Raw genomic sequence first — 45,277 nt, forward strand, 5'->3', positions numbered from 1 at the left:
TTTATTTTCTTTCTGATTGGGTGCCAAAATGACTTTTAAGCCATTATCAAGTTGATATTCTTGTATTTCTTGCTTAGATTTTACTAAAACTGGCTGCGCGAAAATCACGCCATTAAATGCCAGTACACATAAAGATAAAGTGAGAGTTTTAAAACGTAGCAACTTCTTTTTCCCGATTGATTTCATTCTATTTTTTGATTTGCCATGAAATATGACAATTTTCAACTTGAGCGCAAACAGCATAACAAGCTGCAATTAAACCCACAGTAAATATTTGCAAATGATGTAAGTTAAAACCAAGAAAAAAATCCAGCAGACTTCTCTCATCTCAGCTTCATCTCCAAAATAAAGTAAAATGAAAACTCAATTTTGACCCTGCATTTGAACATTTTTAAATGGATGAAAGGTCTAATGCTGTGCATGTTTAAATCATGATTTCACCCTGCAAATATAACTGCGCATAACCTGAAATTTCGATGCGATCATTAGGCAAAATCTTGCAATACAGTACGCCACCTCGGGCAGAAGCCTGATATGCCACAAGTTCGGTTTGCTGTAATTTTTCTGCCCATAGCGGTGCAATTGCAGTATGAATTGAACCTGTAACAGGATCTTCTGCAATGCCCATGGCTGGTGCAAAATAACGCGATACGCAGTCATACTGTGTATTTGCAGAGACAGTAATCGCAACATCAACACTCGACTGTGCCGTAATGGCTGTGCGCAACTGTCCCAATTGTTTTAATAATTCAAGGTTAGGCTGTTCATCTAACACATCTTGTACCGATTCATATTCCACAATATAGGCTTGCGCATTGATATAGACGTTTTTAAATGGTTTAGTCAAAGCTTGGCGTAAAATATCGGGATAATCTTCAACTTGTTGGGCAGCACGAATTGGGAAATTCATGCAAATTTTGCCATCTTGCTGTTGCTGAACTGTAAAAATCCCCAATTTTTTCACATGAAATTGAATTGTCTTTGTCTCGGTATAATCCTTAAATAAAACAAAGCCGCTGGCAAGTGTCGCATGTCCACAAAAATCGACTTCTGTTGTGGGTGTAAACCAGCGAATTTCAAAGTTTTCCGCATCTATAATTTTGACAAAAGCGGTTTCAGACAGATTATTTTCCAATGCGATATTTTGCATTAAATCATCGGCTAACCATGTTTTACTAACAAGTACGGCAGCAGGATTGCCTTTAAATAATTCATGGCTAAAAGCATCGACTTGGTAAATTTTCATTAATGAACTCATGATCCTAAAAATATATACACTTATTTCATCTTAAGTTCTTTTCACTATAAGTGCCTAGCCAATTTCTATACTTTCAATCTGCCTAGTAGTTTGATTTTGGATTAATTCGGCATAAAGCGAGCTGTAATATCTAGTAAGTATGTTATTGGCTGTGATGCCAAGTTTGTAAAAGCTGCCTTCTTTATTCCAATATTTGATTAAGTAGAAGATTGCTTGTCCAGCATTTAATACGGCTTAATCGAGGAAAGACGGTCATTTGTATTCATTAGCTTTCATTTCGTAATAGCATCTTTATAGACCTATTAACAGGACTTGCATCAGGTCTTTAAATTGATTATATTGTCTGTACATATTGTGGAGTGATGCTAATGAACAACATTATTCACAGTCGATTTGTCGCTAGTGTTTCGAAGCTTAAAGAAAACCCAATGAAAGTCGTCAATGAAGGATTTGGTGAAGCTGTCGCTATTCTGAATAGAAATACCCCTGCTTTTTACTGTGTTCCTGCTGAGTTATATGAAGAAATGATGGACTTAATCGAAGATCGAGAGCTTATAAAACTGGCTGAACAAGTTGATACTACAGAAACAGTAAAGGTATCTATTAATGACCTACGAGCTAGAGTTCGCAGACGCAGCTCTGAAGAAGTTTGATAAACTAAATCCACAAATTGCTGAACAATTTATTAAAAAGTTGGAAGCAATCTTAGATTTTCCCAAGATACCTAAAAATAAGTTACGTGGATCTTCTGATCTTTATAAACTAAAGCTTAAATCTGCAGGATATAGATTGGTGTACCAAGTTATTGACGATAGGGTTCTTGTATTAGTCCTAGATGTTGATCGGCGAGATACTGTCTATAAAAATATGTAAGCTAGATTAGCCCTCAATTTCAGATTGTAGGGCTTTTTAGCGCTTAGCTTTCTAGTTTTTAATCGTTGTGATACTGCTGCTCATTTTGGCAAGCACACCAAAAAAATATTTATCAATAAGCAATACTTTCCCCCATTCTTATCGCATAATAGAGCCATCTCAAACGCACTGTATTTGCGATTTAATTGGAAATCGCCCGTTTTTCCTTTTAAATACTCTCAATTTTCCCAATTTATTGAATTTAAAGAAGCATTTCTTATGAAAATCGTCATCTTTAATAAACCATATGACGTTCTCTCTCAATTCCGTGAAGATGAAAAACATCTCACCATGTCGGCTTTTGTTGATGATCCAGACTTACGTTTAGCTGGTCGTTTAGATATGGATTCGGAAGGCTTGGTGTTCTTGACTGATCATGGCGGCTTGAATCAGTTTATTACCAATCCAGCCAATAAAAAATACAAAACCTATTTGGTTCAAGTCGATGGTGATGTCACTGAAGATGCCTTGGCACAATTGCGTAAAGGCGTGGAACTGAAAGATGGCATGACTTTGCCTGCGCAAGCGTATAAAGTCGATGAGCCTGAATGGTTGTGGGAGCGTGATCCTCCTGTACGTTTCCGTGCTTCTGTACCTACTTCGTGGATTGAAATTTCAATTTGTGAAGGTCGCAACCGCCAAGTGCGTCGTATGACGGCTGCGGTTGGTTTTCCAACTTTGCGTTTAATCCGCACCAAAATTGGTTCGATTGACTTGGTACAGTTGGGTTTACAACCCGGTGAAACTAAAGAAATCGAACCGTTGTTGTATCCTGATTTTAAAGATGTGCCTGCTGCTGAACCGTATCGCTCACGTTCATATGTGAAAAAACCAGGTGGTACGGGTGGCAAGCCAACCCATCAAAAGAAAAATAAAGATGGTACGCCTAAGAAAAAATCAGGTACGCCACGTATTTGGCAAATGGAAGAAAGTGAAAAGCCACGTCGTAAGACCAATGGTACCACACGTCCTAATACCAAAAGCCGTGGACGTCGGGCGCGTTAAATAAAAAGGAATAAGCTCACTCATTATAGTGGGCTTATTCCATTATTTTAAAGGAGTTCAGACTCTAGTATTTGAATATACTTTGGTAAATCCTGCTCTATAAGTTCACGAAACTTTTCAGTCAGAATTTTTCTTAATTTTTCTGTATCCCCACTTTCTATAAAATCACCAATATCATTTTCAGACAAAATTAATTTCTGAAATGACTGATGCCATTTAGGCTGTAAATTCTTGTCAACACGATTAAAAAAACTTTTGTGTTTGCGGTAGATTTCAAAAAGCCTTTCACGAACTTCTTGTTCACCTGCTCCAATTTTTAAATCAAAATTAACAACATGATTTCTTATATTGAACTCATACAAATAAATAGTATTATTTTCTAAATTTCCATCCTTTGGAAACAGACCTTTATCCTTTAATTTCTCAATATTTTTATGCAAAAATATTGGTTGAAAGCGGACATAAGTTTTATTACTGTTATAAGGTAACAATAACTTCTCTTGCTCGATAAGTTCACGTAAAATATTACCAATTTCACTTGTATCATTTGGCGTACTATATTTAAAAACTAAATCGAAAGCAGACTTATATCTCTTATAGAGTTTTTTTGCGATATCTTCAATTTCTTTATTTTCATTCAACATAGATTTTAACGTCTGTAAATATTGCTCAAGAACAAATTTGGTTTTTTCAGCCAAATTAGCTGATTGTTTTAGGATTTTTTGTTCAATCAGCTTACTAATATGACCATAATTTAACTGAACATAATGTTTTGAATCCTGATCATTAATATTTTGATCTTCCAAAGACAAATAAATATAAATCTTATGTTTATAATCAGGATAACTTGTTTCAATAATATTTCTATATTTTCTAAGCTGACCTTTTCCTTCTCCAGAGTATATTTTATTTTCAATCATCATACAAAATTCATTCTTTTTAGATAAAAACAATAAATCTATATTTTGCATTTCCCTATGAATTACGAGGTCATCAAAATCTAAGTGAACAAAATCAAAAACAGATAAACCTGACTTATTACCTAAATTTTGAAATTCATTTTCTTTAAAATATAATTTTATAAACTCTTTTAATACAAAATCTCCTAATTTATGAGTTTCTGCAGGATCAAACAGCCATGCTAAAAAATTTGAATGCTGTAATTCTCTGTGTGAAACTCTTAAAATTTCCATAAGATTGACTTCTTCATTTACTAAATTCTGCAAACTATTGAAGTCATCATCTAATATCAGCTCTTTTAACTGATATTCCACCTCATTTCTCATAACTTAAGCCTTGGTCCCTCTTAAGCATTACACTTAGTTACTTTCTTAATATTTTTATTAAAAGTAAACCGATGCAAAAGCATCGGTTTACATTTTTTATGATCAACCTTTCAACCACTGCTCTACTTTTGCCTGATCTGTAACATTTAATACCACTTCTGGCAATTCAATCTGCGCAGCATATAGCTCAAAAGTCATCAACTCATCACGGCGGAACGCATGAACAGTATAAATTGCATCCTGTTTGGCATATCGCTCAAGGGATTTTACCGTAGCTTTTAAACCATCAATCGCAATAATCACATCAAGCGCAGAAAGTCCTGCTTTTGCCGCAGCACCTTCACGATGTGCAGTTTGTACCAATATCCCTTCAGGTTTATCTGCCAATTTCAAACCAAATGGCAAAGACTTATCCTGTTTTAGCTGATAATCAATCCCGAACTCAGGCAATAACTGATCGAGCGGCAATTCATCAGTCGTGTTGATTAAATGGTGGATTTGCTCCGACCAATCATCCCCAGTTAATTCTTTGCATAAATCAAAGATGGTGCGCTCATGTACTTGCATGCCCTGTTGCGCATTGGCATACAATTTCTGCATTAAGGCATCTAAGCTTGAACCACGTAAGCGCAAGCCCAAATCTAAACATAAAGCCACCAAACAACCTTTGTTATAGTAGCTGGTTCCTGCATTGTTCGAGTTTTCATCTTGACGATAGAACTTAACCCAAGCATCAAAACTAGATTCTGCTACCGTTTGAATCGCACGACCCGGATTTTGCAAATAACGATCAATTTGTGCTTTGAGCAACTCCAAATAAGCCGCCAGATCAATTACACCACTACGCAGCAATAACAAATCATCGTAATAAGACGTAAAGCCTTCAAAAATCCATAACAGCGATGTATAACCTTCCTGATTCAGATCATAATTCACAAAGCTTTCAGGACGAATGAATTTCACCAACCAACTATGAAAATACTCATGGCTGCACAGACCTAAAAAGCGCTGATAATCTTTAGAAGGTTGTTCAGGTTCGTTAGCTTTCGGCAAATCATCACGAGGTGTAATTAAACTGGTACTGTTTGGATGTTCTAAGCCACCATAGCTATTGCCTGTTACCATGGTCATAAAGGTATAGTTTGCAAATGGCGCAGAACCAAACATAGCAATTTGCGTGGCACAGATTTTTTCAATATCTTGCTGCATACGTGCAGCATTCATTGCATGTTTACCCGAAACCACAAATTCATGTGGAATATCTGCTGCGGTAAAACTAAAACGAGTTTGTTCTGCCAATTCAAACGGTGCATCAATCAGTTCGGCATAGTTTTTGGCTTTTAAGGTATAACGCCCTTTTACCAAACTTTTTGCAATCAAACCTGTTGCAAGCTGAAAATGCTTCAGCTCATCTGGTAAAAATATTTCAACTTCAATGGCTTTGTCTTCTTGTCCATCTAAGCCCAAACAAGCACAGGCAGGATTGACATATAAACGCGTCTGATCGACATAAGCGCCACGCACCGACAAATCATAAGCGTAGACATCATATTCCACCGTAATCAATTCATGATCGGTATTAAATAAGCGCCATTTATTCTTTTCAAATTTCTGAATTTTGAGGATACGCCCTGCTTCATCATAAGCACGTACCGATTCAAGATGTTTGGAGAATTCACGAATTAAATAGCTGCCTGGAATCCAAGTAGGTAGCGATAAAACCTGAGTAGGATTAGCCAAAAAACGCACGGTGACATGCATAAGATGCTGACGATAATCGTCAAATTCGATTTGATAATGCAACATAATGGGCAATACAAAATGTATAAATAAGAACTTGGCAACAAGCTTAACATTTTTTTAGCAATTGATGCGTCAAGATGAGATTTGTCTGCATTTATGGGTAGCCATCTGAGCAAAAAAGGCATAGCATTCCCTAGTCAATTGTTATTGTTTTTGCTGCTTAAAACCATTGTGACACCAATGGATTGGTGTAAATAAGGAACTTCTTTGAAACGTGTTATCTATCTGATTGCGGCGCTCTGCTGGCTCTGCAGCGCAATCACGCATGCCGCATTATTGAATATTCAAGCTGAAAGTGTCGAAGCCGAAGCATGGGCAATTTTAGACCCACAATCTGGGCAAGTGATTGCAGAACACAATAGTCACGTACAACGTGCACCTGCTTCACTCACTAAAATGATGGTGGCTTATATTGTGCTGAAAGATATTCAGGCAGGTAAATTAGACCGACATGAAATTTTGACCGCAACACCTGTGGTAGAACAAGTGATGTGGGATGAATCACAAATGTATCTAAAAGCAGGTGAGCAGATTTCGGTAGATCAATTATTGGCAGGCTTAATTATTATGTCTGCTAACGATGCTGCACTCACTTTAGGTGAACGTGTTGCAGGTGGTGTGCCGCAGTTTATTGCCCGAATGAATCAGGAAGCGCAAGCTTTGGGTATGCAAGACACACATTTTCAGAATCCGTCTGGTGTGACCATGCCAAACCATTATTCTTCTGCGGCAGATATGGCACGTTTGGCACAAGCGATTGTGACTGAAACACCCGATTATTTGGCTTATTCAAAACAGACCAGTTTTACCTATAATCAGCACTTTCACCGTGCGACCAATATTTTATTAAAACAAGACCCAAGTGTAGATGGATTAAAAACAGGCTTCACCAAAGCTGCAGGCTACAACCTTGCCCTAACCGCAAACCGCCCAACACTGGACAGTGATGCACCTGAACGTCGTTTGGTGGTGGTGGTGATGGGAACCAAGAGTGCGCAAAAACGTGCTGAAGTGGCACATCAATTATTAAATTTAGCCTATAGCTATACCCGTAATGAAGTCGCGATTAAACCCAAACAAATGATTGCAGAATTGCCTGTGGTGAAATCGACTTTACGCATGTTTAAGATTGAAAGCAGCCAGCCAAAGTTTGTGACGACATCACTCTATGAACAGCCACATGCAATTAACTTGGCGCAGTTTGATCAAAGTACTCAACGTCTACAACTTGTGAATGCACAAGGCGAATTAGAAACGATTGAACCTGCACAGCGCACACAAACGCATGTCAATATTGAATTGTCTGAAAAATTGCTGACTGCGCCATTGGCACAGGTCATGAAACTGGCAACCGTACACGTTTATCAAAATAACCAATTGATTAACAGCTTTTCGATTGAAGAACAGGTCAACATTGTTGAAGCCAATATTTTTGAAAGAATCATGATGTGGTTTGGCAGTTTGTTTAATTTCTTTAGCCATCAACCTGTAGAAGATGAGAAAACTTCACTCGGTTAGAAGCCGATGATCCTCAAGAATTAAATATCACCAAGATGGGCAATGTCCCATCTTTTTTATTGTCATCTACACATCATACAAAGGGCTTAAAATGAGCCTGCCATAAAATCTGCAAATTTATAGGTATGACGCATAAATTTGCATTGAAATTATAAAATTTGCCCCGATTAACTAAAAAATGTCATAAAAAACTCGGAAAAGTGAAGAATTTGCAGAAATGTCTATAACAAATTCCACGTTTCACTTTATGATGTACCCTTAAAAAATTGAATGGATCAATAACATGACTGCTATTGCAAATGACCTCGTGGTTTCTTTCCACTACACATTGACTAACGCAGAGGGTGAAACTCTCGACAAATCTCAAGGTGAACCACTTGCCTATTTGCATGGTGCAGGTAATATCATCCCTGGTTTAGAAAAAGCGTTAGAAGGTAAAACAGTAGGTGAAAAATTTACTGTAAACGTACCTGCAGCTGAAGGTTATGGCGAATACAACCCAGACTTAGTACAAGAAGTTCCTGCACAAATGTTCCAAGGTGTAGACAACATCCAAGCAGGCATGCAATTCCAAGCGCAAACTGATGATGGCGTTCAAATCGTAACTGTAAAAGCAGTTGAAGGCGACAACGTAATTGTTGATGCAAACTTCCCACTTGCTGGTCAAGATTTAACGTTTGAAGTTGAAATCATTGAAATCCGTGAAGCTTCTCAAGAAGAATTAGATCACGGTCACGTACACGGTGCGGGTGGTCATCACCACTAAGATCAGTATTGATCGAAGCAAAAGGCAAAGTATTTTTACTTTGCCTTTTTTGTTTGTCATTCTAAAATTCAGGATAAGCACATGACTGAAAGATCCTTTCAGGCAGACTATTGCGGAAAGATCATTACAGGAAAAATCAACACAGCACATTGTTGTTTTATTGGTCAAATAAATCCTTCACATTTAAGACAATTTTACCCAGTCATGCTTATAATGAAGTCACCTTTCTAGCGCTCACATCAAGCATTCTTCCCATGCAAAACTATAATTTAGTTTGGTTCCGACAAGATTTAAGAATTTCAGATCACACCGCACTTTGGCATGCTAGCCAAGCAGGAGCTTGTATTGGCGTGGTGATTCTTTCGCCTCAGCAATATCGTTTACATCACGATGCGCCCATTAAAATTGACTTTTACTTGCGTCAATTAAATGCACTAAAAGACGAACTCGCACAACTCAATATCCCACTGATTGTTCAAATTACACCATCTTGGGCTGACATTGCACAAACACTGCTCCAACTATGCCAAACATTGAAGGACTCTCATCCGATTCAAAATATTTATGCCAATATTGAATTGGGAGTGAATGAGCTAAAACGTGATCTTGAAGTTCAACAAACCTTGAACCAACACGGTCAGGATTTGGTTTTGTACCATGACCGCACGCTTTTTCCTGTGGGTACGGTGCGCAATCAGAGCATGAAACCGTATCAGGTATTCAGCGCATTTAAAAAGTATGCCTATCAACAGTTGAATGTCAGTATTCCGCGTTGCTTTCCTCTGCCGCAACCACAACTACCCATCCAACTTCCTAAACAATATCTCTCTACAGTGCCAAGTTTAGAACACTTAGGTTTCGACCCGCTTCCAACGGCACAACAAAACTTATGGGCAGTCACGGAACAACATGCACATCACTTGTTGGATGATTTTACTCGTGAACAAATGCAAGATTATCAGCAACAGCGTGATTTTCCAGCGTTGTCTGGTACCAGCCAATTATCTGCGTATTTAAACTGTGGCATTCTCTCCATTCGGCAATGTCTGGCTGCGGTTTTTGCGCATTCACAAGGACATTTTCATCTTGAAAATACAGGGCAACAAACTTGGTTAGATGAATTACTGTGGCGTGAGTTTTATCAACATATTTTGTTTGATTATCCCAAAGTTTCAAAGCACCGCCCTTTTAAAGATCAGACCGCACAGGTGGCGTGGCGAAATGATCCTGCAGGTTTAGCAGCATGGCAACAAGGAAAAACAGGCATCCCCATTGTGGATGCAGGCATGCAACAACTTTTGCAAACGGGCTGGATGCATAATCGAGTCAGAATGATTTGCGCAATGTTTCTGTGCAAAAACCTGTTAATTGACTGGCGCTTGGGCGAACAGTGGTTTATGCAACATTTAATTGATGGTGATTTGGCTGCCAATAACGGTGGCTGGCAATGGTGTGCCTCGACTGGTACAGATGCAGTGCCCTATTTTAGGATTTTCAACCCTGTGAGCCAATCACAAAAGTTTGACCCCAATGGTGATTATATTCGCACATGGCTACCTAAACTGGCTCATTTAGATGCCAAAAATATTCATGAACCATATGCGAAAAATCCAAATCTAAAACTGGATTATCCGCATCCAATTGTAGATTTAAAACTTAGCCGATTACGTGCCATAGAAGCCTTTAAACAGCTTTAAGAGTACAAACAGGAGATTGGTCAGTCTCGCCCCCATCTGCCATAGGTTAGCATGATGGGAGATTCAACGATTAAACCGACAGTTAGGCGGCTTGCTCGTCACGTTTAAAGACCAATTCGCCTTTTAAAGAACTGTCTGCATCGAAATAATAACCTTCACTATTGAATGCTTTTAAGTCTTCTGCGCGTTCTAATTTATTTTTGATGATAAAACGTGCCATCAAACCACGGGCTTTTTTGGCATAAAAACTGATGACTTTATATTTGCCATTTTTCTGATCTAAAAACACAGGTTTAATAATTTCAGCCTGAATTTTTGCTTCCTGCACTGACTTATAATATTCATCGGAAGCTAGATTCACCAATAATGCCGACTGGTTATGTTTTAAATCTTGGTTAATTAAATTGGTGATGATATCGCCCCAGAAACGATACAAATTTTCACCGCGCGCATTATGCAACTTAGTGCCCATTTCCAAACGATACGGCATCATTAAATCCAATGGACGCAATAAGCCATATAAGCCAGAAAGCATGCGCAAGTGTTGTTGAGCAAACTCAATCTCTGCAGCAGATAAACTATAAGCATCTAAGCCTGTGTACACATCACCTTTAAAGGCAAACATGGCCTGACGTGCATTGGCAAGATCAAACTCTGCTTGCCAGTCACGAAAACGCTCGACATTCAAAGTGGCAATTTTTTCACTGACACTCATTAAACTGGCAATTTCTGTAGCAGAAAGTTTACGTGCTACATCAATTAACTCTTGTGAATGTTGAAGTAATCTAGGTTGAGTATATTCATCGCTTGGTAATGCAGTTTCATAATCTAAAGTCTTGGCTGGAGAAATTAAAGCGAGCATAAACCACCTAAATAAAAAATACTGCGCTCACTATAGCAGCAGCTTTCAACAAACTCCAATGCGTGTTTTTGTTTAACCCTATCGGAAAAACACGTTGCGTTGTATTGCTAGAAGATGATCTCTTAGATCAATCCAACGTGGAGGCTGAGGTGCTTTTATTTCAGTGTCTGCTTTAAAAAAACATTGATTCACTCTGATCAGTTGAGCTTATTTTTTTTATAGTACTTGCAACATTTCTCTAGGCAATAAAAAACCCACTTAACTCTCCCAAATTAAGCGGGTTAAATAAAAATTATTTTGTTGTATTGTTCTTCCTGCTTAATATACGGTTGCGATGTGTCATTTAGATGACATTTCAATTAAAAAATGAATAGGATCTGTTGACATTTGCTGTATAAAAAAATAGCGAGATAGTAAAATTCAATCGCCAAACCAAATTCACTACTCGCTATACCTCGTAAAATGTTGAATGATCAACACTGGTCTAAGTTAAAAGCTATTCTCGCAATTTTAATATTTATCTCAAATCAAATTTGAGAAATTTTTTTGAGGCAATCCTATATCGTATTAGAACAGGATGCCCTTCGAGAGATTTACCCGAGGTTTTTGGTAATCCAAACTCAATTTTTAAAAAGTACAATCGCTGGTCTAATAAAGATAAGATAATGAAAATATTTAAAATATTCTCAGAGAACGCTGATCGTGAATGGATATTTATTGATGCTACTCATGTTAGAGCACACCAACATTCAGCAGAAATCCCTAATCAGGATATTTCAAAAAGTGTTGGGGGTAATAGTTCTAAAATTCACTTAGCTATTGACTCTCACGGTAACCCGATCGAATTTATTATTTCAGATGGAACCACCCATGATGTCAAAGTTGCCCCTATTTTAGTCGAACAATTAGATTTAACTGACACTGAAATAGTCTGTATGGATAAAGGCTATGATTCTGAAATATTAAGAGAGCAGATTAAAAATTAAAGTGCTAAAGCGAATATACCGAAGAAATCAAACACGAAATCAAGTAATGATCATATGGACTGGTATTTATATAAAATCAGACACTTAGTTGAGAATGCTTTTTGCCGTTTGAAGCAATTCCGAGGAATTGCTACACGGTTTGATAAACTAAAGCGAAACTTTCGAAGCGCAGTTGCCTTAGCTTGTATTTATCTGTGGCTGCCTTTATGAAATGTCAACAGACCCTATTTTTAATTTAAAAATCATGTATAGATTTTAAACATCCAACACATATCGTCCTAGTTTAACCTTTCCACTCAAATTCACTAAAAGATTGGTCTTCTTTCAGAGTATTTTCTACCGCTTGCGCCAATTGATTTAATAAACTTTGCTCTGTAATCCGTTCTAGCCAGTCTTGTTCTTCATTGGGGTATGAAGTAATTTCACAAACAAGATGTCCATCTTCACCACGGCTTTGACAGTTCACAGCCAAAGGCAGCGCATGTTGATCTACACTTACAGCGACTTGTGCACCACTCTGCGGCAACGTTTGAAAGCCATAGTGAGATAAGTTTTGTGAAAGTAAATTCGCCACATAATTCTGTGCCAAAGTGCAATCTTGTAACTCTTGTTTATTTTCACAATTCGCCATAAATTTTAATTTGCGCATGCTCGAACCCAAAGGCTTTTTTCTTGTATGGGTTTAGCATAAGCAATAAAACGCAAACAGCCAAGCAAAAGCTTGGCTGTTTCAGCATAAAGTCTAGGCTTTGCGATTTGTCATCGCAGCCCGTATCGTTTTGGCTTATTCTGTCACTTGAATATTCAGACCTGCCACACCTGCAAGCTCAGTAAAGGTTGGGAAACTTGTCGCTACTGTTTCTGTACCGACAATTTTAATTTCTCCAGAAGTACGCAAGCCTGCGATAGAAAAACTCATGGCAATACGGTGGTCATGATGTGATTCAATCTCGCCGCCTGTGAATATCGCTGACCAGTCACCTGCTTTGCCTTTACCCTGAATGATGATGCCATCGTCAGTGGGTGTGCAGTCAATGCCCATGGTTTTTAAACCATCTGCCATCACTTGAATACGGTCTGATTCTTTCACGCGCAACTCTGCAGCACCTGTCAGTACAGTTTGACCTTCAGCACAAGCTGCAGCAATGAACAATGCAGGAAATTCATCAATCGCCAATGGCACTTGATCTTCAGGAACATGAATCCCTTTTAAAGTACGTGAACCACGAATACGAATATCTGCAATTGGTTCACCGCCTGCAATACGTTCATTTTCCACGCTCAGGTCTGCACCCATTTGTTTCAGAATTTCAATCACACCTGTACGGGTTGGGTTAATGCCCACCGCTTCTAAGGTTACATCTGAATTTTCTGTAATGGCTGCTCCCACCATGAAGAATGCCGCAGATGAAATATCAGAAGGTACTTGAATATCTGTACCCACCAATTTACCGCCGCCTTGCAATGAAATACGGTTACCTTCAGTTTTCACTTCATAACCAAATGCACGTAACATACGTTCGGTATGGTCACGCGTTGGTTCAGGCTCAGTCACTGAAGTTTCACCTTCTGCCCAAAGCCCTGCCAATAAAATACCTGATTTCACCTGTGCAGATGCCATTGGCAAATCATAGTGAATACCTTTCAGCGCTTGCGCACCTGTAATCGATACTGGCGGTGTGCCACGTTCACCCGTCGTTTGAATTTGTGCACCCATTTCACGCAATGGTTTAGCAATACGTTCCATTGGACGCTTGGTCAATGACGCATCACCTGTCATAACAGAATCAAACTGCTGTGCAGATAACATGCCTGCCAACAAACGCATAGATGTGCCTGAGTTGCCCATATAAATTGCGCTTGCAGGTGCTTTTAAACCTTGCATGCCTACGCCATGAATGGTGACTTCACCATTTTTAGGGCCTTCAATGCTCACACCCATATCACGAAATGCTTGCAAAGTCGCCAATGCATCTTCACCTTCAAGGAAACCTGTCACATGCGTAGTGCCTTCGGCAATTGCACCAAACATAATGGAACGATGTGACACAGATTTGTCACCCGGTACGGTAAATTTACCTTGGAAAGTCTTAGCACCCGGCAAAATCGTAAATTGTTGTGTCACGTTATTGTTCTCCATAAAAGGTTTCTTGGCGAGCATATGATTAAAATGCTGTCGTGCCGCTTGTGCATGTCCAAGCAAGCCCATTAAAGCATGCGAGTCTTCTTGTTCAATCAGTTGGCGAATAATCGCGAGTTGACTTTCAAAGCCATCCACCGCTTTTAACAATGCAGTTTTATTGGCCAAGAAAATGTCATGCCACATTTGTGGATCGCTGGCAGCAATACGTGAGAAGTCACGAAAGCCACCTGCAGCATAGCGGAAAATGTCTAAATTATCTTCCCGATTTGCCAATTGTTCGACCAAATTAAAGGCCATTAAATGTGGAAGATGACTGGTATACGCCAATACCTCATCATGTTTTTCCACATCCATGCAAATTACTTCGGCTTTGGCGCTTTCCCACATTTGAATCAGTTTGCTGACTGCCCATGACGCACTACTAGGTAAAGGAGTCAAAATCACTTTGTGGTTGGCAAATAGATCAACCTTACCTGCATGCACACCTGTATGTTCTGCCCCTGCTATTGGATGACCAGGGACAAAACCTTCAGGTAAGTTATCACCAAATACGGCTTTGGCTGCAGCCACTACACTACCTTTGGTGCTACCAACATCGGTCAGAATCACGTGATCTGCCAAATAAGGCTGAATCTGTCGTAAGACTTTTTCTGTTGCTTGCACAGGCAATGCCAACACTACCAAATCTGCACCCTGTACGGCCTCTACAGGATTGTTAAAGCCTTGTTCAATTAATCCTAATTCCAAAGCATCTTGCAGCGTTTTTTCAGAACGGGTCGATGCCACAATATGCCGACTTAAGTTTTCTGCCAGCATTACACGTGCCAAACTCGAGCCTATTAGCCCGAGTCCGATAAATGCAACTTTTTCAAACAATGGTTGCGCCATGTTTTATGCCTTCGCTTCCTTGCCCAATACTTTGGCTAATGCACGCAGGAACTTGGCATTTTCTGCTTCTGTGCCAATTGAAACACGTAAATGGGTCGTAATACCCACAGGACGTACAATTACACCTTCTTTCAATAAGGCATTAAAAGTTTGACCCGGATCGGCTTCTACATCTACCAAAATAAAGTTAGCACGTGAAGGCACATAATTCAGACCCAATGCTTTAAAGCCTGCTTCCAATTGCGCCATGCCTGCTTTGTTGGCAATACGTGATTTTTCGATAAAATCTTCGTCTTTTAATGCCGCAACCGCAGCCACCATTGCCAAGTGATTGACGTTAAATGGTTGACGAATACGGTTTAAATAATCGGTCACTTCTGCAGAAGCTAAAGCAAAACCAACGCGCAGCGCCGCCAAACCATAGCACTTAGATAAAGTACGGCTCACGATTAAGTTTGGATATTGCTCAAGGAATTTAAGGCTGTTGAAGTTTTCTGGGAAATATTCCACATAGGCTTCATCTAATACCACAATCACCCGTGCAGGAACTTTTTGCATAAAGGCTTCAAATTCAGCCTCTTCAAACCATGTGCCTGTTGGGTTATTTGGGTTCGCAATAAAAATTAATTTAGTGTTGTCTTGAATTGCTGCTGCCATAGCATCCAAGTCATGTGAGAAGCCTTTGGCAGGCACTTCAATGGCTTGTGCATTAATTGCTTGCGTTACCAAGGCATAGACCGCAAAAGCATGCTGACTATACAAAACTGAATCTTTGTCTGAAACGAATGCACGAGCAAACATTTCAAGCAAATCGTTTGAACCATTACCCAAAGTAATACGGTCATGCGCAAAGCCAAATTGTTTTTGAATTTGGTCTTTTAAAATAAAACCACCACCATCTGGATAGCGACCAATTTCAGCAATTTCTGCTGCAACGGCTTCTTTAACTTTGTCTGAACAGCCCAATGGGTTTTCATTTGAAGCAAGTTTGACGATATCTGTAATCCCCAACTCACGCTCAAGTTCACTGATTGGTTTACCTGGTTGATAAGGCTTTAACTTCGAGATGCCTTCATTGGCTGGGACAAACGACATTTTACACTTCCAGTTGACTAGGTGGTGAATGTGGCGCGCATGACAAACATGCACATCACTGAATTAAATACGATTACAACACGGCAGCAGGATAAGAACCCAAGACACGAATTTCTTTCACCAATGGACGGATTTCTTCAATCGCTGCACGGACATTGTCTTGCTCGACATGCCCTTCTAGGTCAATGAAGAATACATAGGCCCATTTTTCAGGCAAGGCAGGACGTGTTTCAATACTGGTCAAGCTAATATTGTGCTTCGCAAATGGTGCAAGAATCTCAAGCAATGCCCCTGCGCGGTCATGTGCAGACACCAACAATGAAGTTTTATCATTGCCACTTGGTGGAACTTTCTCACGACCAATCACCAAGAAACGTGTGGTATTTTCTGGGTTATCTTCAATATTGCTATGTAAAATTTCGAGTTCGTAAATATTGGCCGCAATTTCAGAAGCAATTGCAGCAGAATGCCATTCATTACGAATACGGCGCGCTGCTTCTGCATTGGAGCTGAGTGCCACACGTTCTACACCCGGATAATGTACATCTAACCATTTACGGCATTGTGCCAAAGTTTGCTGATGCGCATAAATTTGTTTAATGCTGTCTTTACGAGTGTTTTCTGACACAAGGAATTGGTGATGAATACGCAATTCCACTTCACCAATCACATTTAATGGCGATGATTTAAAGCAGTCTAAAGTATGGTTCACCACACCTTCAGATGAGTTTTCGACAGGCACTAAACCATAGTGCGCACTACCTGCTTCCACTTCACGGAAGACTTCATCAATAGTAGGCAAAGGACGCACAATCGCGTCTTGACCAAAATGTTTAAGTACTGCGGAATGCGTATAAGTACCAATTGGCCCTAAAAACGCAATACTTTGTGGCGCTTCAAGTGCCAAACATGCCGACATAATTTCACGGAATAAACGTGCCATGGTCACATCAGACAACGGCCCTTCGTTGCGTTCCATAACATTACGTAAAACTTGCGCTTCACGTTCAGGACGGTAAAACAACGGGCTCTCTTCTGCTGCAAATTTTGCTTTCGCCACCGCTTCAGCAAGTCGTGCTCGACGGTTAATCAGCTGCTGAATCTGTTGATCTACAGAGTCAATATCTTCACGGATTTTAGCGAGATCAAGAGAAGTCGTTGTGTTCTGATCGTCTTGGATCATTGTTATGTCGCCCTTCATAAACATTTTGCAAATAGTATAACAATAGTTAGCTTTCAAATGTTGCGCAATACAACTTTCAGTGTTTCAGATTTAAAAACATACAGTTGATCAAAGCATCACCAATCTATACATTTAAGCCGCAACTTTGCACAACGTACCGCTTAAAACTGGGCAACTATGCTTTTCTTTTTTGCATCTCTAATTCTAAGCGGTGTAATTTTATTTTTAAGTGTAATTATCAATCAGCTCATTGCTTTTAAGTCTGATCAAATTCATAAAAAAAGAGCCAGCACTGGGCTGACTCTGGAGATGATCCTTGATCTTTATTCAATTGGACTTTTAGGCATTGTTTTAACGCCCTAATAAACCACGCGCGACAATTTCTTTCATAATTTCATTGGTTCCACCGTAAATTCGCTGGATTCGCGCATCGACAAAGAAACGAGAAATCGGGTATTCCGTCATATAGCCATAACCGCCAAACAGTTGCAGCAATTGATCGGCAATTTTCATTTGCATATCTGTCGCAAAGCTTTTTAAAGCGGCTGCAGTTTCGACGTCCAGTTTGCCCTGCATATACAATTCGACGTTTTGATTATAAAAAGCAGCGGTTGCCAATTCATCAATTTTAGCCTGTGCCAAAACAAAACGGGTATTCTGGAACTGACCAATGGCTTGTCCAAACGCCTGACGCTCTTGCACATATTGTGTGGTCACATCAATTGAACCTCGAATAGCACCCAATGCAGTAGCTGCAATCGCAGTACGTTCACGTGGCAATTCTTGCATTAAATAGGCAAAACCATGCCCTGCCTGTCCTAACAATTGATTTTTCGGCACTTTGACATTGTCAAAGAATAGCTCTGACGTGTCTTGTGAATGCAAACCAATTTTTTCCAAATTGGTGCCTTTTTTAAAGCCTTCTAAATGAGTATCGACCAACATGAGCGACACGCCTTTGGCACGTGCTTGCGGATCTGTTTTTACTGCCAAAACCACTAAGTCTGCATGCTGACCGTTAGAAATAAAGGTTTTAGAACCATTCAGTACATAATGATCATCTTGCAAAATGGCGTTGGTACGCATGGCTTGTAAGTCTGAACCCGCACCTGGCTCGGTCATGCCAATTGCACCAACCACTTCACCCGACACCATTTTAGGCAGCCAGTATTGTTTTTGTTCTTCTGTACCAATATGCAAAATGTACGGCGCAGCGATTTCAGAGTGACAGGAAATACCTGTAGAAAGTGCGCTATAACCTGCACGTGCCGATTCTTCGACCAACATTAGGGAATAATGCGTTGGAACACCATAGCCGCCATATTCTTCAGGCACATCAATACATAAAAAGCCATTTTCACCTAACAGATTCCACACGCTGCGCGGCATGATGCCCTCACGTTCCCACGCAGCATAATGCGGTGCAATATGCTCCTGCATAAAACGTCGAAAGTTATCTCTAAATAATTCTAAATCAGCATCATAAGCCAGCATATCCAATCCTTTATTTTTCAATTGTTGTTTTCAATAGTATCCATGCTATGCATTTTTATACAGGCTGTCATGTGTTATCCCTACAGATTGTCTTACTTTACAGTCAAACTTTAGTCGTCATTTCAGATATGCAATGAAACTTGTGGCAGCTCGTACAAGCTGAAGCTGTGAATAGTGCTGCAAACTGTTGCCGAAGTTTATACACTAGTATACTAACTAAAGATGTGTGTGAACTCGCTTATGCCAAATACAAACCCCAATAAAAGAAATATTTATAAAGATGCAGAACATCCATTCGCACAATTTATTCGAATTATTGGCAAAGGCAAAACAGGCGCACGCTCACTGACCTATGATGAAGCCTATCAAGCCTTTGGCATGATTTTGCGCAATGAAGTGCTGGATGTGCAATTGGGTGCTTTTTTAATGCTACTGCGTGTAAAAGAAGAATCGGTAGATGAATTGGCAGGCTTTGTCCAAGCGACTCGTGATCAGTTGCAATTTAAACCACTACAGGTCGATTTAGATTGGTCTTCTTATGCAGGTAAACGCAAACATTATCCGTGGTTTTTATTGGCGGCACTGACTTTGGCAAAGCATGGCTATAAAGTAGTCATGCATGGCGCTTCTGGGCACACCATTAACCGCTTATATACCGAACAAGCACTGCAATATTTAGGTTTCCCCATTTGCGAAAACGACCTACAAGTTGAGGAGCAATTGGCACAACGCAATTTTGCCTATTTGCCGCTACATGCCATTTCACCCATTTTGAGTGATCTTATCAACTTACGCAATGTCATGGGTTTGCGCTCGCCAATTCATACCCTTGCTCGGCTGATCAATCCATTTAATGCCAAAGCCACGATGCAGGCTATTTTCCATCCTGCTTACCGCAGTTCACATCAACAAGCGGCATTTCAGCTAGGTTATCAAAACAGTGCGGTCATTAAAGGTGAAGGTGGTGAATTTGAACGCAATCCAGATGCCAGAACTTTAATTTGTGGTATTAAGAATGGCACCTTATATGAGCACGAACTACCTAAATTGACCGATAGCCGCAGCCCTGTAGAAGAAGAACTAGATTTGGCTGTTTTGAAAGCGGTGTGGTTAGGTCAGCAACCGCATGAATATGGTGAAGTCGCCATTACCGAAACCATAGGTATCGCTTTATATACCATGGGCGTTTGTGATGATTATGCTGTAGCGATGCAAACCGCACAGCAGCTTTGGCAAAATCGCCATCACTAAAACCCAAAACTTTGCTAAAAATACGGCAATAAAAAAGACACCTTCAGAGGTGTCTTTTTGCGCTTTCAATTCTAAATTAAAAGTTACATGGCGTGATTTAAACAAAACGAATAGGTTTAAATTCCTCATGCTTGTGATGATCGTCATCACATTGCTCGCCTTCTTCTTTAGTGCCACGATCAATATAGCCACTGCGCTCGGTTTCAGGCAGGTTTTTCATTTCCCATGCATATACCGCTTGCATGCAAATTTCACGTTGCTCCTTGGTCAAAGCAACGCCATTTGGCCATTTACCAATTTCAACTGCCGTTTTTAAACGTCCAACAATTTCAGGATCGAGTACGGCAAGCATTTGTTCAATATTCATCATTCATCCTGCTGTTGCATTGATTCAAAATCTTGGTTCCATCCTAACTTGGTACGACATGCCATATAAAAGTCATAACCTGGTGGATGTAATAAATTCAATTTATAAGGATGTTTGCGGATATGCAAACTATCTCCAACATTTAATGAAACACTATGTTGACCATCGGCACTGACCATTGGCAACACACGGTTTTCACGAATCTGGATTTTAATTTCACTGTGTCCGCCCACCACAATTGGACGCGAAGACAACGTATGTGGATGCATAGGCACCAACGCAATTGCATCCATGCTTGGATGTACAATTGGCCCACCACCCGACAAAGCATAAGCGGTTGAACCTGTAGGGGTTGAAACAATTAGACCATCACTATGCTGACGGTAGACATACTGCCCATCAATGTTCAGCTCAAAGTCAATCATGTGCACAGACTTGCCCGAATGCAGCACCACATCATTTAAAGCAATCGCTTCATAAATGATTTCGCCTTTAGAGCGCACTTCCATTTCCAGTAAAAAACGACGGTCTGACTGGAAGTGACCTTGTAACACTTGATCTAATTTAAAAATAACTTCAGTCGGTTTAATATCGGTCAAGAAACCTAAACGACCACGGTTCACACCAATCACAGGCGTATTGTATTTGACCAGTGCCCGTGCTGCATGCAGTAATGAACCATCGCCACCCACCACAATCACCAAATCAACCACTTCCCCCAATAAAGCACGGCTAACGGTTTGTGTGTTGGCATAAGGCACAAGTTCAGCAGTTTCAGAATCAAAAACGGGATGCAAGCCCAAGCCTAAAATATGATCATGGATCAGACATAAAGTTTCTACGACAGAATATTTGTCTGGACGACCAATCAGTCCAATGTTCCGAAAGTTCTTATGTGAGAGTTGCACCTGCGATATCGCTCCGCTACGATTCGATGCCTATAATAGCACTAACCCGATTGATTTAAAAAAACTTTAAAACTACATTTTACGGCCTATTTTATGACGTAATTTTCTGTTCAGTCACAGATTAATTATTGCAAATTCAGTAAAAGCTTCGCATGATTAGCAAAATTTATCAGGATCTTATCGCGATTTATGAAGTCTGAGCGTGGCATAGGCATAATTGCATTACTGTTTTGCATTATCGTTATTGGTGGGTTTATTGCATTTAGTATCTACTTGATTCGTCTAGATAATATTGTCAGAGACAAATTCGAGGGACAACGATGGGATATTCCAGCCAAGGTATTTGCACGCCCATTAGAAGTGTATAGCAATGCACCTGTGAGTCAGACTGACTTTACGCAAGAACTAAAACTGCTGGGTTATAAAAATACTGATAATTACGCCAAAACAGGCAGTTATGTCACAGATGGCAATACCTTATTTGTGCATACCCGTGGTTTTGACTTTGGCGATAGTGTCGAACCTGAACAAGTACTAAAAGTAAGTTTTGCCAACAATCAAATCAGTGAAGTGAGCGCCACCAAACCATCTAATACAGGTATTGCACGTTTAGAACCGATGTTGATTGGCGGAATTTATCCACAGCACAATGAAGATCGTGTGCTGATTAAACTGAATAAAGTACCTAAACCGCTGATTGAAGCCCTTATTGCCACTGAAGATCGTAATTTCTATCAACATCACGGCGTTTCAATTCGTGGTACTGCACGTGCTATTGTCAGCAACGTCACTGGTGGCAAACGTCAGGGTGGTTCTACCCTTACGCAGCAATTGGTGAAAAACTTTTATTTAAGCCCAGAACGCACCTTAAAACGTAAGGCCAATGAAGCACTCATGGCCATGCTGATTGAACTACATTACAGCAAAGATGAAATCTTAGAAGCCTATTTAAATGAGGTGAATTTAGGTCAAAACGGTAACTATTCTATTAATGGTTATGGTCTAGCTTCACAGTTTTATTTTGGTATGCCGTTGCGTGAGCTAAACATTTCACAACAAGCCTTTTTGGTCGGTTTGGTACAAGGTCCATCATTATATAATCCTTGGCGCAACACTGAAGCTGCCAAAAAACGTCGTGACATTGTACTAAACAATATGTTGGTGATGGGTTATTTAAACCAAGAACAATATGAAAAAGAAACTGCGCGTCCCTTAAATGTCATTACAAAACCGACCATTGGCCCTGCCCGTTTCCCTGACTTTTTAGATATTGTCCGCCGTCAATTACGTACTGAATATCAAGAAGGAGATTTGACCAATCAGGGTTTGCGTATCTTCACGACGCTTGATCCGATTGCACAAACCAACGTACAAAATGCTTTTAAAGCATCGGTTGAGCGTTTAAGCAAAGCCAATCCAAAGCGTTTAAAAGAATTACAAGGCGCGGTGCTAATTTCTCATCCTGAAAATGGCGAGTTAGTGGCAGCGGTAGGTTCTACGCAAGATTTTACGGGTTTTAACCGTGCCTTGGATGCCAAACGTCAAGTTGGCTCACTGCTCAAACCAATTATTTATTTAAGTGCGATTGAGTCTGGTCGATATAACTGGGCAAGTCCTGTAGAAGACAGCCAAATCAGCATCCCAATTGATGGTAAATCTTGGACACCACGTAATTATAGCGGCAGCGATCATGGGATTGTGTCTATGTCACAAGCCCTATCTCAGTCTTATAACCTATCTGCAGTTCGTTTGGGACAGGAGTTTGGATTATCTACCTTCCGTAATCACCTCATTAAATTTGGTGTACCAAGTGATGCGGTTCCGCAATATCCATCTATTTTCTTGGGTGCGGTAGATTTATCACCAATGCAAGTGATGGACATTTACGGTAACTTTGCCACAGGTGGTTTTAAATATCCGACCAAAGCGATTCGCACCGTAGTCGATGCCAATGGACGTTTACTGGATCGTTATGGTTTAACCGTACAACAAACTATTGATCCTTCTGCCGCCTATATTTTGAATTATGGCTTACAGCAAGTGATGAGTTCTGGTACAGGTCGTTCAGCTTACAATAGCTTATCGACAGATTTAAAATTGGCAGGTAAATCAGGTACAACCAATGATACTCGTGATTCATGGTTTGCGGGCTATTCAGGCAATTATTTAGCCGTTGTATGGCTTGGTTTGGATGATAACAAAGTCACAGGCTTAACAGGCTCGTCTGGTGCTTTGCCTGTCTGGAGTAATGTGATGCAGCAATTGCGTCAAAAACCTGTCAACTTACGTCAGACCGAACAAATTCAATGGCATTGGATTGACCGCAGTTCTGGGCATTTATCTGCACAAGGCTGTGAAGGTGCGATGTATATTCCAGTGAATCGTAATAATGTACCGCGTCAGGCAACCGCATGTGGTTTTTCACACTATCAAGTTGAACCCGTTTACCAACCCGATACTGAAACTCAGCAAACAGCTCCTGAAACCAGTGACAGTATCGAAAATTATATCCGTGAAACTGAACCCGTAACAGATGACAATACCGATGGTCGTGTCATCTCAAGTGGCAGTTATATCAATTAAACTTGAGGATATCGGTCAGTTACGCTTATGAAATTATCACGTTTAAGACAAGTTTTTTTCACCACATTCGCTATGGGTGCGATGGCAACGATTGTAGCTTGCCAGAGTTTACCTGAACCGCCTGCTCCTCAGCCTGTGCCTGAAAAACCTAAAACTGTGACGACACCAGAAGGTGTGGTGATTCGTCCTTATGAACGTGAAGAAATTAAGCGTCAATCGTTGCAAGTGGTGGTGCCACAACAAACCGTGCAACAAAAATTAGAGGATGGTCGTAGTTTGCCTGCTTTTCAAAAGTTGATGCAGCAAACCCAGACCGCTTATAAACAAGGTCAATTCAATCAGGCCGAAACAGCAGCTTTGCAAGCGCAGCGACTTGCCCCGCAAGCGGCTGAAACCTATTTATATTTGGCTTTAATTGCCAACCAAAAGAAGCAACCCGCTAATGCAGAAGCCTTGGCACGTCGTGGTTTAAGCTATGCACAAAGCGATGCCATGAAACGTCAATTATGGCTAGTCATTCAAAAAGCAGCACAGCAACAAAATAATGCCAAAAGCCTTGCGCAAGCCCAACAAGCTTTGAAAGATTTGTAAGGACGATAATTTAATAAACTAAAAATCGCTGAGTGTGATTACATCAGCGATTTTTTTATTTGCGCAAACTAGAAAAAATCAAATAAAACGTACACCTGCAATGCCATAGGCATGATGCTGCTCTGCGGTAGTTAAATCATCTTGAGTTAAGCCACCCAAAGCAAAAACAGGAATATCGACAAATTCAGCGATCTGCTGGAATTTTTCCCATCCTAAAGGTGTGGCATCATGATGCGTGGTGGTTACTAAAACAGGACTGAGTAAAATTGCTTCACAACCAATTTGCTGTGCATGTTGTGCCGAAACAATGTCATGACATGCTGCAATATAACGCTGCCCAACTTTTAAATCGCCCTTTTGTAATTGCATCAGTTGCGATTGTTTTAAATGAATTGCTGCAATGGCGTGTTGCTGAATCGTATTTAATTGCTTCCACAATTCCAAATTGACAATCACTTGCCCCAGTTGCTCAATGCAATATTCTGACAATTCGACCTTGCATGCAGCATTGGGTTCAACCCGCCAATACAGCAGTTTTTGCTTAGGCAAATTTGCTAAATGTTTTAAATCTTCACTGACTTTAATTGCCTGTTGCCACACTAGTCGTTGCACAATTGCACGATTGGCTTGTGGAAAATTCAGCTCTAAAAGTTGCGGACGGCTAAACCATGTCCAAGGCACTTGAATATCTTTTAATAAAGCTGCGGGTACAGCAGCCTGAAAAATATGCAGATTGACAATCACATCATCATATTCATGGCAAATAATATCAAAAGCATGCCAATGCTGTATGCCAACACCAACTTCTTCAAACACTTCACGGCGGCAAGCATCTACAGGAGTTTCGCCTGCTTCCACTTTCCCACCTGGAAATTCGTGTTTATTGCCCTGATGTTGTTTGGCTTCGCGCCAACCCACCAACACTTTGTTTTGATGAAATAACAGCGCAATTGCCACATGAATATTTGGCTTGGACATGAACCCGATTCCTTTTTTGCAATGTACGTTTTACTGCAAATTGTAGACTTTTATAAAATTAAAAATAATCCGTTGACAGGTTTACATGATAATGATTATCATTATCATTTAAAACTATTCTTACACACCACGGAGTAACTCAAAATGAACGCCCCATTTAACTTATTTTCACGTCATTCAGACACTCAGCATGCCCTACCTATGTTACATTCAAATAACTTGTTCGCGCTAGGACGCGAAATTCGTATTTTGCATGCAGGCGAAGAATATCGTTTACGCTTAACCCGTAACAATCGTCTTATTCTCACAAAATAATTAAAATAATCAACACAATAATAAACGTGGAAACAGCAGTATGAATCAGCGCATACTGCTTTTAAGTTCTGACTTGTTTAATTTTAACTTGCTTCCTAAAACCAATCATATTTACAACTGGGCTTTAGGCAACAAAATACGCACTTTTAAACCACCTTGTTCAGCACGTGAAAATTCAATTTTTCCTGCATGCAACTCTATAATTTTCTTACAAATCGACAGTCCTAAACCAGAACCTTGAGTTTTACTGCCTAAAGCACGGTAAAAGCGTTCGCCCAAACGTGCCAAAACGTCATCAGTCACTGCATGACCATTGTCGGCGATGCAAATTTCCTGCATCAATTCATGCGGTTTCGCTTCAATCCAAATACGTCCTTGAGGTGCTGCATAACGCACTGCGTTGTCAATCAAGTTGCGCAGGCAGCTAAATAGCAATTCAGGATTGCCTTGCACTTGTATCGGTTGAATATCTGACTGAATCTGAATGGCTTTTTCCTGAATAAACGGCGTCAGACTTTGTAAAACTTCCTGCACCAAGTCTGCTATAGATACCGCACTTTTATTTAACGATGCCGCATCTGTCGGGTCTAAACGTGCCAATAACAGCAAATTTTCCAATACTTGTGTACCACGACTGACATCACGCTGAATTTGCTCTAAATCTTGTGCCAACTCAGGTTGTTGTTGGTATTTACGTTTTAGCACCTGCAAACGCAATTGAATGGCAGATAAAGGAGAGCGTAATTCATGCGAAGCATCTGCTGTAAATCGCTGTTCTGCAATTAAAGACTGCTCTACTCGCCCCAACAATTTATTCAATTGCTGCAGCATGGGTTGCAGTTCTTTCAATTCAGGTTGTGTGGGGATAATTGGCGTCAAATCATGTTGATTTTTTTCTGCAATTTGTTGGGAGAGTTGCTGAATCCGCTTAAATTGACGACCAATCATAAAATGCACAATGGCCCATTGCAGCAACCACAACAGCAATAAAATAGCGGCATAACCTAAACTGGTTGCAGCAATTTCCTTGAAGCGATATTTAAGCGGCTGCGCGACAATCACATGCAAGCCATCTTCCTCTGCCACATAGCTGCGCCAAATTTGTCCATCTTGCCAGTGAAATGAAAAACCATGCTCAGATACCACGGCAAGCTGAGACAAGTGAAGCTGAGAAATGTCATGTTCATCTTCAGAGGTAGTCAAAATCAGATCATCTAATCCCAATTGATAGGCAATATGAAATTGCTCACTCAACTCATCGACCTGATTGCCTGCATGGTCACGCAAGTCTGCTCGCAGCAACATATCGGCTATTTCATCCATAATGTCATCATGCACGCGCATGGTCTGATAACTGGCAACCGCCAATAATAAAATCAGGGCGAGTCCACCCGCCAAGACCGAACTTAAAACGGAGCTTTTAACCAGTTTGGACTGTAAAGAAATGACCTGTTTAGACATGCGGAGATCAAACTGAATTAGTTATCTTGCTGCATACGATAGCCTAAACCTCGGATGGTTTTAATGCGGCTACTGCCAATTTTTTTGCGTAATTGATAAATAAATACTTCAATCGCATTACTTTCAATTTCATCGCCCCATGCATATAAAGACTCTTCGAGCTGTTCACGAGTCACCACATGCTGCGGGTTTTGCATCAGTTTATGTAAAATCTGGAATTCCTTGGCCGTTAAATTGACCTGTTGATCATCCACTTTCACTTGTTTGCTTTGCGTATCTAAAACCAAGTTGGCAAATTCAAGCTGCTGTGTCGGATGACTTTGCGCATTGCGTAACTGACTGCGTACCCGCGCCGAGAGTTCTTCAAGGCTAAACGGTTTAACCAAATAATCATTGGCGCCCAAATCAAGTCCCTGTACCCGATCTTGAATACTATCGCGCGCAGTAATGAAAATAACAGGAGTATCCTGTTGCTGCTGTCGTAAAGCGTGCAGAATTTCATCACCGCTATTTTTAGGCAACCCACGGTCTAACAACACACAATCATAATGATGCTGCTGAATGGCTAAAATGGCGTGATCGCCACGCTCGACCCAATCGACATTATAACCATCCATTTCCAGCCAGGTTTTAATACTTTCTGCTTGTGATACATCATCTTCAGCCAAGAGTAGTCGCATGCCATCCTCTGTTATTTTTGATGTACTTCAATTAAGAATCTAAGAATTATAAAACCACATCCCTCCTGTGAGGTATGTGGTTTTTCAGTGATGAATGCTGCTTGAAGTAAATCATGCGCACGCATTGAATGTTAGAAACGAACCTGATCGACATCTATTTCAATACGTTTTGCAGGCTTGTGATCAATATCCACTTCACCAACTAAGGTAACAGGCGTTTTGGCAGAAACGGCTTTGCCATTCCATAAGTCATCATCAATATCGACCGTAATAGTGCCTGTGTTATCACGGAACTGATATTTTTCATCACCAATAGATTTCACCACATAACCTTTTAACTGCACTTTGCTGTCATCTTTCAGGCTTAAAGCTTGTTTTACAGTTACATTTTGATGTAGTGCTTGGGTGTTAATGCTGTCGTTTGCCATGGTGATTGAAGCCATTGCCATTAAACCTGCCATCAACATTGCTTTCATTGTAAATTTCATTGCTTCACCTTTTTGTGTTGCTCATTTCGTTATGGTGATTAAAACAAAGCAAGATGAGCTGAATCTTAAGATTTCCATTTTTTAAAATTCATCGTAAAAAGTTTGAATCTGCTAATTTAATGGCACGACTCGCAACACTTCCTCTAAAGTGGTCATGCCTTCTAAAACTTTGCGTGCGCCTGCAATACGCAACGGTTCAATGCCCTCTTTTTTAGCTTGCTGACGTAATTCATTTAAATTGGCATTGGCACTGATGAGCTGTTTGGTGTCTAAACTTAAAGGCATAAACTCATAAATTCCGACCCGACCTTTATAGCCCGTTTGACGACATTCATCGCATCCGACAGGTTTAAACACTTGTGCAGGCATTTCCATAATGTAGTCAAAGGTCAAATGTTCCCAGTCTTTTTCATTTATTGAGCCTTCCTGCTTACAATGCGGACATAGCTTACGCACCAAACGCTGTGCCAAAACGCCTAAAATTGTGGCAGCAGTCAAAAATGGCTGCACGCCCAAATCATGCAAACGAGTCAAACTTGACGGCGCATCATTAGTATGCAGTGTCGATAAAACTAAATGCCCCGTCAGTGCCGCTTGAATCGCCATATTTGCGGTATCCTGATCTCGAATTTCTCCGACCATAATAATGTCAGGGTCTTGACGCATTAAGGCACGCACACCATCGGCAAAACCTAAATCAATTGCAGTATTCACCTGCATTTGGTTAAAACTCGGTTCTAACATTTCAATCGGGTCTTCAATGGTGCAGACATTGACTTCATCGGTAGCCAATTGCTTTAGCGATGAATACAGCGTGGTGGTTTTACCCGAACCTGTAGGGCCTGTAACCAAAATAATGCCGTGACTATGTGCAGTCAGGGCATGCCATTCATTCAACAAACGACTATCAAAACCCAATTGCTGAAAACTGCGTACCAATACTTCTGGGTCAAAAATACGCATCACCAGTTTTTCGCCAAACGCCGTTGGTAAGGTCGATAAACGCAGTTCAGTTTCTTGTCCTTTTGGAGTTCGGGTTTTTAAACGTCCATCTTGCGGTTTACGTTTTTCGGCTACATTCATACGCCCTAAAATTTTAATCCGTGAGATGACTGCGGTAAGCGTATTGGCAGGCATGTTATAAATGGTGTGCAACACGCCATCAATACGAAAACGTACTTTGCCTGTGTCTTTACGTGGTTCGAGGTGAATATCACTTGCGCCTTGTTCAAAGGCAAATTGCAGCACCCAATCCACCAACTTCACAATATGTTGATCATTGGCATCTGGGTTTTGGGTATCGCCCAATTGCAATAAAGCCTCGACCCCTTTATTTTCACGGTCATGTGCAGAAGATTTTTGTGATGAGTGTACTGCGCGACTCACTTGGTAATATTCGATCAAATAACGCTGTAATTGATCTGGGCTGAGTAAAACTCGCTGAATTTTTTTGGGCAATAAACTATGTTCTAAGTTGGCAACCCATTCTTTTTTATAAGGTTGATCTGTCGCAATTAACACCGCATCTGCAGTCACTTCCACCGCTAAAATACGGTTACGCAGTGCAAATTCCTGCGACATCACAGCTGTTAAAGCAGCAACATCGGCTTTTAACGGATCAATAATATAGAATGGCAAGCCTGATTTATCAGCCAGCCATTGGCATAAACGGTTTAAAGTTAAAGTGGTTTGGGGATGACTTTGATCGACCAAATTAAAGTTGGCAATCCATTGTAACGGATGCCATTTTAATTGATCACGCTGACGATGCGTGGTTTGTACCAAAGCCTGATCACGCTCGGTAATTTTGCCATCTTTGACTAATTGTTCTAAGCACCAAGTACTGTCTATCTCAAAATTAAAATTCATTGTTATATGCCCCAAAATCTGGGTTTACTATAGCAGAGTTTACTTTCAGGACTGAATGTCTTCTTCAACTCATGTATGCCGTATTGTTTAATCCAGTCAAGAATTTACAAGGAAAAGCGATTCTTAAATGGCGATAAGCACATTTCAAATATATGATGTTTAAAATAGCGCCCTGTATTTGGAATGTTGCTGTGGATTCACTTACACCACCCTCTTTAATCACCACCAATTTTCCCGAACTGCTCACCATGTTTGCAGCAGCGCTAGGCTGTGGTTTACTCATTGGTTTAGAGCGTGAGCGCAGCAAGAGAAATGGACAACATCATCACTTTGCGGGAGTGCGTACCTTCGGTATTTGCTCACTGTTAGGTGCAATCTGCTTTTTATTTGGCACACCGCTCGCTATTGTGGGTGCACTGATTGTTGGTGGAATTGGTTTGTACTCCCTTAAAAACCAAACGGAAGATGACCCCGGTGCAACCACCGAATTGGCTTTTGTTATGACCTATTTTATAGGCGCATTGTGTTTGTGGAATATTCCACTTGCTGCAGGTTTGTCGGTTATTTTGACTGGCTTACTCATGACCAAACACACTATGCATGGCATTATCAGCCAATGGATTACCGAAGCAGAACTGCGTGATGGCTTGTTCTTATTGGCCTTGGTATTGATTGCTTTGCCACTTACTCCCAATACCCCCTTATGGGGCAATGTTCTTAATCCTTATGTGATTTTAAAACTGCTGATTTTAATTTTAAGTGTGCAAGCGTTGGCACATATTGCAAAACGTTTACTTTCCAGCAGTAATGCGCTCATGCTTTCTGCCATTGCTTCAGGTTTTGTGTCCAGTACAGCAACCATCGCCAGTTTAGGCATGGAAGTGCGCGCAGGTCGTGGTGATGCACGTGCCAATGCGGGCGCAGCTCTGATGTCTTGTGTTGCAACACTTGCGCAAATGCTAATTATTGTGGCGGGTGTCAATCTGATTTGGTTTAAGTTATTAATTATTCCAAGTTTGGTCGGAATCGCGATTTTGGTTGTAGCGGGTGTCTGGTTGCTCAAAAAACATAAAAGTACGGCAACGGCAAAGCCAGAAACCGATACCCGTATGTTTAGCCTTAAAGAAGCCGCAATTATTGTGGCGACATTGACCGCAATTCAAGCGATGGTATACGGCTTGGAACAAACCCTTGGGGATGCAGGTTTAATCATTGGTACCCTGCTCGCCTCGTTATTTGAGGTTCATGCCGCAATTGCAACCGTGGTGATGCAAGGTCCACCGAGCCAGCAGGTACTTTTGTATGCCTTAATTTTAGGTGTGGTGGCACATGCGATTGCCAAATGCGTCAATGCCGCGCTCATTGGTGGTTTGCGCTTTGCACTGTATTTCGCCCCTGCCCAAATTCTGCACATGCTGGCGTTGGTGGCTATTTTATATATGCTGGTTTAATCGACAGCGATTAAAACAATTTTTAGGATATGTACTGCGTGCTGATCAACACGGAAACTGACATCAAAATCTGCAAAATTCATGGTGTAAATTCGTTCAGCATCATCCTGATATGCAGGTCGTGGATCTAAAGACAAGACCTGTTCCAATTCCTGCACAATTTGTGGTTGCAATACGCCTGAGCCGAGTAACTGATTTTTTTGCGCTTCGGCTGTGTCCATCCATAGCACTGTTTTTCTTATGGGTTCATCTTGCGCATAACCACTTTGTGCATCAGGCACAGCATCTGAATATTGAATATAAGGTTTAATATCCAAAATAGGCGTGCCATGCAACAAATCTGCTCCTGTCACATAAACTCGCAGTGACTTACCCACTTTTTTGACCTGTTTAAATTGCACTACAGATAAACCAATGGGTGCAGGTCGATACATGCTGCGCGTCGCAAACACACCTATTTTTTGATTACCACCCAAACGTGGCGGACGCACTTGTGCACGAAAACAGGGGTTTTGCTGTTTCTGTACGGTTGGATGAGCATCGGTTTGGTTTTTATTGTCGTGAAATTGCCAGATTAACCATAAGTGACTAAACGCTTCGATCCCTTGAAATGCCAACACATCGTTATAAGGCGCTTGCATTTCAATATACGATTCGACCTGTACCAGATTTGGTTGACGAGGAATACCAAATTTTTCTCGGTAGGGAGAGTGCATAAATCCGATTATTGGCATTTTTAGATCAGTCTTCATCACTTTTTCTGATAAGCTCAATTAAATATATTCAGTTTATAGAGAATGATTTTAGATTAGAATAGCAAGCTGTTCTAATTTGATAATTTATTGAGACCTTTAATGGCTGCTTTCAACGTCGAAAAGATTACTCACGTACACCACTGGAATGACACTTTATTCAGTTTTAAAACGACTCGCGATACCGCACTACGTTTTAAAAACGGTCAATTTGTGATGATTGGTCTGGAAGTAAATGGCAAGCCTTTAATGCGCGCTTACTCGATTGCCAGTGCTAACTATGAAGAAGAGCTAGAATTCTTCTCAATTAAAGTACCTGATGGCCCTTTAACGTCTATTTTACAAAAAGTAAAAGTGGGCGATGAATTGCTGGTTTCTAAAAAACCTACAGGCACTTTGGTACTGGATGATTTAAATCCTGGTAAAAACCTATACTTACTTTCTTCAGGTACAGGTCTAGCTCCATTTTTGGCAACCATCCGCGACCCTGAAACTTATGAACGCTTTGAAAAAGTGATTGTGGTTCACGGTACACGTTTCATTTCTGAATTGGCTTATCAAGATTTAATTCTAAATGAATTACCAAATCACGAGTTTTTCCAAGAACTTGGTATTCGTGAAAAACTGGTATATTACCCAACCGTTACACGTGAAGAATATCCAAACCAAGGACGTGTGACCACGGCAATTGAATCGGGTGAAATCTTTGAAAAAATTGGTTTACCACGTTTTAACCCTGAAACTGACCGTGCCATGTTATGTGGTAGCCCTGCATTCTTAAAAGATGTTGCAGCATTACTTGACCAACATGGTTTAAAAGAATCACCACGTATGGGTGAATTGGGCGATTACGTGATTGAACGTGCTTTCGTTGAAAAATAAAAGCTGTTGAATCTAAAAAACCGAGCTAAATAGCTCGGTTTTTTGTCATTAGCATCAATTAACGTACACTGCGACCTTCTTGGTTAGCACGTCCTTCACAGTGTGCACCACCACCAATTACAAACCCACGCTCTGCCTGACATGAACCAATCATACGACCACTCGAATCATAAGTTGTCACTTTTGAAGCACAACCTGTCATCAAAATAGCCGCTGTTAATGCGATTAAACTAGAAATTTTCATTGTATTACCCCTCTAAAAAATTAGTCTTGTTGCAGTGAAATCTGCGAATTATTTGGTATGGTTGGCAATAAACCCGTGCGCTCATCTACTTTAGAATAGTTAATGCCTTGTATGTTGGCACCACCATAACACACAGCTTTAGCCCCCAAAAGAAAGCCCTGTGTAGCGACACATGAACCAATCACTTGCCCTGCAGTATCATAAGTCACTACTTTAGAACTACAGCCAGCCAAAGCAATCAGGCTTGCTATAGAAAATAATTTAATTAGTTTCATTTAACCCTCAATTTAAAAAAAATTAAATATTATTCATCGTGTAAATTATTTTTAAATACATCAATTTATTTTTAATTTTAGTTATATATTATTTTTTGTAAATAGCAATTTGGAATAACTTATCGTTATTTTTACTTCAAATTTTAAAATTATTGCGACTACAAAAAATTAAAAGCACTCCATCTAAATCACTCAAATCAGATGGAGTGCTTTTTACGTTTATTCTTTATTCTGGTACATTCATTCTTCGTTCAGCCAAAGCTTGCTGAATCACATGATATCCCGCTGTTAAGCCCAAACTCGCCATAATCACGGCTACCACAAGATCTGGAATCAAACTACCCGTACCAAATACACCCACTGCCGCCAAAATAACTGCGAAATTACCAATCGCATCATTACGGCTACATAACCACACCGATTTCATATTCGAATCACCATCTCGAAATGCATATAAAATCAATGCAGTAACCACATTGGCTAATAAGGCGATGATCCCAATAATACCCATGGTTATGGCTTCAGGTGGAATACCCTGTATATAGGCATAGATAACCTTGCCCATCACCACCACACCAAACAAGGCCATCGTGATGCCTTTGACCAAAGCCACAGTAGCACGCCAATACAAACTTGCACTTAACACCGCAAGTGAAATCCCGTAATTGACAGCATCTCCAAAGAAATCCAGTGAATCTGCCCATAGGGATGATGAATGGGCATAGGCACCACCTATCAACTCGATAAAAAACATGCTGAGATTGATCACCAATGCAATCCATAACGCGGTTCTAAATTTACTATTCGGTTTGATTGGCGCAGGTTCATGACTACACGTACATGCCATAGACACACCTTCTTTCAAAATGAAACTGTTTCGATTATGCTCATTTAAAACTATAGACTTAGTCCAAGGTCAAGTATGGCACAATATTTAATTCATGAATTAGCTAAAAAAGTTGGAGTCAGCACAGATACAATTCGTTTTTATGAAAAGAAACACTTACTCACCCCAAGCTTTCGTGCCGAAAATAATTATCGCTATTACAATGATGAGGCACTCAAGCGTTTGATTTTTATTAAGCGTTGCCGTGCTTTAGATATGAACTTAAAAGAAATTGAAGCTTTGATTGAATTAGAAAAACAGCCAAAGCAAAACTGCTGCGCCGTGAATGAATTGATTGATGAACATTTAAGGCATGTAGAAGATAAAATTGCCGAGTTGCAGCATTTTCAGCTACAACTTCAGCAACTTAGACAAGCCTGCATCACACAAACAACCATTGATGATTGTCAGATTTTAAAGCGACTTGAAGCCGAATAATCGCTCTCTCAGCCTTTTCTCATGCGGTTTTGCTTATCTAAAATTGAATTATCAAGACTTCTGATTAACACGTTGCGACAACTGCTCGGCAGTTTCCACACGTTCAGAATAACGATCTACCAAATATGCTGCTTGCCCGCGAGTCAGCAAAGTAAATTTATATAACTCTTCCATCACATCGACAATACGGTCGTAATAGCTAGACGCTTTCATGCGGCCATCTTCCTCAAACTCTAAAAAGGCTTTAGGAATAGAAGACTGATTGGGAATGGTGATCATCCGCATCCAACGTCCTAAAATACGCAATTGATTGACGCTGTTAAATGACTGCGACCCGCCACACACTTGCATTAAAGCAAGCGTTTTACCTTGTGTGGCACGAATTGCACCTGCAGCAAGTGGAATCCAGTCAATTTGTGCTTTAAAAATTGAGCTCATCGAACCATGACGTTCTGGGCTACACCAAACCATACCTTCTGCCCACGCCAACAATTCATGCAGCTCTTGAACTTTGGGATGTGAAGCATCGCCATCTTCAGGTAAAGGCAAACCTTTGGGATGGAAAATTTTTACCTCAGCGCCAAAGTGCTCCAAAATTCTGCCCGCTTCCTGTACCGCCAAACGACTATAAGAACGCTCACGGTTTGAACCGTACATCAATAAAATACGTGGCGGATGGTTCAACGGCTTTGCCTGTACCTGTTCAAAACTTGGTGTAGGCAATAAATCTAAATCAATATTGGGTAATACCATGCTGCATACTCTTAAAACTAAAATGGGCAACGCATGCCCATGTTTTTATCTTAAACCTCAAAATGAAGAAAATTACTTTGAACTGACAATCGACTCATTTTGATAAAACTTTTTACGCAGCCATAAAGACACACTCACCAAAGCAATCAACACAGGCACTTCAACCAAAGGGCCAATAATCGTGGTAAATGCAACGGGAGAAGCCAAGCCAAACGTTGCAATGGCAACAGCAAGTGCTAATTCAAAATTATTCCCTGCTGCGGTAAAGGAAATGGCGGTCGTCCGTGGATAATCATTGCCCATCCATTTGCTCATAAAGAAGCTAATAAAGAACATGGCAACGAAGTAAATAATCAATGGAATGGAAATGCGTAAAACATCCATCGGCAAGCTCAGTACTTCTGCACCTTTTAGTGCGAACATCGCCACAATGGTAAATAGCAATGCCAACAGACTAAATGGGCTAATTTTGGGTAAAAAAGACGTTTGATACCAATCTAAGCCTTTGCTTTTCACTAAAATCAAGCGTGTTAAAAAGCCCATCAAAAAAGGAATACCCAAATAGATTAAAACAGCTTGGGTGATTGTCCAAAAACCAACATCAATCACTTGTCCTGCCACGCCAAAATACGGCGGCAAGAAACTCAGAAACAGCCATGCATAAGTACTAAAGAATACAATCTGAAAAATACTGTTAAACGCAACTAATGCAGCCACGTATTGGTTATCACCACAAGCCAAGTTGTTCCAGACCAAGACCATCGCGATACAGCGTGCCAGACCAATTAAAATCAAACCTGTCATATATTCAGGATAGTTTTGCAAGAAAATAATCGCCAAAGCGAACATCAAACACGGAGCAATCAACCAGTTTTGTACCAAAGACAACAACAAGGTTCGGCGGTCTTTAAACACTTCTGGCAAAGCTGCGTAATCGACTTTTGCCAATGGTGGATACATCATCAAAATCAAACCAATCACAATGGGAAGATTGACTGTTCCCACACTCATTTGATCTAAGCTTGCCGATACTGCAGGAAATACCACGCCAATCGCAACACCTAGCCCCATGGCAATAAAAATCCATAAGGTCAGATTACGATCTAAAAAAGAAAGTTTGGACTGTGCCATGTGCTTACTCGCAATGTGTTGCAATTGTAGGGTTGATGTGCGTCATCGGGCTGACATCTTGCTGCGCGATAATATTTAAAACAGCAAACGCCCATTCGGGTAAATCTGGGTTCAAACGGTAATACACCCACTGCCCCTGACGTTGATCTAGCAAAATAGATAAATTCCGTAACAACGCCAAATGACGTGATATTTTCGGTTGATTTAACTGCAATTGTTCTGTCAATTCGCATACACAAATATTGTGTTGAGCCATCACCAATTTCAGAATGTCCAGTCGGGTTGGGTCTGACAAACATTTAAAAAAATCAGTTTGATTCATTTTTTATCTGCACTTCAATATTAACTATTGCGAATATACGCATATCCATATATAAATGCAATATTGAATTTTTATCGGACTAAAACGGGTCACTACACATGAGCAACAGCATCAAAATTTTTCATAACCCTGCCTGTGGAACGTCACGCAATACTTTAGAATTAATTCGTAATACAGGACAAGAACCTGAAATTATTGAATATTTAAAAACCCCACCTACACAAGCTGAACTTACTAGCATGATTCAACAAGCAGGTTTAAGCGTGCGCGATGCAATCCGCAAAAATGTAGAACCATACGAACAGTTGCAACTTGAAGGTAGCTCACACAGCGATGCGGAATTAATTGCATTGATGGTCGAGCATCCGATTTTAATTAATCGTCCATTTGTCGTGACCGAGTTAGGTGTGAAACTGTGCCGCCCTTCTGAACTGGTCTTAGACTTGCTCACTCAACCACAATTAAAAAGCTTCAGCAAAGAAGATGGTGAAGTGGTGATTGATAAACATGGGCAACGTGTACGTTAACACGCTTTCATCCATCAGAAATTGATTATAAGCAATCTGTCAAATTGGTATTGAAAGTCCCTTCTCGTGCGTTTTGTATAGCTCAGGATGAGGAACTTTCTATATCAAGATTAGCCCCAGCGTTTCAGCATAAGTTTTCTTCTGAATCCCGAGCTATTTACTAGGTTGAATCCTAAATTTAGATTCATACAATAAAGCCATATTTCTGCTATTGCTTTTTGATCATGACCATTTCCCACGTCACCGAACTTCTCTCTCCTGCTGGTTCTTTAAAAAACATGCGCTATGCCTTTGCTTATGGTGCAGATGCAGTCTATGCAGGTCAGCCGCGTTACAGTTTGCGCGTGCGTAATAACGAATTTGATCATGAAAACTTAGCAATTGGTATTCAAGAAGCACATGAATTAGGCAAAAAGTTTTATGTGGTGGTGAACATCCAACCGCATAACAGCAAACTCAAAAACTTTATTCGTGACCTAGAACCTGTGGTTGCCATGCAACCCGATGCGCTGATCATGTCTGACCCAGGTCTGATTATGATGGTGCGTGAAAATTTCCCCGACATGCCTGTACATTTATCGGTACAAGCCAATGCAGTGAACTGGGCAACGGTGAAATTCTGGCAAAATATGGGTTTAACCCGTGTCATTCTTTCGCGTGAATTGTCGATTGATGAAATTGAAGAAATTAAAAACAACGTGCCTGGCATGGAAATTGAAGTATTTGTGCATGGTGCGCTGTGCATGGCCTATTCAGGTCGTTGCATGCTTTCAGGCTATATGAATAAACGTGATGCCAACCAAGGCGCATGTACCAATGCCTGCCGTTGGGAATATAAAATTCACGATGCAAAAGAAGATGAAACAGGTGACGTAATTCCTGTCAAAAATCTTTCTGAAACTGCCGATGCAGATGAACAACACATGCAGGCACAGCATCAATTTAACGAGCCTGTGTTATTACAACGTAATGACGAAGATATGTTTGCTGCCGAAGAAGATGAACACGGCACTTATTTTATGAATTCTAAAGATTTACGCGCAGTGCAGCACGTTGATCGTTTAACTAAAATGGGCATCCATTCACTAAAAATTGAAGGTCGCACCAAATCTTATTTCTACTGCGCACGTACTGCACAAATTTACCGTAAAGCGATTGATGATGCGCTTGCAGGCAAACCATTTGACCCTGCATTAATGACTCAATTAGAAGGTCTAGCTAACCGTGGTTATACCGAAGGTTTCTTGCGTCGTCATGTGCACAGCGAATACCAAAACTACGAAACAGGTTCATCAAGTTTTGATCATCAGCAATTTTGTGGTGAAGTCTTAGAACGCAATGGTGACTACATTAAAATTGATGTAAAAAACCGTTTTGTAGTGGGCGATTCTCTAGAATTGATGACGCCACAAGGCAATATCTATTTCACTTTAACTGAAATTAAAGATAAAAAAGGCAATCTGATTGAAGATGCCAAAGGTTCAGGGCATATTGTAGAAATCCCTATACCTGCAGATGTCGATATGCGTTATGCCCTGCTGATTCGCAACTTACCAAATTCGACTGCAGATATTTCTGCCTCATCGTTGGCTTATCAAGCCAACTAAGTGGCAATAAACTAAGCGAGTTTTGCGATGGCACTCCTGATTACCGACCAATGCATCAATTGCGATATGTGCTTACCCGAATGCCCGAATGAAGCAATTTATGAGGGTGAAAAGGTGTATGAAATTGATGTGGCGCGTTGCACAGAATGTGTTGGGTTTTATGACTATCAAACCTGCGTTTCAGTCTGCCCAATTGAATGTATTATTCCGCATCCTGAGCATGTCGAAACCAAAGAGCAACTGCAGGACAAGTTTAATCAGCTGAATTTATTTGGACAAAATAATAAGGCTAATTAGACTGAGATAAATCCAACTACAGTAAATCAAACTGGATGCTAAAAAATAAAAAAAGAACTGAGTTGTTAGCCGACTCAGTTCTTAAAACCAAAAATAGAATAAATAAACTTTTAATACTGTGCGATAAAGCACTTTACTGAACATAGCGCCTGAGTATTGGGGAACTCAGGCGCTATCTTTTTAGCGAATACAATTTAAGGATGGTTAATCCGCGTATTCAGATGTATTCGTTCAGACTTATTGACCTGAACGGATGATGTAGTCGAATGCTGAAAGTGATGCTTTCGCGCCTTCACCTGTTGCAATAATGATTTGCTTGTACGGTACAGTTGTACAGTCACCTGCCGCAAATACACCTTTTACATTGGTTTCGTTGCGCTCATTAATCACAATCTCACCACGATTCGTCAGCTCTACTTTTGACTCTTTTAAGAAGTCCGTATTTGGTAATAAACCAATTTGTACGAAAATTCCTGCAAGTTCAACAGTATGCTCAACATCTGTCGCACGGTCTTTATATTTCAACGCAGTCACTTGTGCGCCATCACCAATTACTTCAGTCGATAATGCATTGGTAATTACAGTAGTATTTGGCAAGCTGTTCAATTTGTTTTGCAAGACTTGGTCTGCACGTAATTTAGTATCAAACTCTACCAAAGTCACATGCTCTACAATCCCTGCAAGGTCAATCGCTGCTTCTACACCTGAGTTACCACCACCAATCACTGCAACACGTTTGCCTTTAAACAACGGGCCATCACAGTGTGGGCAGTATGCCACGCCGCGGGTACGGTATTCTGCTTCACCAGGTACATTCATCTCTCTCCAACGTGCACCTGTAGACAAGATCACCGTTTTCGATTCAAGTGTTGCGCCATTTTCCAAAGTCACTTCGACCAAACCATTGGCAGTTTCATCAGCACCTTTAATGGCAGATACTTTTTGTAGATTCATAATATCGACATCGTATTCACGCACATGCGCTTCCATTTCTGCCGCAAACTTTGGACCTTGTGTTTTTTGGATAGAAGTGAAGTTTTCAATATCCATGGTATCCATCACCTGACCGCCCATCCGCTCAGCCACAATACCTGTACGAATACCTTTACGTGCTGCATAGATTGCAGATGTATTCCCTGCAGGGCCGCCACCAATTACCAAGACATCAAACGCCTCTTTGGCATTCAGTTTCGCTGCATCTTTGCTCGCAGAATCTGTATCTAATTTAGCTACAATTTCTTCCAAAGTCATACGACCTTGACCAATGTGGTTGCCATCTTGGAATACCATCGGCACAGCCATAATTTTGCGCTGCTCAACTTCTTCTTGGAAGAATGCACCATCAATCATGGTTGCTGTTGTGCCAGGGTTGTAAATCGCAATGAGGTTCAAAGCTTGTACTACATCTGGACAGTTGTGGCAGCTCAACGATACAAACACATCAAAGTGAGATGAAAGATTCAATTCTTTGATTTGCGTTAATACTTCATCCGATACTTTTGGTGCATAACCAGAAGTTTGCAATAAAGCCAAAATTAATGAAGTGAACTCGTGCCCCATTGGTAAACCTGCGAAGAATACGCGCGGTTGCTCACCTACTTTTGCAATCCCAAAACTTGGTGCACGTGCGTTGTTACCGTCAAAACGTGCAGTAACTTGTGGCGAAAGTGCTGCAATTTCTTCAACCAATTCTTTAATTTTGGCAGATTTATCAGAACCATCTAAAGTCGCGACAAGCTCGATTGGGCTTTCAAGACGTTCTAATAAAGTTTTAAGTTGTGTAGAAGTATTTTGGTCTAACATGGCTAACGTCTCCAAGGGAGTAAATTTATTTGTTGATGTCATCTTACGAAAAATAGTTACATAGGGGAAACGGTTTATTTTTATATTTATGATCGTTTTTTTAAATGATAGTGAGTTTCAAGCTTACTATTTCATTTAAAATACCTAAAGCTATTCAATTTAGACATTAACATAAAAACTGAATGTCTGCCTTAAGCAATTGAGCCTAATCATTTTTTATTCAAGTTTTTGTTGAATCCGCAGAATACGCTGCTGTAAATGTCGCGATAAAAACCACAGTACCGCAGACAGTATCAACATAAGCGCCATAACTGCAAGATTCATATAATAAGCAAGCGTATTTAATTGCTGTGCTTGCTGCACTTGCTTATGTACGCTTTGCGCCATAGGCGTTAAGGCTTTGCCATAAACTTGCTGCTGCATGGTCCATAATTGTTCAGGTTTAAAGCCATAATGTAAAAATTGTGGATCTTGCTGCTCGGCTTTGACCAAAGTCAACACTTGCGGAATGGCTGCATCTTTATCTGCAGGATGGTGCATTAATGCGGTTTGTGCCAACAAGTAAGCTTTAACAGGCGTTGCCATGTCTGCATTTTGTAAATAACGCGCCAATTCACTTTCTTGAATGTGCTTTTCATAATGCACAATTTTGGCATATACCTGCTGTGTATCATCTTGTCGGTCATGCTGAACATAACTCAATGCCGACCATAGTAAGATAAAACTCAGCAACCAAGCTACAAATTTCAAGACAAAGGATTGAAAGCGAATATAGAAAAAACGAATTTTCTTGAGCAGATAAACTAAAAAAAATGCACCAATAAATGACACCGATAGTTTTAAAATCAGCCAACCCAACCAGTTCAATAAACTGAAAAAATAATCAGGTTGCTGCCCTAAATTTGCCAAAGTCGCATCGACACTTGCAGGCATGTGTAATTGCTGAACTTCAGTACTTAAACCAAAGAAGCTATAAATCACATCTTGCTGAATAAAAAAGCCAATTGCTGATATAAGCACCACCGTCATAGACAGCACAGCCAAAAAACTGAGCTTTTTTTGACGCTGCTGTAATGCCACAACACCTGTTTTTAGTTGCTGTGGCTGAATGGCATATTCATCGAGTGGGGGCAAATCCGACTCCTTATCAGGCAAATTTCAGATTAAATGAAGTCATTGTCAAAATGCGTTTATTGACCAGACTGTTGGCTTGAACCTATCACCAATTGATTCAGATTCTCCTGCAAGGCTCGCAAACGCGTAGTCGCTTCTGCACGTTTTTGCATGCCTTCTTTTTGTACCTGGATCACATCGTTCACTGTTTTAATGAGGGTATTTTGTACGTGTTCAAGGGTTTCAATATCAATCACCGAACGCTGATTGGCTTTGGCAGTATCAACCGAGTTTTGATGCAATAAATCTGCATTACGGCGCAGCAATTCATTGGTGGCATCATCGATACTGTTGGCCAGTTGCACACTGTTTTTCTGCTCATTTAAAGAAATCGCCAAACTAATCTGGTTTTTCCACGCAGGTAAGGTAATGTTTTTAATCGCATAAAATTTATCGACCAACATTAAATTATTGGACTGGATAATCCGAATCATCGGCAAAGTTTGCATGGCAGATTGTTGCAACACCTGCAAATCACTCACCCGCTTTTCTAAATTATTAGCAAGATGATTGAGATCATAAATTTTTTGAGTCGTGGTCTGATCCTGCGGCTGCGCGGAAAATTCAGAAATTTGCTGCTGAATTTCCTGCTGTTTTAACTTACCTGCTGCAATATAAATCCCCAATTGTTTATATTCATCTTGCACACCATGAAACATTTTATCCAGTGTATCTACACGGTTTTTTAAACCATTTTGTGAGCTTTCAATTTCTGTGACCAGACTATCAATTTGCGCTTTGGTGCTGTTAAAGTTTTGATCAAAACTTTGTTTAGCGCCTTTTAACTTATTGAATAAACCACCCAAAAAGCCACTGCTTTTGTTTGGATTTAAAATACTGTTGGTATTTAACTGCTGTGCAACCTGCACCACCTGATTCAGCTTTTGCCCTGTGACATCCAAATCCTTATTTTGCACCAAACCTAAAAGCTCATCGGTATAACTTGACGTTTTAGTGGCGATATTTTTGCCATATTCTGCAACCGAATGATGGCTAAGATCGCTTAATTCTTTACGCGCAGCCAGCACCTCCTGAAAGTCATCAGGCTGTAAGCCAATTTCCTGCAAATTGAGTTGCTGAAATTGTTGCTGAGTCTGTTCATCACTCACTTGCACAGCGACGTTGCGTTGTTCAGAAGTTGTCATATTTCGCCTCTATCTAATCAAAACCATGCCTTATGATTGCGCAGGTTTTTCTAAGGATTTTCTTAATGTCTTAATTAAATGCTCACGACTTTGATCCAGCTTTTCTAGCTGACTGTGTGAGCCACTTTGCTGACTTTGTTTGACATGATATTGCCATGCAGGAATGAGTACCTGCTGCGCTTCTTTAAAGCGATCTAACAAACTAAAAGAGAGTTGCTGTGAAAGTTGCATTTGAGTAATCGCAATATCATTACTACTTTGCAAAGTCTTTAAACTATAAATTTTCTTGGCCAGTCGTTCGCTAAAATTATCCAAAGGATGCTGATTGCGCACAAATCGTGGATATTCCACTAAAAACTCATCGGCAGCTTGAATGTATTTCGCCATTTGCTCACGCAAACCAACCAACTGCTGAAAACGTGATTGTGATTTCTGAATTTCGATTTGCAGCTTTTGGCTTAAACGATCTGCTTGTCCTAATAAATGATCTAGGTTTTTATAATATTGCACTTGCCCCGCGCCATATTCCAAATCTATGCCTAGCCACTTTTGTAGTGCATTAAACTTACGTTGCTTTAACACTTTTTTAGATTTACCAAGCGCCTGAATCAACTGCTCAATGGTCACACTCAATTGCTGAGTTAAATGTGGATCCACCCCATCCAATAAAACTGACTGCGCTTGAATCACCTGATCTGCATAATGATTTAGACGATATTGATCATTCAACAACGGAACTAAATCATTGCGTTGAATCGCCAAAAGCTCTGCACGATCCACCGTAATCTCTTGCAAAGGCAGTAACACTTCAAACTGAGCCATAGACCATCACAACCCTCTTTACATGATTTTATAGTACGTGTTTTTCGGCTAAGGTCATGTAATATTTTGCAATTTTTTATTTCGATCTGCTTAAATGCTTTTTTATAGATTCGCATAACATCAGTCACAAGATGCCTGATTCAAAACACCAGTGCTTGACATCCTCCCCCCCTTAAAAGAGGGTGATTCCTACAGCTAGACGCTTATGCCCAAGCGCAAGAATGTTTAGAGCTGAGTTTATATCTCGATCATGAGCTGTACCACAGCTCATGCACTCCCATTCTCTTATTCCAAGATCTGTCCTACCTTTGGGACTACTTGAGGTGATCTCACCGCAGCACGAACAGATTTGGGTGGTATAGGCTTCTTGGACTTCTTCAAA

45 protein-coding genes and 1 pseudogene (1 of these 46 only partly in view) are annotated in these 45,277 nt (G+C 40.4%); 17 read left to right on the forward strand and 29 right to left on the reverse strand.

Translation table 11 applies throughout. The features are described from left to right. Positions 1-162: the beginning of a pitrilysin family protein gene (locus FTV41_RS05460; protein WP_257221916.1), read on the reverse strand. The gene continues 2,631 nt to the left of window position 1, outside the view; the window shows 162 of its 2,793 coding nt (coding positions 1-162); the start codon lies at positions 160-162; its stop codon lies beyond the left edge, outside the window. Positions 163-424: 262 nt separating this feature from the next. After that, on the reverse strand, positions 425-1,246 hold the full coding sequence (locus FTV41_RS05465; protein ID WP_154320648.1) for a PhzF family phenazine biosynthesis protein: 822 nt from the start codon (positions 1,244-1,246) through the stop codon (positions 425-427). Between the two features lie 380 nt (positions 1,247-1,626). Between FTV41_RS05465 and FTV41_RS05470 the strand changes: the two genes are divergently transcribed. The 3 genes from FTV41_RS05470 to FTV41_RS05480 all read left to right on the forward strand — a co-directional run bounded on the left by FTV41_RS05470 (position 1,627) and on the right by FTV41_RS05480 (position 3,175). Next, positions 1,627-1,911: a type II toxin-antitoxin system Phd/YefM family antitoxin gene (locus FTV41_RS05470; RefSeq protein ID WP_154320647.1), complete on the forward strand. Its 285-nt coding sequence runs from the start codon at positions 1,627-1,629 to the stop codon at positions 1,909-1,911. Continuing rightward, complete coding sequence (locus FTV41_RS05475) at positions 1,865-2,131, forward strand: type II toxin-antitoxin system RelE/ParE family toxin (protein WP_154320646.1); 267 nt, start codon at positions 1,865-1,867, stop codon at positions 2,129-2,131. The genes FTV41_RS05470 and FTV41_RS05475 overlap by 47 nt, the downstream gene beginning before the upstream one ends. A gap of 258 nt (positions 2,132-2,389) precedes the next feature. Further along, positions 2,390-3,175, forward strand: a complete 786-nt coding sequence (locus tag FTV41_RS05480; protein WP_179996254.1) for an rRNA large subunit pseudouridine synthase E — start codon at positions 2,390-2,392, stop codon at positions 3,173-3,175. Between the two features lie 47 nt (positions 3,176-3,222). Here FTV41_RS05480 and FTV41_RS05485 read toward each other — a convergent pair whose 3' ends face one another. Both FTV41_RS05485 and FTV41_RS05490 read right to left on the reverse strand, forming a co-directional pair. Continuing rightward, complete coding sequence (locus tag FTV41_RS05485; RefSeq protein WP_154320595.1) at positions 3,223-4,461, reverse strand: PD-(D/E)XK nuclease family protein; 1,239 nt, start codon at positions 4,459-4,461, stop codon at positions 3,223-3,225. Positions 4,462-4,563: 102 nt separating this feature from the next. Beyond that, complete coding sequence (locus FTV41_RS05490; protein ID WP_154320594.1) at positions 4,564-6,267, reverse strand: M61 family metallopeptidase; 1,704 nt, start codon at positions 6,265-6,267, stop codon at positions 4,564-4,566. 204 nt (positions 6,268-6,471) lie between these two features. On the opposite strand from FTV41_RS05490, the gene FTV41_RS05495 reads away from it, so the two are divergent. The 3 genes from FTV41_RS05495 (at position 6,472) to FTV41_RS05505 (ending at position 10,245) form a co-directional block, all read left to right on the forward strand. After that, on the forward strand, positions 6,472-7,782 hold the full coding sequence (locus FTV41_RS05495) for a D-alanyl-D-alanine carboxypeptidase PBP6B (protein WP_179996255.1): 1,311 nt from the start codon (positions 6,472-6,474) through the stop codon (positions 7,780-7,782). A gap of 283 nt (positions 7,783-8,065) precedes the next feature. After that, positions 8,066-8,548, forward strand: coding sequence for a peptidylprolyl isomerase (gene slyD, locus FTV41_RS05500; protein WP_096901865.1), 483 nt, complete (start codon positions 8,066-8,068; stop codon positions 8,546-8,548). Positions 8,549-8,802: 254 nt separating this feature from the next. Further along, positions 8,803-10,245 (forward strand): deoxyribodipyrimidine photo-lyase, encoded by a 1,443-nt coding sequence (locus FTV41_RS05505; protein WP_179996256.1) that lies wholly within the window; start codon positions 8,803-8,805, stop codon positions 10,243-10,245. Positions 10,246-10,327: 82 nt separating this feature from the next. On the opposite strand, the gene yaaA is transcribed toward FTV41_RS05505, so the two are convergent. Next, positions 10,328-11,107 carry a peroxide stress protein YaaA gene (gene yaaA / locus FTV41_RS05510; RefSeq protein ID WP_179996257.1) on the reverse strand — a complete coding sequence of 260 codons (780 nt, stop codon included), beginning with the start codon at positions 11,105-11,107 and terminating at the stop codon, positions 10,328-10,330. A gap of 450 nt (positions 11,108-11,557) precedes the next feature. Here yaaA and FTV41_RS05515 point away from each other — a divergent pair. After that, positions 11,558-12,303 (forward strand): annotated as a pseudogene (locus FTV41_RS05515) (IS5 family transposase). 73 nt (positions 12,304-12,376) lie between these two features. Here FTV41_RS05515 and FTV41_RS05520 read toward each other — a convergent pair. The 5 genes from FTV41_RS05520 to FTV41_RS05540 all read right to left on the reverse strand — a co-directional run bounded on the left by FTV41_RS05520 (position 12,377) and on the right by FTV41_RS05540 (position 18,896). Next, the gene (locus tag FTV41_RS05520; RefSeq protein WP_004972981.1) at positions 12,377-12,742 is read right to left on the reverse strand and encodes a hypothetical protein; all 366 of its coding nucleotides are present in this window, start codon (positions 12,740-12,742) and stop codon (positions 12,377-12,379) included. 135 nt (positions 12,743-12,877) lie between these two features. Then, positions 12,878-15,124 carry a bifunctional prephenate dehydrogenase/3-phosphoshikimate 1-carboxyvinyltransferase gene (locus FTV41_RS05525; protein ID WP_179996258.1) on the reverse strand — a complete coding sequence of 749 codons (2,247 nt, stop codon included), beginning with the start codon at positions 15,122-15,124 and terminating at the stop codon, positions 12,878-12,880. A gap of 3 nt (positions 15,125-15,127) precedes the next feature. Beyond that, the gene (gene hisC / locus FTV41_RS05530; protein WP_179996259.1) at positions 15,128-16,219 is read right to left on the reverse strand and encodes a histidinol-phosphate transaminase; all 1,092 of its coding nucleotides are present in this window, start codon (positions 16,217-16,219) and stop codon (positions 15,128-15,130) included. A 73-nt stretch (positions 16,220-16,292) separates the two neighbouring features. Next, entirely contained in the window at positions 16,293-17,402 is a 1,110-nt protein-coding gene (gene pheA, locus FTV41_RS05535) for a prephenate dehydratase (protein WP_004972976.1), read from the reverse strand. A 351-nt stretch (positions 17,403-17,753) separates the two neighbouring features. After that, the gene (locus FTV41_RS05540; RefSeq protein ID WP_096901859.1) at positions 17,754-18,896 is read right to left on the reverse strand and encodes an acyl-CoA dehydrogenase family protein; all 1,143 of its coding nucleotides are present in this window, start codon (positions 18,894-18,896) and stop codon (positions 17,754-17,756) included. Between the two features lie 240 nt (positions 18,897-19,136). Here FTV41_RS05540 and FTV41_RS05545 point away from each other — a divergent pair, with 240 nt between their 5' ends. Further along, complete coding sequence (locus FTV41_RS05545) at positions 19,137-20,147, forward strand: glycosyl transferase family protein (RefSeq protein WP_179996260.1); 1,011 nt, start codon at positions 19,137-19,139, stop codon at positions 20,145-20,147. A gap of 97 nt (positions 20,148-20,244) precedes the next feature. Here FTV41_RS05545 and FTV41_RS05550 read toward each other — a convergent pair whose 3' ends face one another. Both FTV41_RS05550 and FTV41_RS05555 read right to left on the reverse strand, forming a co-directional pair. After that, a complete protein-coding gene (locus tag FTV41_RS05550; RefSeq protein ID WP_168417984.1) occupies positions 20,245-20,514 on the reverse strand; it encodes a YeaC family protein in 270 nt (89 codons plus the stop codon). Beyond that, positions 20,514-21,431 (reverse strand): NAD(+) kinase, encoded by a 918-nt coding sequence (locus tag FTV41_RS05555; RefSeq protein ID WP_236162403.1) that lies wholly within the window; start codon positions 21,429-21,431, stop codon positions 20,514-20,516. The genes FTV41_RS05550 and FTV41_RS05555 overlap by 1 nt, the downstream gene beginning before the upstream one ends. Positions 21,432-21,611: 180 nt before the next feature. On the opposite strand from FTV41_RS05555, the gene mrcB reads away from it, so the two are divergent. Further along, positions 21,612-24,005 carry a penicillin-binding protein 1B gene (mrcB, locus tag FTV41_RS05560; RefSeq protein WP_179996261.1) on the forward strand — a complete coding sequence of 798 codons (2,394 nt, stop codon included), beginning with the start codon at positions 21,612-21,614 and terminating at the stop codon, positions 24,003-24,005. Between the two features lie 72 nt (positions 24,006-24,077). Then, positions 24,078-24,596 carry a hypothetical protein gene (locus FTV41_RS05565; protein ID WP_096901888.1) on the forward strand — a complete coding sequence of 173 codons (519 nt, stop codon included), beginning with the start codon at positions 24,078-24,080 and terminating at the stop codon, positions 24,594-24,596. A 78-nt stretch (positions 24,597-24,674) separates the two neighbouring features. Here the strand turns inward: FTV41_RS05565 and FTV41_RS05570 are convergent, their stop codons facing one another. Then, entirely contained in the window at positions 24,675-25,574 is a 900-nt protein-coding gene (locus FTV41_RS05570) for an NUDIX domain-containing protein (protein WP_096901851.1), read from the reverse strand. A 144-nt stretch (positions 25,575-25,718) separates the two neighbouring features. Between FTV41_RS05570 and hemP the strand changes: the two genes are divergently transcribed. Next, positions 25,719-25,889 (forward strand): hemin uptake protein HemP, encoded by a 171-nt coding sequence (gene hemP, locus FTV41_RS05575; RefSeq protein WP_004972965.1) that lies wholly within the window; start codon positions 25,719-25,721, stop codon positions 25,887-25,889. A gap of 111 nt (positions 25,890-26,000) precedes the next feature. On the opposite strand, the gene FTV41_RS05580 is transcribed toward hemP, so the two are convergent. The 4 genes from FTV41_RS05580 to FTV41_RS05595 all read right to left on the reverse strand — a co-directional run bounded on the left by FTV41_RS05580 (position 26,001) and on the right by FTV41_RS05595 (position 30,387). After that, a complete protein-coding gene (locus FTV41_RS05580) occupies positions 26,001-27,350 on the reverse strand; it encodes a HAMP domain-containing sensor histidine kinase (RefSeq protein ID WP_004972962.1) in 1,350 nt (449 codons plus the stop codon). Positions 27,351-27,367: 17 nt separating this feature from the next. After that, the gene (locus FTV41_RS05585) at positions 27,368-28,030 is read right to left on the reverse strand and encodes a response regulator transcription factor (protein WP_096901847.1); all 663 of its coding nucleotides are present in this window, start codon (positions 28,028-28,030) and stop codon (positions 27,368-27,370) included. Between the two features lie 131 nt (positions 28,031-28,161). Next, positions 28,162-28,518 carry a NirD/YgiW/YdeI family stress tolerance protein gene (locus FTV41_RS05590; protein ID WP_104852196.1) on the reverse strand — a complete coding sequence of 119 codons (357 nt, stop codon included), beginning with the start codon at positions 28,516-28,518 and terminating at the stop codon, positions 28,162-28,164. A gap of 111 nt (positions 28,519-28,629) precedes the next feature. After that, a complete protein-coding gene (locus FTV41_RS05595; RefSeq protein ID WP_004972956.1) occupies positions 28,630-30,387 on the reverse strand; it encodes a GspE/PulE family protein in 1,758 nt (585 codons plus the stop codon). 248 nt (positions 30,388-30,635) lie between these two features. Between FTV41_RS05595 and FTV41_RS05600 the strand changes: the two genes are divergently transcribed. Then, the gene (locus FTV41_RS05600) at positions 30,636-31,838 is read left to right on the forward strand and encodes a DUF4010 domain-containing protein (protein ID WP_179996266.1); all 1,203 of its coding nucleotides are present in this window, start codon (positions 30,636-30,638) and stop codon (positions 31,836-31,838) included. On the opposite strand, the gene tsaA is transcribed toward FTV41_RS05600, so the two are convergent. Continuing rightward, positions 31,835-32,590, reverse strand: a complete 756-nt coding sequence (tsaA, locus tag FTV41_RS05605; RefSeq protein WP_179990671.1) for a tRNA (N6-threonylcarbamoyladenosine(37)-N6)-methyltransferase TrmO — start codon at positions 32,588-32,590, stop codon at positions 31,835-31,837. The genes FTV41_RS05600 and tsaA overlap by 4 nt on opposite strands. Positions 32,591-32,692: 102 nt before the next feature. Between tsaA and FTV41_RS05610 the strand changes: the two genes are divergently transcribed. Continuing rightward, positions 32,693-33,472, forward strand: a complete 780-nt coding sequence (locus FTV41_RS05610; protein WP_004972950.1) for a ferredoxin--NADP reductase — start codon at positions 32,693-32,695, stop codon at positions 33,470-33,472. 58 nt (positions 33,473-33,530) lie between these two features. Here the strand turns inward: FTV41_RS05610 and FTV41_RS05615 are convergent, their stop codons facing one another. The 3 genes from FTV41_RS05615 to FTV41_RS05625 form a co-directional block, all read right to left on the reverse strand. Continuing rightward, the gene (locus tag FTV41_RS05615) at positions 33,531-33,716 is read right to left on the reverse strand and encodes a hypothetical protein (protein WP_004972947.1); all 186 of its coding nucleotides are present in this window, start codon (positions 33,714-33,716) and stop codon (positions 33,531-33,533) included. A gap of 20 nt (positions 33,717-33,736) precedes the next feature. Beyond that, positions 33,737-33,991 (reverse strand): hypothetical protein, encoded by a 255-nt coding sequence (locus tag FTV41_RS05620; protein WP_179991052.1) that lies wholly within the window; start codon positions 33,989-33,991, stop codon positions 33,737-33,739. Between the two features lie 226 nt (positions 33,992-34,217). After that, positions 34,218-34,838 carry a cation transporter gene (locus FTV41_RS05625; protein WP_096901843.1) on the reverse strand — a complete coding sequence of 207 codons (621 nt, stop codon included), beginning with the start codon at positions 34,836-34,838 and terminating at the stop codon, positions 34,218-34,220. Between the two features lie 75 nt (positions 34,839-34,913). On the opposite strand from FTV41_RS05625, the gene FTV41_RS05630 reads away from it, so the two are divergent. Further along, the gene (locus FTV41_RS05630) at positions 34,914-35,315 is read left to right on the forward strand and encodes a MerR family transcriptional regulator (protein WP_136144351.1); all 402 of its coding nucleotides are present in this window, start codon (positions 34,914-34,916) and stop codon (positions 35,313-35,315) included. Positions 35,316-35,366: 51 nt separating this feature from the next. Here the strand turns inward: FTV41_RS05630 and arsH are convergent, their stop codons facing one another. The 3 genes from arsH to FTV41_RS05645 all read right to left on the reverse strand — a co-directional run bounded on the left by arsH (position 35,367) and on the right by FTV41_RS05645 (position 37,521). Further along, entirely contained in the window at positions 35,367-36,068 is a 702-nt protein-coding gene (gene arsH, locus FTV41_RS05635; RefSeq protein ID WP_178865848.1) for an arsenical resistance protein ArsH, read from the reverse strand. Between the two features lie 72 nt (positions 36,069-36,140). Next, positions 36,141-37,199: an ACR3 family arsenite efflux transporter gene (arsB, locus tag FTV41_RS05640; protein WP_179991050.1), complete on the reverse strand. Its 1,059-nt coding sequence runs from the start codon at positions 37,197-37,199 to the stop codon at positions 36,141-36,143. Positions 37,200-37,203: 4 nt separating this feature from the next. Further along, positions 37,204-37,521, reverse strand: a complete 318-nt coding sequence (locus FTV41_RS05645) for a metalloregulator ArsR/SmtB family transcription factor (RefSeq protein ID WP_004972936.1) — start codon at positions 37,519-37,521, stop codon at positions 37,204-37,206. Positions 37,522-37,619: 98 nt separating this feature from the next. On the opposite strand from FTV41_RS05645, the gene arsC reads away from it, so the two are divergent. From arsC to FTV41_RS05660, 3 genes are all read left to right on the forward strand, one after another. Beyond that, positions 37,620-38,048 carry an arsenate reductase (glutaredoxin) gene (gene arsC, locus FTV41_RS05650; protein ID WP_167846112.1) on the forward strand — a complete coding sequence of 143 codons (429 nt, stop codon included), beginning with the start codon at positions 37,620-37,622 and terminating at the stop codon, positions 38,046-38,048. 224 nt (positions 38,049-38,272) lie between these two features. Beyond that, a complete protein-coding gene (gene yegQ / locus FTV41_RS05655; RefSeq protein WP_131261785.1) occupies positions 38,273-39,655 on the forward strand; it encodes a tRNA 5-hydroxyuridine modification protein YegQ in 1,383 nt (460 codons plus the stop codon). Between the two features lie 27 nt (positions 39,656-39,682). Continuing rightward, a complete protein-coding gene (locus FTV41_RS05660; RefSeq protein WP_178865851.1) occupies positions 39,683-39,952 on the forward strand; it encodes a YfhL family 4Fe-4S dicluster ferredoxin in 270 nt (89 codons plus the stop codon). A gap of 237 nt (positions 39,953-40,189) precedes the next feature. Here the strand turns inward: FTV41_RS05660 and ahpF are convergent, their stop codons facing one another. From ahpF to FTV41_RS05685, 5 genes are all read right to left on the reverse strand, one after another. Beyond that, positions 40,190-41,755 carry an alkyl hydroperoxide reductase subunit F gene (gene ahpF / locus FTV41_RS05665; RefSeq protein ID WP_096901839.1) on the reverse strand — a complete coding sequence of 522 codons (1,566 nt, stop codon included), beginning with the start codon at positions 41,753-41,755 and terminating at the stop codon, positions 40,190-40,192. A gap of 216 nt (positions 41,756-41,971) precedes the next feature. Beyond that, the gene (locus FTV41_RS05670) at positions 41,972-42,889 is read right to left on the reverse strand and encodes a hypothetical protein (RefSeq protein ID WP_179996262.1); all 918 of its coding nucleotides are present in this window, start codon (positions 42,887-42,889) and stop codon (positions 41,972-41,974) included. 56 nt (positions 42,890-42,945) lie between these two features. Next, positions 42,946-44,073 (reverse strand): toxic anion resistance protein, encoded by a 1,128-nt coding sequence (locus FTV41_RS05675; protein WP_104852204.1) that lies wholly within the window; start codon positions 44,071-44,073, stop codon positions 42,946-42,948. Positions 44,074-44,103: 30 nt separating this feature from the next. Next, complete coding sequence (locus FTV41_RS05680; protein ID WP_004972923.1) at positions 44,104-44,895, reverse strand: hypothetical protein; 792 nt, start codon at positions 44,893-44,895, stop codon at positions 44,104-44,106. 172 nt (positions 44,896-45,067) lie between these two features. Then, positions 45,068-45,277 (reverse strand): zinc ribbon domain-containing protein (locus FTV41_RS05685; protein WP_179996263.1); only part of this gene is annotated, 210 nt, incomplete at its 5' end.

The organism is Acinetobacter sp. YH16051 (genome assembly GCF_013417135.1).
GTDB classification, from domain to species: Bacteria; Pseudomonadota; Gammaproteobacteria; order Pseudomonadales; family Moraxellaceae; genus Acinetobacter; species Acinetobacter towneri.

Excerpts from the sequence above, each read along its gene's own strand:
- FTV41_RS05590 (WP_104852196.1), bottom strand. The coding sequence starts at position 28,518 with ATGAAATTTACAATGAAAGCAATGTTGATGGCAGGTTTAATGGCAATG.
- FTV41_RS05595 (WP_004972956.1), bottom strand. The coding sequence starts at position 30,387 with ATGAATTTTAATTTTGAGATAGACAGTACTTGGTGCTTAGAACAATTA.
- FTV41_RS05625 (WP_096901843.1), bottom strand. The coding sequence starts at position 34,838 with ATGGCATGTACGTGTAGTCATGAACCTGCGCCAATCAAACCGAATAGT.
- FTV41_RS05520 (WP_004972981.1), bottom strand. The coding sequence starts at position 12,742 with ATGCGCAAATTAAAATTTATGGCGAATTGTGAAAATAAACAAGAGTTA.
- FTV41_RS05585 (WP_096901847.1), bottom strand. The coding sequence starts at position 28,030 with ATGCGACTACTCTTGGCTGAAGATGATGTATCACAAGCAGAAAGTATT.
- FTV41_RS05570 (WP_096901851.1), bottom strand. The coding sequence starts at position 25,574 with ATGTCCAAGCCAAATATTCATGTGGCAATTGCGCTGTTATTTCATCAA.
- FTV41_RS05610 (WP_004972950.1), top strand. The coding sequence starts at position 32,693 with ATGGCTGCTTTCAACGTCGAAAAGATTACTCACGTACACCACTGGAAT.
- FTV41_RS05565 (WP_096901888.1), top strand. The coding sequence starts at position 24,078 with ATGGGTGCGATGGCAACGATTGTAGCTTGCCAGAGTTTACCTGAACCG.
- FTV41_RS05615 (WP_004972947.1), bottom strand. The coding sequence starts at position 33,716 with ATGAAAATTTCTAGTTTAATCGCATTAACAGCGGCTATTTTGATGACA.
- arsH (WP_178865848.1), bottom strand. The coding sequence starts at position 36,068 with ATGGTATTACCCAATATTGATTTAGATTTATTGCCTACACCAAGTTTT.
- yegQ (WP_131261785.1), top strand. The coding sequence starts at position 38,273 with ATGACCATTTCCCACGTCACCGAACTTCTCTCTCCTGCTGGTTCTTTA.
- ahpF (WP_096901839.1), bottom strand. The coding sequence starts at position 41,755 with ATGTTAGACCAAAATACTTCTACACAACTTAAAACTTTATTAGAACGT.
- pheA (WP_004972976.1), bottom strand. The coding sequence starts at position 17,402 with ATGATCCAAGACGATCAGAACACAACGACTTCTCTTGATCTCGCTAAA.
- FTV41_RS05480 (WP_179996254.1), top strand. The coding sequence starts at position 2,390 with ATGAAAATCGTCATCTTTAATAAACCATATGACGTTCTCTCTCAATTC.
- hisC (WP_179996259.1), bottom strand. The coding sequence starts at position 16,219 with ATGTCGTTTGTCCCAGCCAATGAAGGCATCTCGAAGTTAAAGCCTTAT.
- FTV41_RS05580 (WP_004972962.1), bottom strand. The coding sequence starts at position 27,350 with ATGTCTAAACAGGTCATTTCTTTACAGTCCAAACTGGTTAAAAGCTCC.
- mrcB (WP_179996261.1), top strand. The coding sequence starts at position 21,612 with ATGAAGTCTGAGCGTGGCATAGGCATAATTGCATTACTGTTTTGCATT.
- FTV41_RS05675 (WP_104852204.1), bottom strand. The coding sequence starts at position 44,073 with ATGACAACTTCTGAACAACGCAACGTCGCTGTGCAAGTGAGTGATGAA.
- tsaA (WP_179990671.1), bottom strand. The coding sequence starts at position 32,590 with ATGAAGACTGATCTAAAAATGCCAATAATCGGATTTATGCACTCTCCC.
- FTV41_RS05645 (WP_004972936.1), bottom strand. The coding sequence starts at position 37,521 with ATGAATCAAACTGATTTTTTTAAATGTTTGTCAGACCCAACCCGACTG.
- FTV41_RS05485 (WP_154320595.1), bottom strand. The coding sequence starts at position 4,461 with ATGAGAAATGAGGTGGAATATCAGTTAAAAGAGCTGATATTAGATGAT.
- FTV41_RS05620 (WP_179991052.1), bottom strand. The coding sequence starts at position 33,991 with ATGAAACTAATTAAATTATTTTCTATAGCAAGCCTGATTGCTTTGGCT.
- arsC (WP_167846112.1), top strand. The coding sequence starts at position 37,620 with ATGAGCAACAGCATCAAAATTTTTCATAACCCTGCCTGTGGAACGTCA.
- FTV41_RS05470 (WP_154320647.1), top strand. The coding sequence starts at position 1,627 with ATGAACAACATTATTCACAGTCGATTTGTCGCTAGTGTTTCGAAGCTT.
- FTV41_RS05505 (WP_179996256.1), top strand. The coding sequence starts at position 8,803 with ATGCAAAACTATAATTTAGTTTGGTTCCGACAAGATTTAAGAATTTCA.
- FTV41_RS05550 (WP_168417984.1), bottom strand. The coding sequence starts at position 20,514 with ATGAATATTGAACAAATGCTTGCCGTACTCGATCCTGAAATTGTTGGA.
- FTV41_RS05475 (WP_154320646.1), top strand. The coding sequence starts at position 1,865 with ATGACCTACGAGCTAGAGTTCGCAGACGCAGCTCTGAAGAAGTTTGAT.
- FTV41_RS05630 (WP_136144351.1), top strand. The coding sequence starts at position 34,914 with ATGGCACAATATTTAATTCATGAATTAGCTAAAAAAGTTGGAGTCAGC.
- FTV41_RS05680 (WP_004972923.1), bottom strand. The coding sequence starts at position 44,895 with ATGGCTCAGTTTGAAGTGTTACTGCCTTTGCAAGAGATTACGGTGGAT.
- FTV41_RS05660 (WP_178865851.1), top strand. The coding sequence starts at position 39,683 with ATGGCACTCCTGATTACCGACCAATGCATCAATTGCGATATGTGCTTA.
- FTV41_RS05525 (WP_179996258.1), bottom strand. The coding sequence starts at position 15,124 with ATGGCGCAACCATTGTTTGAAAAAGTTGCATTTATCGGACTCGGGCTA.
- FTV41_RS05545 (WP_179996260.1), top strand. The coding sequence starts at position 19,137 with ATGCCAAATACAAACCCCAATAAAAGAAATATTTATAAAGATGCAGAA.
- slyD (WP_096901865.1), top strand. The coding sequence starts at position 8,066 with ATGACTGCTATTGCAAATGACCTCGTGGTTTCTTTCCACTACACATTG.
- arsB (WP_179991050.1), bottom strand. The coding sequence starts at position 37,199 with ATGGCACAGTCCAAACTTTCTTTTTTAGATCGTAATCTGACCTTATGG.
- FTV41_RS05600 (WP_179996266.1), top strand. The coding sequence starts at position 30,636 with ATGTTTGCAGCAGCGCTAGGCTGTGGTTTACTCATTGGTTTAGAGCGT.
- FTV41_RS05490 (WP_154320594.1), bottom strand. The coding sequence starts at position 6,267 with ATGTTGCATTATCAAATCGAATTTGACGATTATCGTCAGCATCTTATG.
- FTV41_RS05540 (WP_096901859.1), bottom strand. The coding sequence starts at position 18,896 with ATGCTGGCTTATGATGCTGATTTAGAATTATTTAGAGATAACTTTCGA.
- yaaA (WP_179996257.1), bottom strand. The coding sequence starts at position 11,107 with ATGCTCGCTTTAATTTCTCCAGCCAAGACTTTAGATTATGAAACTGCA.
- FTV41_RS05465 (WP_154320648.1), bottom strand. The coding sequence starts at position 1,246 with ATGAAAATTTACCAAGTCGATGCTTTTAGCCATGAATTATTTAAAGGC.
- hemP (WP_004972965.1), top strand. The coding sequence starts at position 25,719 with ATGAACGCCCCATTTAACTTATTTTCACGTCATTCAGACACTCAGCAT.